A 57,108-nucleotide genomic window follows, 5' to 3' on the forward strand; every position below is an offset into this window, starting at 1 on the left:
AACGCCCCAGGCCATCGAGACCCAGGGCGGTGAAGATATCAAAGACCCGTTTTCCGGTAAATCGCAATGCGGCTCCGCTTAAGTGAACAGCATTGGGGCATTGCCCGGCTTTTTGATGGCTTTGTGGCGGCTTGGCACCTGTCTACGAGCTGTCGCGAGAGGCCGTCAGCAAGATAAAGAGCAGTGCAGAAGTCTTGATCACGACCTGGCAGTCAGATCGTGACAGATTCTCAGCGCTGGAAGGGGTAGACGGAACCCAGTTTCAGGATCTGGGTCAGCTCGTCCAGGGCGGTGCGGGTCTCCAGCACCAGGGAGGGGTCCCGCAGATCGTCCAGCGCCAGGCTGTCGCGATAGTGCTTCTCGACCCACTGATCCAGGCGGGCAAACTGGCTGTCGGTGATGAGGCAGGCCGGGTTGACCGCGGCGAGCTCGGTGTCGTTCATGGCAACCCGCAGACGCAGACAGGCGGGGCCGCCGCCGTTTCTCATGCTCTGCTTCACGTCCATGTAGTGGACGTCCTTGATGGGGGTGCCCAGGGTCACCAGCCTGGCCAGATAGGCGGACACCGCCGGGTTGTCGCGGCATTCGGTGGGGGCGATGATCGCCATCTCGCCGGATGGCAGGGTGAGGATCTGGGTGTTGAACAGGTAGGATTTCACCGCATCCTGCACCGACACTTCGCTGGTCGGCACTTCGATGAAGTGCAGCTCACCGTCGCCGAACTTGGTACGCACCTCGGCCAGCGCCGCCTCGGTATGGAGGAACGCCTGCTGGTGGAAGAAAAGCACGTTCTGGTTGCCCACCGCGATGACGTCGTTGTGGAACACCCCCTGATCGATCACGTCCGGGTTCTGCTGGATGAAGACCGCACTCTCATCCCCAAGGCCATGCAGGCGGGCGATGGCCTGGCTCGCTTCCAGGGTCTGGCGGGCCGGATAGCGTTTGGGGGCGGGCTGGGAGACGTCGAAGGCGCTGCGGCCGTAGACGAACAGCTCGACCCCCGCTTCGCCATAGGCGCGGCACAGCCGGGTGTGGTTGGCGGCGCCTTCGTCACCGAAGTGGTCGTTCTCCGGCAGATGCTGGTGGTGATAGAAGTGGCGATCGTTGTTGAACACGGCCCGCAGGATGCGCCCGGTCACCTCGGGCTCCAGGGAGCGGTGGAACTTGTTGGTCAGGTTGGCGGGGGTGAAGTGAATGCGGCCATCCTGGGTGTCGGCGCTCGGCGAGACGGTGGCGGCGTTGGCAGTCCACATGCTGGAGGCGGAGTAGCAGGCGGCCAGCACGGCGGGGGCCTGTCTGGCCGCCTGGGTCAGGACGCTGGCATCGTTGCCGGTGAAGCCCAGGCGGCGCAGGGTCGCGAGATCCGGTCTCTCCTGTGGCGCCAGCACGCCCTGCACCATGCCGAGGTCGGTCAGCGCCTTCATCTTGCGCAGCCCCTGCTTGGCCGCTTCCTTGGGGTTGGAGGCCTCTTTGGCGTTGCTCTGGGAGGCGACGTTGCCATAGGAGAGGCCGGCATAGTTGTGGGTGGGGCCGACCAGGCCGTCGAAGTTGACCTCGAAGTGCTTCATGATCACATCCTTTCGATTTTTATATGGGGAGCGGTTCCTTCCGCGCACAAAGCTGCGGTGTGCGGCCATTATAAAGAGATTTCATCCTTTGTAACAAGCTGATAACCAGAATGGGTTTTTATGTCACAAGGGTGGCTGGATATGTCATTTCCAATCTAAAAAAGGGGGGGATATAGCATAAAAACAAAAAAGCGGTTGCTTCCCGCGCCCCGGCTTCGCATTAATAAATAAAGAAGCAGGGCGGTTCGGGCTGTCGGGCAAATTGACCCGCAAGATTGCTTTTTCCCGTCAAATCTCTTATACAGCCCCACAAAACCGCACGCCAACCCCGTCGGGTGCAATGAGGATAATAGTTACAGCATGGGCAAATCACTGGTCATCGTGGAGTCTCCGGCCAAGGCCAAGACCATCAACAAATATTTGGGCAAGGACTACGTGGTGAAATCCAGCGTAGGCCACGTGCGCGATCTGCCGACCAGCGGCAGCGCCAGCACCGAGCCCAAAAAACCTGTCATTCGCGGCATCAAGCTCAGCGAATCCGAGAAGGCGGCCAAGGATCGCAACGCCCTGTTCTCAAGGATGGGCATCAACCCGACCGCAGGCTGGCAGGCCAACTACCAGATTTTGCCCGGCAAGGAAAAAGTGGTCAGCGAGTTGCAAAGTCTGGCCGCCAAGGCCGACACCATCTATCTCGCAACCGACTTGGATAGAGAGGGGGAAGCGATCGCCTGGCACCTGCGCGAGATCATCGGTGGCGACGACAGCCGCTACAAGCGCGTGGTGTTCAACGAGATCACCAAGAGCGCCATCCAGGAGGCGTTCGCCCAGCCGTCCGAGCTGAACATTCACCGCGTCAACGCCCAGCAGGCCCGTCGTTTCCTCGACCGGGTGGTGGGCTACATGGTCTCCCCGCTCTTGTGGAAGAAGCTGGCCCGCGGCCTCTCCGCTGGTCGGGTGCAATCCGTCGCGGTGCGCCTCATCGTCGACAAGGAGCGGGAGATCAAGGCGTTCGTGCCGGTGGAGTTCTGGGATCTCAACGCCGACCTGCTCACCGCCGAGAAGAGCGAGCTGCGCATGGAGGTGGTCAGCCGCAATGGTGCCGACTTCAAGCCGGTGACCCAGGCCGAGACCTTCGCCGCCGTGGCGGCCCTGGAAGGGGTCGACTACAAGGTGGTCAACCGGGAAGACAAGCCGACCGGCTCCAAGCCGTCCGCTCCCTTCATCACGTCCACCCTGCAGCAGGCCGCTTCTACCCGTCTGAGCTTCGGGGTCAAGAAGACCATGATGATGGCCCAGCGTCTCTATGAAGCGGGTTACATCACCTATATGCGTACCGACTCCACCAACCTCAGCAAAGAGGCGGTGGATGCGGTGCGGGAATACATCGGCGAGCAGTATGGTGCCGCCTACCTGCCGAGCGATCCGAACCTCTACGGCGCCAAGGCCAATGCCCAGGAGGCCCACGAGGCGATCCGCCCCTCCAGCGTCCAGGTGACTGCCGAGATGCTGGAAGGGATGGAGCCCGATGCCATGCGGCTCTATGACCTCATCTGGCGCCAATTTGTCGCCTGCCAGATGACCCCGGCCCAGTACGACTCCTCCACCCTGACCGTCAAGGCTGGGGAGTTCGAGCTCAAGGCCCGTGGCCGCACCCTGCGCTTCGCCGGCTGGACCAAGGCCCTGCCGCCCATGGGCCGCAAGGGTGAAGACAGCCAGCTGCCGGCGGTGACCGTCGGCGAGGTGCTGAAACTGGTCAAGCTGGATCCGCGCCAGCACTTCACCAAGCCGCCCGCCCGCTTCACCGAAGCGGCCCTGGTACGCGAGCTGGAAAAGCGCGGCATCGGCCGTCCGTCCACTTACGCCTCCATCATCTCCACCATCGTCGACCGTGGGTATGTGCGGGTCGAGAGCCGCCGCTTCTTCGCCGAGAAGATGGGGGAGATCGTCACCGACCGCCTGGTGGAAAACTTCGTCGAGCTGATGAACTACGAGTTCACCGCCAAGATGGAAGACAAGCTCGACGGCATCGCCGAGGGGAGCCTGGAGTGGAAGAAGGTGCTCGACGCCTTCTACGCCGAGTTCACCCAGGAGCTGGAGCAGGCCGACAAGCCCCATGAAGAGGGGGGCATGCGTGCCAACCAGATGGTGTTGACCGATATCGACTGCCCGGATTGTGGCCGCAAGATGGGTATCCGTACCGCCACCACCGGCGTCTTCCTCGGCTGCTCCGGCTATGCCCTGCCGCCCAAGGAGCGCTGCAAGAAGACCATCAACCTGGTCAGTGCGGACGAGTTCGTCTCCGCCACCGACGGGGACGAGGCGGAAACCGATGCCCTGCGTGCCAAGCATCGCTGCGGGATCTGCGGCACCGCCATGGACGCCTACATCATCGACGACAGCCGCAAGCTGCACGTCTGCGGTCGCAACCCGGATTGCGATGGCTACGAGGTGGAGCAGGGGCAGTTCAAGCTCAAGGGCTACGAAGGGCCGAGCATCGAGTGCGATCGCTGCGGCTCCGAGATGCAGCTCAAGAACGGCCGTTTCGGCAAATACATGGGTTGCACCAACGAGAGCTGCAAGAACACCCGCAAGATCCTGAAAAATGGTGACATAGCGCCGCCGAAGGAAGATCCGGTACCCCTGCCCGAGCTGAAATGCACCCAGTCCGACGCCCACTTCGTGCTGCGGGACGGCGCTGCCGGTCTCTTCCTGGCCGCCAGCAACTTCCCCAAATCCCGCGAGACCCGTGCGCCCCTGGTGGAGGAGCTCAAGCGTTTCCGCGATCGCCTCTCTCCCAAGCACCAGTACCTGGCGGACGCCCCGGCGTCAGATCCTGACGGAAACGCCTCCGTGGTGCGCTTCAGCCGCAAGACCAAGGAGCAGTACGTGATGACCGAGGTCAACGGCAAGGCGACCGGCTGGACAGCCCATTACGACAACGGAAAATGGCAGGAGAGCCTGCCCAAGGCGAAGAAAGCCTGATGGCGACGCCGCTCACAGCATGATGAAAGAGGCCCCTTGCGAGGGGCTTCTTTGTTGGTGGATGGCGATATACTGGAATGGCTGCATGGATGGCAGCGCAAGACAGGGAGTTGTCATGGAGATACATGAAATACGGCCGGGCATGACCTGCCTGACCCGTGAAGGGACAGCCTATGTGCTGGAGGTGGACAGACAGAGTCTGCTGGTGCTCTTGCAACGGGAGGATGAGACCATCCCGGTACAGGTGCGCAGCGATGACATTCTGGGACCCATTGCCAGCGACTAGGGAAGAGAACGTGACGGAGGGCGATCACAGAGGCCCTCCCTTTGTTGCAAGAGCCCCCATCCCTTCGGGACGTGCCAGCCTCGTCAGAAGGGAACCAGAAAGAGCAGCTCGGCCAGGTCGGGCTGCCACTGCCACTCCCGCATCCTGACCCGCCCGCCAATCACGGGCACCCCCTCCTCCTGCAGCAGCCCCGCTTGCCTGTCAAAGCCTGCGGATCCTTTTGGCAGCGAAATGGTGCCTGCCGCCCCCAGCACCCGGTGCCAGGGCAGCACCTTGTCGGTCTCCCGCAACACCTTGCCCACCAGTCTTGCTCGTCCGGGCAGGCCCGCGAGATCCGCCACCTGGCCGTAGCTCACCACGCGGCCGGGGGGGATCAGGGCCAGGATCGCCTCGATGCGGGCCGTCTTGTCCAGAGGGGGCGCGTTCGTTCTCATGATGATGGCTCGTCAAAAACAGCAGAAGCGCCATTGTGGCGCTTCTGTCATGGGGCTTGCAATCTGTCAGCCGAAGGTCTGGCTCAGTCCCCTGAGCTCGCGGGCCCGCCTGAGCAGCTCCTGGCTGGAGTCGTCCACCGCCTGGATCTTCTGGCTGTTGGCACGGGAGTATTCGGAGATCTGGTGGATGTTGCGGCTGATCTCCTCCACCACCACCTGCTGCTGCTCCGCGGCGGCGGCGATCTGGGTGGAGAATTCGGTCACCTGATCGATTTCCCCCAGCACCAGGTGCAGGTTGCCTGATCCCTGGCGGGTCATCTCGACACATTCCCGGGTCTGGGCCAGGTTGTCCTGCATCATGCCCTGCCAGCGCTCCAGGGTGTGCTGGATCTGGCTGATGCTGCCCTGGATCTGCTCGGTCGCCTTGTGGGTACGGGTCGACAGGGTGCGCACCTCGTCCGCCACCACCGCAAAGCCGCGCCCCTGCTCGCCGGCACGGGCGGCCTCGATGGCGGCGTTGAGGGCCAGCAGGTTGGTCTGCTCGGCGATGCCCTGGATTTCACCCATCACGCTGCCAATGCGCTCCGACTCGCTGGCGAGCTCCACCGCGGAGTGGAAGGCCTGCTCCGCCTGGCTGGCCAGCCTGGTCATCTGCTGCTGGGTCTGGTCCAGCTGTTCCACCGTGCTCTGGCAACTGCTGCGTGCCTCGGTCACCTGGCCGTTGGTGTCCTGGATGTTGCGGGCGATTTCGTGGGCGGTGCTGGCCATCTGGGTCATGGCGGCCGCCATCTGCTGGGTCTGGGCATCCTGCTCGTTGATGTCGAGGAAGGCGCGATGTGAGGAGTCCTGCAGATCGGTTGCCAGGGCCTGAAGCGGATGGGTGGCATCGTCGACCCGCCCCAGCACGGTGCGGATCCGGGCTTGCAGCATCTTCAGGTGAAAATCGGCGATGGCACCCGGGGCATCCCCCGAATAGACCAGCCGGGTCAGGCTGTCATATTGCTGACCGAGCTGCCTGAGATAGCGGGGCAAGGCGATGAGCTCGCGCCAGTAGGCGCCCGCAATGACGAGGGGGGGAAGCAGCATCAGCAGCGCGGTGAGGGGGCCCTGGGTGAGGGCGGCCCAGACCAGCAGCGCCAGCAGCGGCAGGCCGAGCATCAGCGGCCTGAAACGGCGCAGCGAGGGGCGGGCCGGGGTGCCCCGTTGCTCGGCCGAAAGCAGGGCCCGATAGGCCTGGGCGGCAGCCTGCTTGAGCTGGGGGTCGGGCTTGCAGCGCACCGACTGGTAGCCGCTTATCTTGCCGTGCTCGTAGATGGGGGTGACGTAGGCGTCGACCCAGTAATAGCGGCCATCCTTGCAGCGGTTTTTCACCACTCCCCGCCAGGGGTTGCCTTCCTTGAGGCGATCCCAGAGGTCGGCGAAGGCGGCCTTGGGCATGTCGGGGTGGCGAACCAGGTTGTGGTTGTGGCCGACCAGTTCATCGACCTGGTAACCGGCGATGCGGCAGAAGGCGGGGTTGGCGTAGGTAATGACGCCGCGCAGATCCGTGGTGGAGACGAGTTGCACGTCGGCGGGAAATTCCACTTCACTGTCCACGACCTGGGCGTGTTTGCGGGCCATAAGGGTAAGCTCCGATCTGTTTGCTGATTGTTATTGTGGCGGAACCGCAGGGAGGTGCATCCCCTGTCTGGTTTCATCGGGGGCCTTATTTTGCCAACAAAGGCAGATGAAAAGTAGGGGCTAGGTTGGGTTTTTGTTGTCGATGGGTAAAAAAACGGCGACCAAAAGGTCGCCGAAAAGAAAAAGATAACACTACCTCTGTGGCACCCGGTAACGCACTTGCAACTGGTCGAGGATGTGCAGCTGGCCGGGCAGACGGGCGACGAAGTGCTCCCACACCTTGCGGGCGGGAGTGCTCCAGGCCACCTCTGCCGTGGCCAGCATGCGCGGGAACAACATGTAGTCGAGACGATCGCGAGAGGTGATCAGTTCCGACCACAAGGGGCTCAGCACCCCCAGGATGTTATCGTTGGCATGGAAATCGGCCGGTGCAGGATCGCATGCATGCACCTGCGCCAGGTTGAGGGTACCCGCCCAGTAGAGTCCCGGCTCGTGGATGTCCTGACTCCAGGCGAGATCCAGATAGAGGTGCTGGGCAGGCGCCATCACCACGGGGTAACCGGATGCGGCGGCATCCAGGCCGGCCTGGAAGCTGGTCCAGGCGAAGACGGTGGCCTCCCGGCTCACCTTGTCACCGTGAAGTATCTCCTCCCACCCCAGCATCTGCTTGCCCTTGCGGGCCAGGTATTGCTGGCAGTGGCGCAGCAGGTGGCCCTGCAGCTCGCGGTAATCCTGATACCCTTGCTCGGCCATCAGCTGCTGGCAGGCGGGACTGTCGGTCCAGACGCCGGTGGGCACTTCGTCCCCCCCCATGTGAACCTGACTCCCGGGGAAGAGATCGCACACCTCGTCCATCACGGCGTCCAGGAACCGGTAGGTGCCGGGCAGGGCCGGGTTAAGCACGTTGTCGTCGAAATATTGCACCGAGAGGTAGCGGGAGCGGTCTGCCTCTTCCACCAGCAGCTCGGGCAGCGCCTTGATGGCGGCGTGACAGTGCCCCGGGATGTCTATTTCCGGAATGATGGTGATGCCAAGCCCGGCGGCGTAGGCGACCAGCTCGCGCACCTCGCTCTGGGTGTAGTAGCCGCCATAAGGGTCGGGGCCGCCGCTCAGCTGGGGCCCCACCGCCAGGCCATGGCCGCGCCAGGCTCCCACGGCGGTCAGCTGGGGGAAGGCCTTGATCTCCAGGCGCCACCCCTCGTCATCGGTCAGGTGCCAGTGGAAGCGGTTGAACTTGTAGAGGCTCATCTGCTTGAGCAGGCGCTTGAGGGTGGCGATGGAGTGGAAGTGGCGGGCACAGTCGAGGAAGATGCCGCGAAAACCGAAGCGCGGTGCATCCCGCACCGTCAGGCAGGGCAGGCTCTCTCCGTGTTGCAGCGCCCACTGGGCCAGGCTCACCAGCCCGTGGCGCCAGCCCGCCTCGCCGGCGGCCCGGATGACGATCTCATCAGGGGTGATGGTGAGCTCATACCCCTCGGGGAGAAGTGTCGCCTCGACGAGGTGGATCTCCGCATCGTGATCCTGGGTCAGGGCCAGGCCCGTCAGCTCGTTGAAATGGGCGAGCAGGGAGGCGAGGGGTACGGGGCCGTCGACGTGGGCCCGCTCGGCCAGCCGGAAGTTGCCTTCTGTATAAATCAGGTGGGCGGGCTGGGGCACGAGGCCGTTGACGGCCTCCACCTGTGGCAGGTCGGGGCCCGGGGAGGGCGGGTTGGTCAGGCCAAGGTCTTCCCCCTCCAGCACCAGGGGTTGCAGCTGTCCCTTGCTCTCCAGGCTCAGGAAGAAACCCTTGGGCATATCGGAGTCATGCTTGAGCGGGGTGTTGCGACAGCAGAAGCGCAGCTCGCTCACCCCCTCATGGGGCACCATGACCTTGTAACTGCCGCTCTGGCGCTCCAGGGAGCCCCCTTCGATCGAGTGGGGATCGATCTGGCGGGCGAGGCAGAAGTGGAGTTTCCAGGGGGCTGCTGGCAGCTGGCTCAGGGTGAAGCGAAACCAGACATCGTCACCGTCACGGTGATCGACCCGGGTGTGGATCAGGGGTGCGGACATGGGAATTCCTCTGATGGGGTGAAGGAAACGGGAGCCTGTCCCGCAGGGGTTGTCGGCCCGGCAAGGCTCAGGGATGCAGACATGGCAGCGCCTCCGTCCTGGCAAACAGGATGGCCCCCTCCAGCGCGTCGCGCTTGGGGGCGACCAGATGGAAGTGGCCCAGACGGGGGGCGAGGCGCGTGCCGATGCCGCCCAGCAGGGCGATCCGGTCTGCCCCGAGCTGGGTCATTCCCTCCAGCAGCATGCCGAGCTGGGCACAGGTCTCATCCAGCAGGGCGGTGGCGAGCTCGTCCCCGTCGCTCGCGGCATCGAACACCCAGGGGGCGAAGCGGCCATAGTCGGCCGGGATGGCGCGGGCGGCCCAGCGCACCACCTCGGCCTGATCCCGCTTGAAGTGATCCATCAGGCGCACCGCCAGGGTGCTGGGGGGCAGGATGCCGTCGTGGCAGAGCAGGGATTGCTGGATGGCGCGCAGCCCGAGCCAGGCGCCGCTGCCGAGATCCGAGACGGGGAATCCGCGACCCGAGCAGGTGCGAAGGCGTCCCTCCCGGTAGATGAGCCCCGCCGAGCCGGTGCCCGCGATCAGGATGGCCCCCTCCTGGCCGTCGAAGGCGCCGAGGCAGGCACCAAAGGCATCGGAGGTGAGCTTCACCCGCGCAAACGGGAAGGGCATGGTCAGCATGGCGTAGTAGCAGTCGGCGAGCTCGGCGGAGGCGAGTGCGAGCCCGACTCCCATCCGCTGTTCGCTCTCCCTGGGCAGACCCGCGTCGATGCGGGCCTGATCGATGGCAGCCAGCACATGGCCGTGGGCGAGGGCGATGCCCAGCTCCAGATTGGAGCCGGCGGCGCGCCCCTCGCCGAGCAGCTTGCCTGCGTTGTTGCGAATGCGGGCCCGGGTGTGGGTGCCGCCGCCGTCCACCCCGACCCAGAACTCAATCATGGGAGCCTCCCTGCACACTCTGCCAGGTGATGGCCAGGGTAAATCTGGCTGGCGGTATGGAGGAGCCAGGGCTCTCCCCGGTGCCAGTGATGTGTGAACCGCTCTCAATCATGGTGGCCTCCTTGTGTGCTCTGCCAGGTGATGGCCAGGGCGAACCAGGCGGCGTGCGGGATCCATTGCTCCCCCCAGCGCCAGTTCTGATCCAGCCGATCCTTGTACGCCTCTGGAATAAAGGCCACGTCATTTTCGTCATCGAAGCCGGCGGTGATGCCGTTGCAGATCCCCCCCTGCGCATTGGGGTAGCCGGCGGTGTATTCCGGGTTGTTGATGCCCTGACCCGCCAGCATGCAGGCGTTGAAGGGGTTTCTCCCCAGGATCCAGTCGAGCTGCTGCTGGCCGAAGGTGCGCAGCAGTGCGCTCTGCCCGGGCAGGTGCTGTGCGGCAGCAAATGCCATGGTGGCGAGCGACGCCAGCCGGGCGTTCTCCCCCTGCCACCAGTAACCGGATTCGTTGTGGTGGGGCATGAAAAAGCTCACCCGGGGCGCCTCATCGACCCCTTTCACATACTGGCGGGCGAGAGCGAAGGGATTGCCTGCCCGGGCCGCGAGGGCCAGCTCGGCCGCCAGGGCCTGCTCGGCGACGGTCCTGGCCGCCCACTGGCGCGCCGGATCCGGCTCGATGGCGAGATACTCCAGCAGCGCCAGCACCGGCAGGCCCGCCTCGGCGGCGTGGTAGTAGGGGCGAGAGCCATCGTCGTTGGCGGCCCAATGATGGCCGAGATCGGGGTGGGCGCGCTGGCGGGCGCACAGCCGGCCGGCCCGATCCCGCGCCTCGGCGAGCCACTCGGCGCCCAGCGTTCTGGTGAGCTCGACCGCCGCCAGCAGGGAGCAATAGTCGTCGATGATGTTCTCGACCCCGTCATCCAGGTAGGCGAGGTTGTGCTCGCGCAGGTGCAGGTAGCCGCGTCTTGCCGCCTCGGCGTACTGGCTTGTGTCAAGGTCGCCGCCAATCGGTTCCCGGGCGGCGCGGGCCAGGGCGGCGATGGCCATGCCGCCCCCCTGGCGAAAACCCGCCTGCCAGCGGGCGGACTTGATCCCCTGCTGGGTCGCATAGGCGCACAGCTCCCGCTGCTCGGGATCCTTGCTCCACTTGTCGAACAGGGTCATGTAGAAGAAGCCGCGCTCGTCCTGCATTCGGCAGAGAAAATCCGCCCCGTGCAGCCCCTCGTCATTGAGCCGTTTACACAGGTTCATCCCGTCGATATCGCGACGTGTCGCCAGGAGTTCCCTGCACTTGAGCAGGGACCAGACCACCATGGGGGTCTGCTGGGGATTGAGGTAGTTGGCGTAGGATAGGTGACTCAGGTACTTGCTCATGTCGCCGCTGGCGTCGAACCAGCCGCCATGTACGTCCCGGCGCTGATCGGTGCCAAAGAGGCGTGCCCTGCGGTCCGCCCGGTCGAAGGTGCCGCTGGCGCGTTGTCCCTTGAAGTAGTGGATAACATCGGAGAGGCAGCGGCGCGCCAGCAGCCCTCGGTCGATGGCAAAGGGGGGGGATCGCACCAGACGCTCCTGCGCTCCCGTGGTCACGACGGCCTCCAGCCGGTAGTGGCCGGGCTCGGTGAAGGCGGAGAAATCGGCCCGCCAGTAGTGGCGCCCCTGCCAGCCGGGGACGCATCCCGCTGCCACCAGCGGCGTCTCCAGCAAAAGGTGGTCGTCCTGCTGGCGCAGCAACCTGACGTGGCCGCGGATATCGAGGTCGGCGCCGCACTGCAGCAGGGCGCTCTTCTCCCCGTGACATTCGTAACCCACCTGGTTGATCAAAAGTTCCATCAAGGTCTTACTCCGAAGGCTCGCCCCTGACGGGCGAGGCTCATTGCGGGGCCTTGCGGCCCCGACGCGAGGCATGGCCGGGCGACGGCGCCCGGCCGCGGGCCTGCTTACCCCTGTTCGTGGAGGTAGCAGCGCACGAAGTGGTTGTCGGCGAGCCGGGTCACCGGGGGCAGGCTCTCCTTGCAGCGGGGCATGGCCTGATGGCAGCGCCCGGCAAAGGGACAGCCACGGGATTCCGGGGTCCAGAGCGGGATTTCCCCCTTGCGGCCTCCCTCCAGCTCGGCGTGGATGCTCTTCTCGGGATCCGGCACCGCCGAAATGAGCAACTGGGTGTAGGGGTGCTGGGGGTGGTGCAGGATCTCGTCCACCTCTCCCCACTCCACCATGTGACCCACGTACATCACCGCCAGATCTTCCGCCACGTAGCGGGCGGTGGCGATGTCGTGGGTGATGTAGAGCATGGAGACGCCGAGCTCGTTCTTCATCTGCTCCATCAGGTTGAGGATGCCGATGCGAATGGAGACGTCGAGCATGGAGGTGGGCTCGTCCGCCAGCACCACTTCCGCCTCCACCGCCAGGTTGCGGGCGATGTTGACCCGCTGGCGCTGGCCGCCGGAGAGCTGGTGCGGGTACTTGGCCGCGGTCGCCTTGGCGGGGGTCAGCCCCACCTTTTCAAGGAGGCCATAGACCATGTCGGGCAGATCCCGCTTGTCACTCACCTTGCTGTGCAGCAGCAGGGGGCGGGCGATGTGGTGGTAGATGGTGTGGGTCGGATTCAGTGAACCGAACGGATCCTGCCACACCATCTGCACGCTCTGGCGATAGTCCAGCAGGGCGGTGCCCTTGTTGAACTCCTCGAGGTCGCGGCCACGGTAGAGGATGCGGCCGTTGGAGAGCTTGTACATCTTGGCGATGATCTTGGCGATGGTGCTCTTGCCGGAGCCGGATTCCCCCACCACTGCCAGGGCGCGCCCCCGGTGCAGGTTGAAGGTGATGTCGGACAGTGCCCGCATCTTGCCGCTCTTGATGGCGTTGGAGTTGACGGCGAAGTCCTTGTAGAGGTGCTGGACCTCGATGATGGGCGCGTCGGTTTGGGCGATTTGCATGACAGACATCCTTAACAGCCAGCGGCCTTGTCCAGATGGATCGGAAGATCCGGTTGTTCCTCTGCTGCCTCATGAAGGTGACAGGCAGCCTGTTGGCCGGGCCGGATCTCGGCCAGCCGGGTGTATTCCTGGCGGCAGCGCGCGTGCACCCTGGCGCAGCGTGCCTGGAAGCGGCAGCCCACCGGCACCTCCAGCAGATTGAGTGGGCTGCCAGGGATCCCCTCCAGCACGGTCTTGGGCCCGTGCAGGGGGGGGGAAGGAGTTGCCAAGGCCCCGGGTGTAGGGGTGCAGGGGCGTGGTCAGGATCGCCTTGGCTGGCGCCACCTCCACCAGCTCGCCCGCGTACATGATGCCGATGCGATCGCAGAACTCGACCATGAGCGACAGGTCATGGGTGATGAAGAGGATGGAGAAGTTGAACTTTGCCTTGAGCGCATAGACCTTCTGCAAAATCTCCCGCTGCACCACCACGTCCAGCGCCGTGGTCGGCTCGTCCATGATCAAGAGCTCGGGGTTGAGGGCCATGGCGATGGCGATCACCAGCCGCTGGCGCATGCCGCCGGAGAACTGGTGCGGGTAGTCCTTGAGCCGGCTCGGGTGGATGTCGACTATCTCCAGCAGCTCCTGGGCACGTTTGATCGCCTCATAGCGGGTCATGCCGGGGTTGTGGGCCAAGAGCACGTCGCAGAACTGCTCTTCCATGCGCAGCACGGGGTTGAGCGCATTCATGGCGGACTGGAATACCACGCTCGCCTGGCGCCAGCGGTAGCTGCGCAGTCGCTCGTCATCGAAGCCGAGGATGTTCTCTCCCTTGAACAGGATCTCGCCGCCGCTGATGTAGGCGGGCGGCTTGTGCAGCCTTGCCACCGAGAAGGCGACCGTGGACTTGCCGCAGCCGGACTCGCCGGCGAGGCCGAACACCTCACCCGGCATGATGTCAAAACTGACCGAATTGACGGCGCGCACGTCGCCGCTCTCGGTGATGTAGTCGACGCAGAGCTGGCGCACCGACAGCAGGGGTTGTTGCGGCTTCATGCTGTCTTCTCCTGAGCAGTGATGGGAGTGGCAAGTTGCTTCCAGCGACGCAGGCCCTTGTGGGAACGAAGCTGCGGGTTGGCGATTTCGTCGATGGCGAAGTTGAGCATGGCCAGACCCGCCCCCAGGGTGGCGATGGCGAAGCAGGGGGCCAGGATCTCCCACCAGGCGCCCACCAAGATGGCGCTCGAGGTCTGGGCGTTGTAGAGCATGATGCCCCAGCTCACGACGGTGGGGTCGCCCAAGCCCAGGAACTCCAGGGTCGCCTCGGTGACGATGGCGTAGATGATGGACCCGATGAAGCTCACCCCGATGATGGAGATGAGATTGGGCAGTATCTCCACTAGGATGATGCGCCAGGCCGGTTCACCCAGCACCTCGGCGGCGATGACGAACTCCTTCTCCCGCAGGGCCAGGGTCTGGGCGCGGATGACCCGGGCGCCATAGGCCCAGGAGGTCAACCCTATGATGAGGGCGATGACCATGGGGGAGGCCTCTCCGATGAAGCTTGCCAGCACCAGCAACAGGGGGAGGTTCGGGATCACCAGCACCACGTTCATCAGGAAGGTGAGGCACTCGTCCACCACGCCGCCGAAGTAGCCGGCGGTGATGCCCACCGTGATGGCCAGGGCGCACACCAGCAGGCCTGCCCCGAAGCCCACCATCAGGGAGATACGGGCGCCGTTGGTGAACTGGGCCCAGAGATCGTGGCCCATGCGGTTGGAACCCATCACCAGCTCCACGCTGGGGGGCTGGTGGGGGCGGGCGACCCGCTTGGTGGGTTCGTTGCTGGCGAGCAGCGGGGCGAACAGGGCCATCAGCACGAAGGTGACCACGATGGCGAGGCCGAAGGCGGCCTTCTTGTTGCCCAGCAGGATTTTCAAGATAGTCGGCATACGCATCTTATTTGCCTCCTGTACGCAGACGGGGATCTAGGAAGACGTAGAGCACGTCCGCCAGGAAATTGAAGCTGAGCATGGTGATGGTCATGATGAGCAGTTGCCCCTGGATGAGGGGGTAGTCACGGGCCAGGATGCCCTGATAGAGGGTCAGTCCCAGGCCGGGGTAGTTGAAGATCACCTCGGTGATGAGGGATCCGCCGATGACGAAACCGAGTGCCATGGAGAGGGTGGTGACGCTGGGCAGCACGGCGTTGCGGGCGCCGTAGTTGAAGATCACCCGGTTGCTGGAGAGCCCCTTGGCCTTGGCCATGGTGATGTAGTCCTCGCCCAGGAGGTTGATCATGTTGTTGCGCATAGTGATGAGAAAGCCCCCTACCTGCACCGCGGCCAGGGTGCCCACCGGCATGATGGCGTGCAGCAGGATGCTCTTGATGTGTTCCCAGCCAAAATCGGCGGGGATCTCGGGGCTGTAGGCGTAGCCGATGGGCAGCCAGCCGAGGCTCACGCCGAACAGGAAGAGGGCGAGCAGGGAGACCACCACGGGGGGGATGGCCTGCATCACCAGGGTGAGCGGGGAGAGGATGCTGTCCATGCGTCCGCCCCGGTACCAGGCGGCGAAGATGCCGACGATGGAGCCGATGGAGAAGCTCAGAATGGTGGAGGTGCCCACCAGGAACAGGGTCCAGCCGATGGCGCGGCCGAGGACGTCGGCAACCGGTTGGGGGTAGTAGCGCACCGAGGTGCCGAGATCCCAGGTGAAGACGCTCTTCACATAGGTGAGAAACTGGGTGCCGATGGGGCCGTCCACGAAACCGAAGGTGGCTTTGAGGGCTTCCAGTGCGGCGGGTTCCATCATGGCGCCGGCCCGGGCAAACATGACGGAGACGGGGTCCCCCGGCATGGCTCTGGGTAGCAGGAAGTTGATGGTGGCGGCCACCAGGAAGGCGACCAGATAGAAGGAGAAGCGTCTAAGTATAAATCCCATGGTGATACCTTTTACTGCAAGCCTGCCCCGCGCCGGGCAAAGCTCCCCCAACCCCGGCAGGTGCGGGGGATGGAAGACATGGCGGGGAAGAGGGCCCCCCGCAGGGGGCCGGGGTGATTAGCTGTTTGGCTTGAGTGACAGCACGTGCAGCAGACGTTCCGGGGTGTCCGGGTGTACCTGCGGCTTGGCGACCGGGTTGTCGGCACTGAACCAGCCATTGAAGCGCTTGGTGCTGTATTCGTACCAGGTCGGGTTGTTGAACACCGGGATGATGGTCTGGTTGGCCCCGACACGCTCCTGGATGGCGAACATGATCTCCTTCTGCTTGGCGGCATCGGCGGTCTGGGTGAAGTCGTCGATCAGCTTGTCGAGCTCGGGATCCTTGTAGCGGGGCGCCGCGAAGCGGTTGCCGCGCTCACCCATGTTGCGGGAGTGGAAGGCGGTCTCGAAGTACTTGTGCGGGTTGGCACCGGCAAAGTACCCCTGCAGGGCGACGTCGAAGTCACCGGTGATCAGGGACTCGGTCCAGACGGTGGCTTCCGGGGTGGCGGTCTTGGCGTTCAGGCCCAGGGCCTGCAGGCCTTCGACCCCGATCTGGACGGTGTTGACCCAGTCGGTCCAGCCGTTTGGCACCAGCACCTTGAACTCGATCTTCTTGCAGCTCGGGGTGTCGAGGAACTTGTCGCCGTCACAGTCCTTGTAGCCCGCCTGTTTCAGCAGGGCCTTGGCCCCTTCCAGGTCGAACTTGTTGTACTTGCCGTACTTCTTCTCGACGTCCGGGTTGTCCCAGGAGGCGAATGCCTTGCCAAGCCCTGACGGGTACTCGTTGACGGTGGGGTAGCCGTAGCCTGCGATGTCCACCATGGACTGGCGGTCCATGGCCATGGAGAAGGCGCGGCGGAAGTTGATGTCGTTGAAGGCTTCGTGGTTGCCCGGGTTCTTGCTCTGGAAGTTGACGTTGAACGCCACTGTGCCGGAGGCGGGGAACCAGTACTTGTTGTTCTTGGGATCGTTGCCGACGTAGAGGCGCTCGATGTCCGGTACGAAGGAGCCGAACCAGTCCACGTCACCCTTCATCACGGCGGCCAGTACCTGGTCGTTGGTGGCCATCTGCGGCATGCGCAGGCAGTCGATGGAGAGGCTGGCGTTGTCCCAGTAATGCGGGTTGCGGCACTGGGTGTAGAGCTGGGCGGAGAAGTTGTCCACTTCGGTGAAGGGACCGGTCCCGACCGGCTTGTCGTTGGTGAAGGCCACCGGGTCTTTCACCGACTTCCACTGGTGTTCCGGCACGATGGGCACCAGCACCAGGTCGTTTACCACGTTGGTGTTGACCTCGGCCAGGTCGAATTTGACCTTGTGGTCACCCAGCTTCTCGACACCCTTGATCTGGGTCCAGATGGAGCGCTCGTCCAGCGCCTTGTTGGCCTTGACCAGGTTGAAGGAGAAGAGGATGTCGTCGGCGGTGAAGGCTTCACCATCGGACCACTTGACCCCTTCGCGCAGGTCGAAGGTGACGGATTTCAGATCATCGCTGAAGGCGTAGTGGGTAGCCAGACGATAGACGGGTTTGCCACCCTGCATATCGTTGAAGATCACCAGCGGCTCATAGATGAAGTGACGGGTGGTGTGGAGCAGACCCGCTTGCAGGAAGGGGTTGAAGTTCTTGACCCATGCGGTTTCCTGCTGGGCAACCAGGGTCAGCACCGTCTTGTTGTCGGCGGCCATGGCTGTGCCGGTGGCACCGGCAAGCAGAGTTCCCAGCATGACTGAGGTTGCGATTTTGGATACTTTGGCAAGCATATTTTTTCCTTTCTTATTGGTCTTCCATGGTTTTGGAATGGAGCACCGACATCGCATGCTTGGATACCGGCCCTCGCTGTTGGTCAGGTTTTGCACCCTTGTAGTTGTGTCGTCCAACGCCCTTAGAAAAGCAGAATTAACAGGAAAACAACAACTCTTCATTTCGTCGATATCGTAAAAATTGCACGGCGCACGTCATTATCGTCAAAATGTATTTTTAATCCTTTTAAATTATACAGTTGCATTAATTCTCACAAAGTAAAAAGTCACCTTGCTACTCCCTGTGACAACGATAATGTGAGCTGGATCGTGCTCGTTTTTTCCCCGTTGACACGGCTTATTTTTGCGCAGGAAACAAGCGGCTCATGTGGCAGGAGAGAAGTGTGCGCTGGTTCACGGGCGCGTGCGAAAAGAGGGAGGGGAGGGAGATCGGTGATGAGGGGCGGGACAGGGGATGACAGGGGGGCATGCAAGAGCCTGACGGGCGGCGGACATTAAAAAAGCCAGTCGGTGAGACCGACTGGCTTTGAGGGGGAGTGGCGTGATTATTCCACCAGGCTGGCCCAGAGGTCGTACTCGTCCGCTTCGTCGATGCGGACCTTGACCATGTCGCCGGGCTTGAGGCCGGTTTCACCGTTCAGGTAGACCAGGCCGTCGATCTCGGGGGCATCGGCGGCGGAGCGGCCGGTGGCACCCTCTTCGTCCACCTCGTCGATCAGCACCAGCATCTCTTTGCCCACTTTACGGGCCAGCTTGCGGATGGAGACCTGCTGTTGCAGCTCCATGAAGCGCTGGAAGCGTTCTTCCTGCACCTCGGCCGGCACCGGATCCGGCAGCTCGTTGGCCTTGGCACCCTCGACCGGGCTGTATTTGAAGCAGCCAACCCTGTCCAGTTCCGCCTTGTCGATGAAGTCCAGCAGCATCTGGAACTCTTCCTCGGTCTCGCCGGGGAAGCCGACGATGAAGGTGGAGCGCAGGGTGATCTCGGGGCAGATCTCGCGCCACTTCTGGATGCGCTCCAGGGTGCGCTCGACGGAGCCGGGGCGCTTCATCAATTTGAGGATGCGCGGGCTGGCGTGCTGCAGCGGGATGTCGAGGTAGGGGAGGATCTTGCCGTCGCGCATCAGGGGGATGACGTCATCCACGTGCGGGTAAGGGTAGACGTAGTGCAGGCGCACCCACATGCCGAGCTTGGCCAGCTCTTCGCACAGGGCCACCATGCTGGTCTTGACCGGCATGCCGTCGTAGAAACCGGTGCGGTGCTTGACGTCCACGCCGTAGGCGGAGGTGTCCTGGGAGATCACCAGGATCTCCTTCACGCCAGCCTCTTTCAGGCGCTTGGCTTCGGCCAGCACTTCGCCGATGGGGCGGCTCACCAGATCCCCGCGCATGGAGGGAATGATGCAGAAGGTGCAGCGGTGGTTGCAGCCTTCGGAAATCTTGAGATAGGCGTAGTGGCGCGGGGTCAGCTTGACGCCCTGGGCCGGCACCAGGCTGGTGAAGGGGTTGTGGGTGGGTTTTTCCACGTATTTGTGGACGTGGCCCAGCACCTCTTCATAGGCGTGGGGACCGGTGATCTCGAGCACCTTGGGGTGGATCTCGCGGATCTGGTTCTCTTTGGCACCCAGGCAGCCGGTGACGATCACTTTGCCGTTCTCGGCCAGGGCTTCACCGATGGCTTCCAGGGACTCCTGCACCGCGCTGTCGATGAAGCCGCAGGTGTTGACCACCACCAGCTCCGCATCGTCATAGCTGGGCACCACGTCGTACCCTTCGGTACGCAGCTGGGTCAGGATGCGTTCGGAATCGACCAGGTTTTTGGGGCAACCCAAGGAGACGAATCCTACTTTGGGGGCCTGTTTTGTGTTGGACATCGCTCAATCACTCTTAGGTGGCTCTTATTCAAGGGCGCGGATTTTACCGGAATGGCTAACCAAAAACTATACAGCCGACACGTCGGAAGCGAACAATCTCTTTGTCCGGGGACGCGGGGTGGGGCGGGCGTGACATGACCACGGGCAGGGAGGGAGCCGTCGCCAGTGCGGGCGGGATCACGATCCCTGTGCGCCGTCACCATTTGGCAGGAGGGGCAAAACGGGTGTCACTATACTCCCAACAGGCCTACAGAAGGATGTGCGGGATGGAGAGTTCATTTGGTGAGAAAGTGCAGAATGTGCACGCCACCCTCAGGCAGCGGTTTGACAAGTTGAGCCGGGTGGCGATCGCCATCTACGACCCGCAGACGGACCAGCTCAAGACCTTTGCCCACAGCACGGACGGGGGCTCGCCGCTGTTGCAGTACGAGGTCAGGCTGAGCGAGGTGCCTTCCCTGCGCTACCTGGCCGAGCACCAGCAGCCCAGGGTGCTCGATACCCTGGATTCCCTGCTGGGCTCCCCCTCCGAGCACAGCCGCAAAGTGCTGGCGGCCGGGTACGCGTCGAGCTATACCGAGCCGCTGCTGCTCAACAGTCGCTTGTTCGGCTTTCTGTTTTGCGATGCCAAAGAGCTCGGTTACTTCGATGGCGCCATTTGCGGTGAGCTGGCGGCCTATGCCCAGATCCTGGCGGCCATCATCGCGGTGGAGTTCTTTTCCATCCAGACCCTGAACGGGGCCCTGACCACGGTGCGGGAGTTCAGCCGCTACCGGGACGAGGAGACCGCCAATCACCTGCACCGGATGTCGGCCTATTCGCGGTTCATCGCCCGGGAGGTGGCAGCCCATTACCCCTTGAGTGACGAGGAGGTGGAGTTCATTCACCTCTTCTCCGAGCTGCACGATATCGGCAAGATTGCGGTGCCCGACGCCATCCTGCTCAAGCCGGGCAAGCTCACGGCCGAGGAGTACGGGGTGATGAAGACCCACCCCTTCAAGGGACGGGAGATGATCGCCCTGATGATCCGCGAGTTCGGCCTCGACGGCATCCATCACACCGACATGCTGAAGAACATCATCGCCTACCACCACGAGCGTTTCGACGGTCAGGGTTACCCGGAAGGACTGGCGGGGGAGGCGATCCCCCTGGAAGCCCGCATCGTCGCGGTGGCGGATGTGTTTGACGCCCTCACCAGCGAGCGACCCTACAAGCAGGCCTGGCCCCTCGAAACGGCCTTTGAATACCTCAAGACCCATGCCGGCAGTCAGTTCGACCCTGTCTGCGTCGCGGCGGCGCTGCAAAGCCGGGAGGCGTTTTGTGCCATCCATCGGCAATATCGGGATCCCGTGATCACCTGATTGCGCCCCTCTCTCCTCCCCGGTTTCTCCCGGATTCCCCAGGCCCCGTCATCTGACGGCGGGGCCCTGGGGCCCTCTCTCGTTTCATCGCCTTTAGGTGCATCCGGCGCCGGGGTTGTTCTGCGGCATTGCGGCATTGCGGCTTTGCGGCGAGGCAGGGCGCCGCGGTGAGCGGGGCGGCCAACGGGAGGATTGTCCGGGGTAAGGTCATAAGAGTGCCTTATAAAAAGAGGCCAGATATTAGCCATATGACTGGCATGAGGCCGCTAGTGGGCACGACATGGCCGGGGCGGCGCCTCTGGCGGCCTGTTCCGCCGCGATGCCGACTCGGTGGTGACGCTTTGATCATTTCAATAATTCTTGTATAGTTGAAATGAAGCATTCAAGGGGGGAGACCCATGAACAAAGAGACGGCCACCAAGGTCTTTGAATCGCTGGCTTCCGGGATCCGGCTCGAGGTGTGGCGACTGCTGGTCAAGGCCGGGCTGGAGGGGCGGGTCGCGGGGGAGCTGGCCGGCGAGCTCGACATCGCCCCCAATACCCTCTCGTTTCACCTCAAGGGGATGCTCAACGCCGGGTTGCTGTCGGTGGAGCAGGAGGGGCGCTTTCTGCGCTACCGCGCCAACATCCCCCTGATGCTGGGGGTGATCGCCTACCTCACCGAGGAGTGTTGCGCTGGTCATCCCGAGGCGTGCGGCCTGCTGCCCGCCGGGCCCGGCAGCGCTTCCCGCGCCGAGGGGTCGTCGCCCTGCTGCGGCGAGTCGTAACGGGCCAGGGCGGGCTGTCGATGCCCATGCGCCGTGTCATTCATCTATCCAACCTGGGGTGCGAGCGTGGATCGCACCGGGAGTCATCATGTCTGCAAGCTGTGAGGCCAAGGCAGCCCCTGCCATCGGCTTTTTTGAACGTTATCTGACCGCCTGGGTCGCCCTCTGCATCCTGGTGGGCATTGGTCTGGGGCAGGGGTTACCGAGCCTCTTCAAGGCCATCGGCGCCATGGAGGTGGCCAGGGTCAACCTGCCGGTGGGGCTGCTTATCTGGGTGATGATCATCCCCATGCTGCTCAAGATCGACTTTGGCGCCCTGCACCAGGTGAAGGGGCACCTCAAGGGAATCGGGGTCACCCTCTTCATCAACTGGCTGGTCAAGCCCTTCTCCATGGCCTTCCTCGGCTGGCTCTTCATCCGCGTGCTGTTTGCCGACTGGCTGCCAGCGGATCAGCTGGACAGCTACGTGGCTGGGCTGATCCTGCTGGCAGCGGCCCCCTGCACCGCCATGGTGTTTGTCTGGAGTCGCCTCACCAACGGCGATCCCTACTTCACCCTGTCGCAGGTGGCGGTGAACGACCTCATCATGGTGTTTGCCTTTGCCCCGCTGGTGGCGCTGCTGCTCGGGGTCTCCAGCATAGTCGTGCCCTGGGATACCCTGCTCACCTCGGTGGTGCTCTACATCGTCATCCCTGTCATCCTCGCCCAGCTGCTGCGCAAGGTCTTGCTGAGAAAGGGGCAGGCCCATTTTGACGGCGTCATGACCCGCATCCAGCCCTGGTCGGTGGCGGCCCTGCTGCTCACCCTGGTGCTGCTGTTCGCCTTTCAGGGCAACGCCATCATCGAGCAGCCGCTGGTCATCGCCCTCCTGGCGGTGCCCATCCTGATCCAGGTGCTGTTCAACTCCGGGCTCGCCTACTGGCTCAACCGCAAGGTGGGGGAGAAGCACTCGGTGGCCTGCCCTTCCGCTCTGATCGGAGCCTCCAACTTCTTCGAGCTGGCGGTGGCCGCCGCCATCAGCCTGTTCGGCTTTCATTCGGGCGCGGCGCTCGCCACCGTGGTCGGGGTGCTCATCGAGGTGCCGGTCATGCTGCTGGTGGTGCGCGTGGTCAACGCCAGCAAACCCTGGTACGAGGCGGGACTAAAGCGCTAACGGATGGCCACTAACCCATTTCTATTCACTTGAGTCATGAGAGACAGGTAAATGAGTGCAATCACTATCTATCACAATCCAGAGTGCGGCACCTCCCGCAACACCCTCGCGCTGATTCGCAACAGCGGTGTGGAGCCCACCATCATTCACTATCTGGAGACGCCCCCCTCCCGCGACGAGCTGGTGGCCCTGATCGCCGCCATGGGCATGCCGGTGCGCGATCTGCTGCGCAAGAACGTGCCCCCCTACGAGGCGCTGGGGCTGGCAGAAGATCGCTTCAGCGATGACGAACTGATCGATGCCATGCTGGCCCACCCCATCCTCATCAACCGGCCCATCGTGGTCACCCCCCTCGGCACCCGGCTGTGCCGCCCGTCGGAGGTGGTGCTCGATATCCTGCCCGACCCGCAGCAAGGGGCCTTTGCCAAGGAGGATGGCGAGCAGGTGGTGGACGGCCAGGGCAAACGGCTTCGTTGAGCCCCTGCGCGTCAGCGTCTGACCCGCGCCGGGGGGATGCCCTTAACGGGCAGGCGCCAGATCTGCTACTGTGACCTTCGACTCATCACAGAGGGTGGAAACAATGAAGATTCGATTCCTGGTGATAGCCACGGCACTGGCGCTGGCCTCAACCCCCGGTCTGGCCGACTGGGCAAAGCTGAAGGAGGCCGCCTCCGAACTCGGTACCGCGGTGAGCGATACCAGCAAGGAGGCGTGGAAGGGGATCACCGATTTTTCCAAGGAGACCTGGGAGTCGGTGTCCAGCTGGGGGGCCGAGGCCTACAACAAGGCGGGGGCCTGGACGGCAGAGAGCGCGGCCACCGGCAAGGAGTGGCTGACCGCCGCCGACAAGAAGCTCGACACCATGCTCGAGCCCAAGACCCCGGAGGAGGCGAGAACCGCCCTCGATACCATGGCCGATACCGCCCTGGTGCGGCTGTTCAACGAGCAGCCTTCGGCCAAGTTGCTGTTTGACAAGGCTTATGGCTATGCGGTGTTCGACTCGCGCAAGTTCTCCCTGATGATCCACACCAATCAGGGGGCCGGGGTCGCCGTCAATCGCACCAGTGGCAAGCACACCTACATGAAGATGTTCGGTGCCGGTCTCGCGGCCGGGATCGGCGGCAAGTTCTACCAGCAGGTGATCCTGTTCGAGGACAAGGCGAGGTTCGATGCCTTCGTCAGCAAGGGGTGGGAAGCCACCTCCGAGGTGGGCGCCGTGGCGGGCAAGGAGAGCGCCGAGCTCACCGCTAAGTACAATGGGGGCATGGCCATCTACCAGATTGGCGAGAAGGGGCTGTTGCTGGACGCCAACATCTCGGGCTCCAAGTACTGGTTGGATGATGACCTGAACAAGTGATCCCTGCCGATCTGATTCGTTTTTTCTTGGAGGAGATCGAGGTGCACTCTGTTTAATTGTCGGGACTTGCAGTAAAAAGAGGGCCTTGGGCCCTCTTTTTCATGGACGCCGCACAGAGTCCAGCGACAAGGAGAGCAAGATGACCCATGAGGCCGAGCAGGATCGGATGGTTGCCCAGCGCCGGGAGTGGGACAAGCAGAGCATCTACCTGCGGCGGCGGCTGGGCGATCCCCCCGGATCGGCAACCTGATCCCCGGATGGCCGGTGCCCGCCGGCCTGATCGCGCCCCGCTTTTATCCCTGATCTCGAGATCCCACTCTGGTTGGCACCTTTATTGCTTCAAGCCAGTCAGTGTCAATGATTTGTCTGGGAAGGGAAGATGGAAATTAGCGCAAGCAGCCTGATGCAAGAGATGCAGGCCCTCAAGGTGGAAGCCGGTGCCACGCCGTTGACCCAGCCCGGTCGTCCGGTCAGCTCGGATTTCGGCCAGATGCTGCAACAGGCCCTGGACAACGTCAACGAGTTGCAGGGCACCGCCAACGATCTGCGTACCCGCTTCGATCTCGGCGACAAGTCGGTGGATCTCTCCCAGGTGATGATCGCCGGCCAGAAATCCTCCATCGCCTTCGAGGCGACGGTGCAGGTGCGCAACAAGATGGTCGATGCCTACAAGACCATCATGAACATGCCGGTGTAACTCGGGCCCATGGCGACCGAGCATCATGAAGATGTCAGCAACAAGGACATAAACCGTGGCAACTGATCAAAACGGCGATCTGCTGATCAACAACGAGGGGGCGGCCGCCCTCGACGAGCACGAGCAGAAGAGCTCGGCGCTGGGCTTCCTGTCCAACACCGATGTGTTGCGCCAGATCACCCTGATCCTGGGGCTGACCATCTGTCTGGCCATCGCCGTCTTCATCCTCTTGTGGGGCAAGGAGCCGGAGATGCGTCCCCTCGGCACCTTCACCACCCAGGAGCTGGTCTCCACCCTGGATTACCTGGATCAGCAGAAGATCCCCTATCAGGTGGATGGCAAGAGCGTGCTGGTCAGTGCCGAAAACTATGCGGACATCCGGTTGCGCCTGACCCGCGCCGGTCTGGCCAACAACAGCGACGCCAGCAACGACGGCGAAGCCATCCTGCTCAAGGACTCCAGCTTCGGCGTCAGCCAGCGCATGGAGAGCGAGCGCCTGAAACTGAGCCGCGAGCGTCAGCTGGCGAGCGCCATCGAGCAGTTCCAGAACGTCGCCAAGGCCCAGGTGCTGCTGGCCATCCCGAAAGACAACGTGTTCGCCCGCAACGAACGCAAGCCCAGCGCCACCGTGGTCCTGAGCCTCAAGGGCAACGCCCTGGGCCAGGGTGAGGTGGACTCCATCGTCGACATGGTCGCCTCCGCCGTTCACGGTCTGGAGCCGACCCGCGTCACCGTGACCGACCAGAACGGTCGCTTGCTCAACTCCGGCTCCCAGGATCCCCTCTCTGCCCAGACCCGCAAGGAGTTTGCGATGCAGCAGAAGCAGGAGCTCGAATACAAACAAAAAATTGACGCCATCCTGATCCCGGTGCTGGGGGCCGACAACTATACGGCGGAGGTGGATCTCTCCCTCGACTTCTCCCAGCAGGAACAGACCCGCAAGACCTACAACCCGGACCTGCCGGCGGTGCGCTCCGAAATGACCATGGAAGAGAACAGCGCCAGCGGCAGCAACGGCGGGGTACCCGGCGCCCTCTCCAACCAGCCGCCCGCTGCGTCCAATATTCCCGAGCAGGCAGCCGGCGCAGAAGGAACCGCCTCTTCCGGCCGTTCCCGCAAGGAAGCGACCCGCAACTTCGAACTGGACACCACCGTCAGCCACATCCGGCGCCAGCAGGGCGGCATTCGCCGCATGACGGTGTCGGTGGCGGTGGATTACAAGGCCATCCCCGGCGCCGACGGTGCCGTGACCCGGGAAGCCCGCAGCCAGGCCGAACTCGATACCCTGCGCCGTCTGCTGAGCGGCGGTCTGGGCTTTGACGTGACCCGGGGGGATACCCTGGAGGTGGTCGCCATTCCGTTCAACCGCCCGGAACTCGAGACCGTGGCCGACATTCCCCTCTACGAGCAGCCCTGGTTCTGGCGCGCAGTGCGCATCGCCGCCTCCGTGCTGGTCATCATAGTGCTCATCGTCACCGTGGTGCGACCCATGCTCAAGCGCCTGCTCTACCCGGACGCCAAGACGGAAGGGGAGCTGGACTTCGACAACCACACCGTGCTGGGTGGCGACGACGAACTGAGCCTGCTGGCCGCCCAGGCCGAGGCAGAACCGGTATTCGGTCTGCGGGATGGTCAGCTCAAGCTGCCTGACCTGCACCGTGACGAGGATCTGCTCAAGGCCGTGCGCGCCCTGGTAGCGAACGAACCTGACCTGGCCGCCCAGGTCATCAAAGAATGGGTAACCAAAGATGCCTGAAGAGAATAAAAGCCAGGTCACCGGCAACGACATCACCGAAAGCCAGCGCCTGATCCTGGATCAGATGGGGGGCATGGAGATGGCGGCGGTGCTGATGCTGAGCCTCAACGAGGAGGACGCGGCCCAGATCTTCCGTCACCTCGAGCCCAAGCAGGTGCAGCGGCTCGGCATGTCCATGGCCTCCATGTCGGATTTCAGCCACGATCGGGTGGCGGCGGTGCATCGTCAATTTATCGACGACATCCAGAAGTACACCAACATCGGCATCGGCAGTGAAGACTTCGTGCGCAAGGCCCTGGTGGCGGCGCTCGGGGAGGACAAGGCCAGCAACCTGGTGGATCAGATCATCCTGGGCTCAGGCGCCCGCGGCCTCGACTCCCTCAAATGGATGGATGCCCGCCAGGTGGCCAGCATCATCCAGAACGAGCACCCGCAGATCCAGACCATCGTCCTCTCCTATCTGGAGCCGGAGCAGTCCGCTGAGATCCTGAGCCAGTTCCCGGAGCAGGTGCGCCTGGATCTGGTGATGCGCATCGCCAACCTCGAAGAGGTGCAACCGGCGGCGCTGCAGGAGCTCAACGACATCATGGAGAAACAGTTCGCCGGTGCGGCCGGTGCCCAGGCGGCCAAGATGGGCGGCCTGAAGGCGGCGGCCAACATCATGAACTACCTGGACACCAACATCGAAGGGCAGCTGATGGACTCCATCCGCGAGTCGGACGAGGAGATGAGCCAGCAGATCCAGGATCTGATGTTCGTGTTCGAAAACCTCATCGACGTGGACGATCGGGGCATCCAGACCCTGTTGCGGGAAGTGCCCGGGGATCTGCTGCAACGGGCCCTCAAGGGGTCGGACGACCAGATGCGGGAAAAAGTATTCAAGAACATGTCCAAGCGGGCCGCCGAGATGCTGGCGGACGACCTCGAGGCCATGGGGCCGATCCGGGTCTCCGAGGTGGAGGCCGCCCAGAAGGAGATCCTCTCCACCGCGCGCCGCCTGGCGGATGCGGGCGAGATCATGCTGGGGGCGGGTGGTGGCGAAGAGTTCCTCTAAGCCATGGGCCATGGAATGTGCGATGATGTCGGCCCCTGTACCCGGCCCTCGATAGGAGTCTCTTCGGCACATGAATGACAAGAACAGCAAACTGCGCGGCTATCTGAGGCCCGAGTCCGACACGGCGCAGATTGAGACCTGGGGCTGGCCAGAGATGGAGACCGAAGCAGAGGTCGAGACCAATGCCCTGGGGCTGGCTCCTGACTGGTATCGTCAGGAGCAGGCCGATGCGGCCCTGCCGGAAGAACAACCCGAAGAGCCCGCCCCCAGCATCACCGCCGAAGAGGTGGAGGCGATTCGTCAGGCCGCCTGGGAAGAGGGGATGCGCGATGGGCGCGAGGCCGGTTTTGCCAAGGGGCTGGAAGAGGGCAAGCTCGAAGGCTTGCAGCAGGGCCACCAGGCCGGGCTGGAGCAGGGCAGGGAAGAGGGCCTCGCCATGGGACGGGAGCAGGTGGAGCTGGAGATAGCCCGCTGGCAAGCCCTGGTCTCACGCCTGGCCACTCCCCTTGGCGAGATGGACGAGGCGGTGGAGCAGCAGCTCATCGCCCTGGTGCAGCAGCTCGCCCGCGCCCTCATCCGCCATGAGGCGCAAACCTCCCCCACGCTGCTGCTGGAGGCACTCAAGCAGGGGTTGGCCCTGCTCCCTGCCGCCGAGCAGGGGGTCACCCTGATGCTGCACCCGGAGGATGTGACCCGGGTAGAGGCCGCCTTTGGCGCCGAGGAGTGCGCCAGGCGCCACTGGCGGCTGCAAAGCGAGCCCACCTTCTCCCCCGGCGATCTGCAACTGGCCACCGAGCTTTCCAGCATCGATCTCACCCTCTGTGGGCGCATCGATCAGCTGCTGCGCAATTTCCTGCGTGACAACGCGAGCTGAGCCATGGCCCGGTTCGAACCCGTCGTGCAGCGCCCTGCTGACGGCATCATCAGGCACTCATCGTCGGAGGCGACATGACGGCACCCCTTCTTGATCGGCTTAAAGGCTACCGGGTTCGCGAGCAGGCCCCCATACCGCCGGTGGCGGGCAAGCTCACCCGGGTGGTGGGGTTGACCCTGGAAGCCATTGGCTGCCGCGCCGCCATCGGCTCCCTGTGCCGTATCGATACCCAGGATGGGGCCCTGGAGGCAGAGGTGGTGGGGTTTGCCGGGGATCGCCTGTTCTTGATGCCGAGCGAGCAGCTCAAGGGGGTCATTCCCGGCGCCCGGGTGGTGCCTGTCACCGAAGATCACGGCATTCCGGTGGGCATGAGTCTGCTTGGCCGGGTCATCGACGGCATCGGCCAGCCCCTGGACGGGCTCGGCCCCATCATCTCGTCCCAGACGGTGCAGTTCGCCCAGCACCGCATCAATCCGCTGGCCCGCCGCCCCATCCATCAACCCATGGATGTGGGGGTGCGCGCCATCAACGCCGTGCTCACCGTGGGCCAGGGCCAGCGCATGGGGCTGTTCGCCGGCTCCGGCGTCGGCAAGTCCGTGCTGCTCGGCATGATGACCCGGGGCTCGGTGGCGGACGTGGTGGTGGTGGGCCTCATCGGCGAGCGGGGCCGGGAGGTGAAGGAGTTCATCGAGGAAATCCTCGGCGCCGAGGGGCGCGAGCGCGCCGTGGTGGTGGCGGCCCCCGCCGATGCCTCCCCGCTGATGCGTCTCAAGGGGTGCGAGACGGCGCTCGCCATCGCAGAATACTTCCGGGATCAGGGGCTCAACGTGCTGCTGCTGATGGACTCCCTCACCCGTTACGCCCAGGCCCAGCGCGAAATTGCCCTGGCGGTGGGAGAGCCGCCGGCCACCAAAGGTTATCCGCCCTCGGTGTTTGCCAAATTGCCGGCGCTGGTGGAGCGGGCCGGCAACGGCAGCGACGGTCAGGGTTCCATCACGGCGTTCTTCACCGTGCTGACGGAGGGGGACGATCTGCAGGACCCCATCGCCGATGCGGCGCGGGCCATCCTCGACGGCCACATCGTGCTGGCGCGGGAGCTGGCGGATGCGGGGCACTACCCGGCCATCGACATCGAGAAGTCCATCAGCCGGGTCATGCCCATGGTCACCTCGCCTGAGCACATGGAGCTGGCGCGCACCTTCAAGCAGTTCTACTCCCTCTACCAGCAGAACCGGGATCTCATCACCATAGGCGCCTACAGCCAGGGATCGGATCCCAGGATCGACCGGGCCATCATCCAGAAACCCTATCTGGATCAGTTCTTGCAACAGAAGATGCGCGAGGTCATTCCCTACGACGAAGGCCTGCAATCCCTGCACATGGTCGCCATGCCATTGATGCGTTGAGCCGATAATGCCGCTGGAGTGCCGAGATGAGTAAAGGATTGGAGTTGCTGGCGACCCGATTGGTGGAGGCCGAGAACCAGGCCGCCATGGCGCTGGCCAAGGCGCAGCAGGACTTGAAGCTGTTTATGGAGCAGCAAGAGGCGCTGAATCAGTACCGCCAGATCTATCACCAGCAGTGGACCGACCGCGGTCTGCAGGGGATCAGCCCCCAACAGAACAGCCAGTATCACGCCTTCATCAACAAGCTCGAGAATGCGGCCACCCAGCAGTACCAGGGGGTGCTTCAGGTGCGCGAGGCGCTGGCCCAGTGCCGTACCCAGTGGCTCGAGGCCCAGCAGCGGCGCAAGGCGGTGGAGCTGTTGCTGGAGAAGAAGGCGGACAAGGTGCGCCAGAAGGCCCAGCGCCAGGAGCAGAAGATGCTGGACGATTACGCCATCCAGCGTCGTTACCACCAATCTGGCCTGTAATTTGCTTTCCATAGTCTGAACGGGCACGTGGCCTACCCCGCTGCTCGTGCTGTCATCACCGAATCGTCGCCAGGGATCCCAGCATGATACAGACCCAGTTGATTAAAACGCCCGCTCAGGTGCTTTCCAGCGACAGCAGTGCGTCCTCGGCGCTTCCCATCGGAGGAGTAGAGGGGGGTCAGCTGCCGGTCGATGGCAAGGTTGCCTTCTCCGACGCCATGGTCAGGGCCCAGCTGATGGGCAAGGCCCCCGCCAGTCAGGCCGCGATGACGCCTCAGGTGAGTGACGATATCCCGCAGACGAACGGCGCTGATGCCAAATCTTTGGCGTCTGCCGACCTCCCTGCCGACGAGACCCAGCCCGCGAGGGCGGCGGGTGACGAGCCGGGTCTGCCCCCCGACGATTTCCTTCAGCAGTTGCAGGCCTCCCTGCGTCAGGACGTGAGCCTGGTGCACCCCGCCGTGCCTCCTTCACCTCAGGGAGAGAGTGCGCCCGTCGACGGCAATGACTTGCCGCCCGAGTCGCAGCCGCTGGTCGAGTCCCGTGCCCTGTCCGGGCCCGGTGCCGAAGGCAAGGGCGTTACCGCAAAGCCTGCACCGATGCCGCCGAGCGGCCCTGTGCCGGGCAGCGCAGGACTGACCGAGCTGGCACAGACCGATCCGGTCCAGACCGTGGCGACGGCGCATGGCCCGATGCAGAATGCGTTGGCAGAAACCGGCTTGGCACAAACAGATCTGGCACAGACCGGGGCGACAGCCCGTGGCCCGATACAGAGTGGCCAGGCACAGGGCGACGTGACACAAAGCGACCTTGCCAGAGGCGCCCTGGCTCAGACCGGATTCGCAAAGGCTGAGCCAGCACTAGCAGCGGACGGCGAGACGACGCAAACCGCGGTGCGCGGCGATGTCCAGAGCGTGGATAAATCTGCTACGACCGAGGCTGGCGCAAGCAAGGGGGGACAAGGGACCCTGGCAGACGCCCTTGTGGCGAGCGACGCAGAGCTCGGATCCGCCGCTCCCGACCAGATTGCGGAGAAAGGCACGGAGAAGGGTACAGACAAGGCCGCCGACACTGGCGCAACACGGGCCAAGACCGAGGGGCCATCCCCCCTGTCCGGCGCGGAGCGGGCGGCTTTGCTATCAAAAGTGATCCCGAGCCCGGAGGCCGCTGCTGACAAGGGAACCGGCACTGCGGTACACCTCGAAGCCCCAACGGCGCAGGCCGGTGCGGCCAGGTCCTTCGGCGAGGGGCTGGTCAAGGTTGGTCTGGACAGTCAGGTGACAGCCCAGGGTGACGCGCCCAATGCCGCTGGGAACCTGCCCCGTGAGGCCAGCACCCGGGACGGGCTGACGGGCACGACCGGGGACGGCAAGCCCGGCTCGGCTCAGGACGTATCGGAGAACAAGCCGGTGCAGGCAGCCAGGCTCGAACAGAATACGACCAAGCCGGAACAGAATACGGCTCAGACCGGCAGCCCCAGCCCGGCAGCCGCCCCCGTGAGCACCCCGGAGCCGACGCTGGCGGCGCCGCAACAGATCCTGGCCCGCCAGGAGTCCCAGGGGCCCCAGGCCTCTCTGACGGCCTTGTCGGCCGGCATCCAGCAGATGGAGTCGGCCCCCGCGATGGTCAAGGTTGCCGCCGAGTTCAAGAAGAGCGATATGAAGGGGTCCCTGGACGAAGTGGGCAAGCCTGGCGTGGTTGAGACCAAGGGGGCGGGACAGACCGACGCCACGGCCTCCCTGCCGCCTGCCCAGACGGCGGCTGGCGAGAGCAAGCCCGCGGCCGAGCTCGCCGCACGGCGGGAGCCCCAGAGTCTGCCCCACCTCAAGCTGGCGACCCCTGAGGCCCCCGAGCAGCTGCACCACAAGGTGAACCTGATGCTGGCGGACAAGCTGCAACAGGCGGAGATCCAGCTAGACCCCCTGGGGCTTGGCAAGATGAAGATCCAAATCCAGATGGATGCCTCCAGCCAGGCCAGCGTGCACTTCGTGGTGCAGCATGGCCAGACCCGTGAGATGCTGGAGCAGGCCATGCCGCGCCTGCGCGACATGCTGGCAGGGCAGGGGATCCAGCTCGGCCAGACCGTGGTGCAACAACAGGCGCAGCAGCAAGCCTTCCAGCAGCAGGGGCAGTCATCCTCCCAGGGTCAGTCCGGTTTCGGTGACCAGGGGCGACAGGGGGGAAATGGCGGCGGCAGCGATGGCAGAGAGGCCGAGGGGAGCGCTCGCAACCTCACGCTGCTGGTGGAATCGGCAAACGACGCCGGAATCGATTTCTATGCTTGATGCATTCTTAAGTAAGTTTATGATACCGAACAAGTTTGAGACTAGGGTGGACAAGGGATGGCAGACGATAACGAACTGACGCTGAAGGATCCGGCGGCAGGCAAGAAAAAGAAGCTGATCATGATAGTCGCCCTGGCCGTCGTGCTCCTTGGCGGGGGCGGCGCTGGCGCCTGGTTCATGCTCGCCGGTGGGGATGAGCCCGCTGCCGAAAAAAGCGAGGCCAAGCCGGAGGCGAACACGCCCCAGCCCTCGCTCTATGTGGGCATGCCCCGTCCCTTCGTGTTCAACGTGGCGGGAGGCCAGCGGGATCGGCTGGTGCAGATCAAGATCCAGCTGATGGTGCGTGGCACCGCCGACGAAACCCTGGCCAAACAGAACATTCCCCTGATCGAAGGCACCTTGCTGCGGGTCTTCAGCTCGGCGACCGCCGAACAGCTGATGACCTTCGAGGGCAAGGAGAAGCTGCGTCAGGATTCGCTGGAAGAGTGCCGCCGGGTGCTGAACGACCTGGTCTCTTCTCCCGTAATCGAACAAGTGCTGTTTACCGGCTTTGTCATGCAATGAAAGGTGAAGCGTGAGCGATCTGTTAAGTCAGGACGAGATTGATGCCCTGCTGCACGGCGTCGACGATGTCGAGGAGGAGGAGCTGGGAGCTGCCGGGGATCCCGGTATCGCCCAGTTCGACTTCTCCTCCCAGGACCGCATCGTCCGCGGCCGCATGCCGACCCTGGAGCTGGTGAACGAACGGTTTGCCCGCCACATGCGCATCAGCCTGTTCAACATGATGCGGCGCACTGCCGAGGTCTCCATCAACGGCGTGCAGATGCTCAAGTTCGGCGAATATGTCCACACCCTGTTCGTGCCCACCAGCCTGAACATGGTGCGTTTCCGCCCCCTCAAGGGGACGGCGCTCATCACCATGGAGGCGCGACTCGTCTTCATCCTGGTGGAGAACTTCTTTGGCGGTGATGGCCGCTACCACGCCAAGATCGAGGGGCGGGAATTCACCCCCACCGAGCGGCGCATCATCCAGATGCTGCTCAAGCTGGTGTTCGAGGACTACAAGGATGCCTGGGCGCCGGTGATGGACGTGGGCTTTGAATACCTCGACTCCGAAGTGAACCCGGCCATGGCGAACATCGTCAGCCCCACCGAGGTGATCGTGGTGAGCTCCTTCCACATCGAGCTGGACGGCGGTGGCGGCGACTTCCACGTGGCCATGCCCTACTCCATGCTGGAACCCATCCGCGAACTGCTGGATGCGGGGGTGCAGAGCGACAAGGGGGATACCGACGTGCGCTGGAGCAAGGCCCTGCGCGACGAGATCATGGACGTCAAGGTGGAGCTCAAGGCCAAGCTGCTGGAGACCGAGCTCTCCTTGCGTGAGCTGATGGAGCTCAGACCCGGGGACATCATCCCGGTGGAGATGCCGGAGAACCTGCTGGTCTTTGTGGAGGACTTGCCCACCTTCCACGCCAAGATGGGGCGTACCAAGGAGAACGTGGCGCTCAAGATCACCGACAAAATCAAGCGCCCTGACGGGGTCAAGACAGAGATGCATCTGGTGACTCGCGGGGGCGTGCGCATTGATGGCGAAGCCGAGCTGGAAGAGCTCGAGCGAAGCATCTCTGACAAACACCCTGATTGATCCTCCCCCCGGGGAGGTGTTGCAACACTGAGGAATTGAAGATGAGCGGAACCGATGACGAGCAGGATTTGATGGCTGACGCTTGGGCGGCCGCACTGGAGGAGCAGGTTACGGCCGAAGCCAAGCCTGCCCCCCTGGAGGAGTTGAAGGACGAAGCCCCCATCAGCGCCGAAGAGCGGCGCAAGCTGGACACCATTCTGGACATCCCGGTGACCATCGCCATGGAAGTGGGCCGCAGCCAGATCAGTATTCGCAACCTGCTGCAACTGAACCAGGGCTCCGTCGTGGAGCTGGATCGGGTGGCGGGTGAGCCCCTGGACGTGCTGGTCAACGGTACCCTGATCGCCCACGGCGAGGTGGTGGTGGTGAACGACAAGTTCGGTATCCGCCTCACCGACGTCATCAGCCAGATTGAAAGGATCAAGAAGCTCAAATGATCCGTGTGCTTCCGTTGTGGCTGTTTTCCCTGCCTGCCCTGGCCAACCCGGGGGTAGGGGCGAATCCCCCCAGCCTCACCTCCTGGCTGCTCTCCAGCCTGATGGTGATCGGCCTCATTCTGGTGCTCGGCTTCCTGCTCAAGAAGAGCAAGCTCTCCCAGGTGATGGGAGGGGGCCAGATGAAGGTCATCGCCACCCTGCCCCTTGGCTACAAGGAGAAGCTGATGGTGGTCAAGGTGGGCGGCCAGCAGCTGCTGGTCGGGGTGACGCCGCAGCAGGTCAACTTCCTCTATCGCCTGGAGGAGCCGCTGGACGAGAGCCAGCCTCAGGCGTTCTCCGAGCAACTGGGCAAACTGATGGGCAAGCATGAACAACGTTAACTGGACCCGGTGGCTGGCACTGCTCTGCCTGGTGCTCTCGCCCCTGGCGATGGCCCAGGACGGCATGTCTGCACTCACCGTCAAGACCATGGCGGATGGCAGTCAGGAGTACAGCCTGACCCTGCAGGTACTGGCGCTGATGACCGCGCTCTCCTTCCTGCCGGCCATGGTGATCATGATGACCTCCTTCACCCGGATCATCGTGGTGCTCGGCATCCTGCGCCAGGCCATCGGTCTGCAGCAGAGCCCCTCCAACCAGGTGCTGATCGGCATCGCCCTCTTCATGTCGTTTTTCATCATGTCGCCGGTGCTGGATCGCATCAACAACGAGGCGTTGCAGCCCTATCTGGCCGAGACCATCGGGGCCAAGGAGGCCCTGGAGAAGGCGGAGCTGCCCATTCACCAGTTCATGCTGGCCCAGACCCGGGTCAAGGATCTCAATACTTTCATGGAGATAGCGAACGTGCAGGTAGCCGAGCCTGCTGACGTGCCGCTGCGGGTGCTGATCCCGGCCTTTGTCACCAGCGAGCTCAAGACCGCTTTCCAGATAGGCTTCATGCTGTTTCTGCCCTTCCTGGTCATCGATCTGGTGGTCGCCAGTATCCTGATGGCCATGGGGATGATGATGCTCTCCCCCATGCTGGTCTCCCTGCCGTTCAAGCTGATGCTGTTCGTCATGGTAGATGGCTGGAACCTTATTCTGGGCTCCCTGGCCACCAGCTTCGGGCTGGGCTCGGGTGGTTAGGGGAGGGCAGACCCTCCCCCGGCTCTCCCATTCACTCGGGGAGGAAGCGAGGCCTCTCTTTCTCTCGAAAGAGGAGGCCAGGAGGATGCGGCCCTGGGCAAACCCATCAAAAGGAGCGAGCAATGAGTCCTGAAACCTTCGTCGACGTCTTTCGCGAGGCGCTTTGGCTGGTGACCATCATGGTGTGCGCCGTGATCCTGCCGAGCCTGATGGTGGGGTTGGTGGTCGCCATCTTCCAGGCCGCCACCTCCATCAACGAACAGACCTTGAGCTTCCTGCCCCGTCTGGTGGTCACCCTGCTGGCCCTGGGGGCGGGGGCTCACTGGGGATTGCAGAGTCTGATGGACTTCTTCCAGCTGATGGTGAGCCAGATCCCCGAGGTGGTGGGCTGATGCCAGCCAAGGGCCACTCTTTTGCTCTGGCCGAGGCAGACCGGGGCCTGCGTCCTCCCGTTGGCTTGCCCCTGCCGGGAGTGTTGCTGTCATGACCTACACCACAGCGCTCATCATGGAGTGGCTCTCCTCCATCCTCTGGCCTCTGGCCCGGGTGAGCAGTCTCCTGATGGTGATGGCGGTCTTCGGCAGCCGGCTCGCCCCCGCCCATATCCGTATCGGCCTGGCGCTGGCGATCACCCTCATCATCGCCCCCCTGCTGCCCCCCATGCCGAAGATCGAGCTCTTCTCCCTAGGCAGCTTCCTGGTGCTGGGGCAGCAACTGCTCATCGGCATCGCGCTCGGCCTCATGACCCAGTTCCTGCTGGAGACCTTCGTGATGGCGGGTCAGGTCATCGCCATGCAGACCAGCCTGGGCTTTGCCACCCTGGTGGATCCCATGAACGGCCAGTCGGCTCCCGTGGTGGGCCAGTTCTACCTGATGCTGGCAACCCTGGTGTTTCTCGCGGTGGACGGCCACCTGCTGATGCTGCGCATGGTGGTGCTGAGTTTCGAAACCCTGCCGGTATCTGACAGCGGGCTCACCCTGCCTGCCATCCGCAGCCTGGTGAGCTTTCTCGGGGTCATGTATCAGGCTTCTCTGGTGATGGCGCTTTCGGCCATCATCGCCCTGCTGCTGATCAACTTCGCGTTCGGGGTGATGACCCGTGCGGCCCCCCAGCTCAACATCTTCAGCATCGGCTTTGCGGTCAGCATGATGTCGGGCCTGTTCATCCTCTGGCTCACCATAGGTGGCTTCATGGGGCACTTCGACGCGCTCTGGGAGCGGGTGCAGGAGACCAGCTGCGAGCTCATCAACGTCCAGTGCTTCGGGGGCCAGCATGACTGAGGCCCTCCCGGTTGCGGCCCTTTTGCTGCCAGTCTGGCGGGCCGCCAGTCGGCTGATGCCGGCAGGAGGCCAGCATGGCTGATACCGATCAGGAACGCACAGAACAACCCACGGGCAAACGACTGCAACAAGCCCGGGAAAAAGGGCAGATTGCACGTTCCAAGGAGCTGGGTACCGCCAGCGTCCTGCTGGCGACCGTGTTCGGCCTCCTGATGATCAAGGAGAGTCTGGCAGGGGCCATGATCAAGGTACTCACCATGGGCTTTACCCTGGACCGGGATCAGGCGTTCGACCCCAATGCCATGGGGGCCATGGTGCCTGCCCTGCTGGGGGAGCTGATCCAGCCTCTGGGGCTGCTGTTCATGCTGGTGATCATCGCCGCCTTCGTCGGCAACACCCTGCTCGGCGGGATGAACTTCTCCTCCGAGGCCATGCTGCCCAAGTGGAGCAAGCTGAGCCCCCTGAGCGGCATCAAAAGGATGTTTGGGGTGCAATCTCTGGTGGAACTTGTCAAATCCATCGCAAAAGTGGTGTTTATCAGTCTGTTTGCCTGGTGGATGCTGTCGAGCCAGTTCAACCATCTGCTGAATCTCTCTCTTGAGGGCTTTCCCGGCGGCATCGTCGATGCCCTGGACCTGCTGCTCTGGATGCTGATCATCCTCTGCTGCGCCCTGATCCCTATTGTCGCCATCGATGTGCCGTTCCAGAGCTGGAACCACAATCGCCAGCTCAAGATGACCAAGCAGGAGATCAAGGACGAGTTCAAGGACAGCGAAGGCAAGCCCGAGGTCAAGGGGCGGATACGCCAGTTGCAGATGCAGATGGCCATGCGCCGCATGATGGGGGATGTCCCCAAGGCCGATGTGATCATCACCAACCCGACCCACTACTCGGTGGCGCTCAAATACGATGCGGGCAAGCCGGGGGCGGCGCCCAAGGTACTGGCCAAGGGGGTCGACGAGGTGGCGATGAAGATCCGGGAGATCGGTCGCGAATACGACATCCCCGTCATGTCCTCCCCGCCGCTCACCCGGGCCCTTTACCACGCCACCGAGATTGGCCAGGAGATCCCGGAGGGGCTCTTCGCCGCCGTCGCCCAGGTGCTGGCCTATGTCTATCAGCTCAAGAAGTTCCGCCGTGGCCGCGGCCGGCGCCCGACCCCCATCGCCAAGGATCTGCCCATTCCCCCCGAGTTTCGCAAATAACGCAGTGGTGGCAGCCTGATCCCGGGTTCTCTCCCTTGCGCCCCCGCGTTTCGCAAATAAAGCGGTGGGATGGCCCCACCATCCGGTCTCTCCCTTGTGTCGCAAACAAGGCCGCAATCTCCCTGTCGAGGCGCGTCGCCTCGCCCCATGGCCTGGGCTGGCCTTTGGCCTGCTTGGTGAAGGCAGCTTCCCCCCTGTCACCATTCCCCGTGACGCTAACGACGGACTTCTGACAGCGTTAAAATAAAAACCATATAAATCAATGCATTGAATCCTTGGCTTGATATTTGCTTTAATCCGCTATTGGCAGTTTATCATTGAGATGCACGATGGGATTCAAAGCGGGACTGGGCCGTTTCAAAGAGTACAAGTGGCTGCTCAGCAGAGGGGTAGGGACGCCGCTGCTGGTATTGGCCTCTCTGGGGATGGTGGTACTCCCCATTCCGCCCCTGATGCTGGATATCCTCTTCTCCTTCAATATCGCCCTCTCCATCGTGGTGCTGCTGGTGGCGGTCTATACCCGCCGCCCCCTGGAATTTGCCGCCTTCCCCACCGTCTTGCTGATCGCCACCCTGCTGCGGCTCGCCCTCAACGTTGCCTCCACCCGGGTGGTGTTGCTGGAAGGCCACAACGGCAGCGCGGCGGCGGGCCATGTGATCGAGGCGTTCGGCAACGTGGTGATCGGCGGCAACTATGCCGTGGGCATCATCGTCTTCATGATCCTGGTGATCATCAACTTCGTGGTGGTCACCAAGGGTGCGGGCCGGATCTCCGAGGTGAGCGCCCGCTTCACCCTTGACGCCATGCCCGGCAAGCAGATGGCCATCGATGCGGACCTGAACGCCGGTCTCATCAACCAGGAAGAGGCCAAGAAGCGCCGTCAGGACGTGACTCAGGAAGCGGACTTTTACGGCTCCATGGACGGTGCCTCCAAATTCGTGAAGGGGGATGCCATCGCGGGCATCATGATCCTCTTCATCAATATCATCGGCGGCTTCATCATCGGCATGATGCAGCACCAGCTCACCTTCGGCGAAGCGGCCCAGGTCTATACCCTGCTCGCCATCGGTGACGGTCTGGTCGCCCAGATCCCCTCGCTCCTGCTCTCCATTGCCGCGGCCATCATCGTTACCCGTCAGAATACCGACCAGGACATGGGGACAGCGGTACTCGGCCAACTGTTCGAAAATCCCAAGGCGCTGGTGATCTCCGCCGGCATCCTGCTGATGATGGGCAGCGTACCCGGCATGCCGCACCTGGCTTTCCTGAGCCTGGGGGCGGTGGCGGCGGCGGGCGCCTGGTGGCTGCTGCGCCGCGAGAAGCAGAACAAGGCGAAGGCGGCGAGCGGCGAACTCATGCCGGCCCAGGGGGATGCCCCGGTGGAGCAGAAGGATCTCAGCTGGGACGACGTCATGCCGGTGGACATCATCGGCCTGGAGGTGGGTTATCAGCTGATACCTCTGGTGGACAAGAATCAGGGGGGCGAGCTGCTCAACCGGATCAAGGGGGTGCGCAAGAAGCTCTCCCAGGAGCTGGGCTTTCTGGTGCCTGCCGTCCACATTCGCGACAACCTGGATCTTGCCCCCAACCAGTACCGCATCACCCTGATGGGCGTGAGCACGGGGGAAGCCACCGTCTATCACGACAAGGAGATGGCCATCAACCCGGGGCAGGTGTTCGGCCAGATCCACGGTATCGCCACCCAGGACCCGGCGTTCGGGCTGGAGGCGGTCTGGGTCGCCAAGGAGCAGGTCTCCCAGGCCCAGACCCTTGGCTACACCGTGGTCGATGCGGCCACCGTGGTGGCTACCCACCTGAGCCAGATCCTCTCCAACCATGCGGCGCTGCTGCTGGGTCATGACGAGGTGCAACAACTGCTCGACATGATAGGGAAGCATCAGAGCAAGCTGGTGGAAGGACTGGTTCCCGAGGTGATCAGCATGGGCAACCTGGTGAAGGTATTGCAGAATTTGCTCAATGAAGGCGTGCCAATTCGCGATATGCGCACTATCCTGCAGACCCTCGTGGAATATGCGCCCCGCAGCCCGGACCCGGAAGTGCTGACCGCAGCCTGCCGGATCGCCCTGCGCAGATTGATTGTGCAGGAGATTGCCGGCCCCGAGCCCGAGCTGCCGGTGATCACCTTGTCACCAGAACTGGAACGTATATTGCATCAATCCCTGCAAGCAGGTGGGGGAGATGGCGCCGGTATCGAACCGGGACTGGCGGAGCGGATGCAACGCTCCCTGGTGGAAGCCACTCAACGACAAGAACTGGAAGGCCAGCCGGCCGTGCTTCTGACATCGGGGATATTGCGCAATACCCTGGCGAAATTTGTCAAGAATGCCATTCCTGGATTACGCGTGCTGTCCTATCAGGAAGTGCCTGACGACAAGCAGATCCGCATCGTCAGTGCGGTGGGACAGGGCTAGTTAGCGGAGATGACGGGTGAAGATTAAGCGGTTTTTTGCCAAAGACATGCGCACGGCGCTGGCCGAGGTCAAGGAGACTCTCGGACCCGATGCCGTCATCATGTCCAACAAAAAGGTCACCGGTGGGGTGGAGATAGTCGCGGCCGTCGATTATCAATCCCAGGTACCGGGGCCTAAAGACGCGCCGGTTCGCCGTCAGTTGAATGAAGAGAGCGTCAATATCTCGTCTGCGGGCAAGCAGATGACGAGGTCGGCGCCACCCAAGGAACAGAACGAATACTACGCCGATACCCTGGCGGCCCTGCTGGCACGCCAGCAGAAGCTCAATCCGGCCAACCCGGCGGGTGGCAATGCCGCACCGGGATCATGGTCTGGCAACGGAGGCAACGGTCAGCCAGCTTCGGCCTCCTGGCCCGCCAATGGCGCTGCCGGCACCCAGTCCGCCGGACTGGCGGGCGCGGCCAGAGCTCCCAGAACCCTGGCCGAACAGGGCCAGTGGGGAGCAGCTCCCGAGCCCGCCAAGCCCAAGGCCCGTCCTGCCGCCGCCCCGCGCCAGGCCCAGTCCGCCCAGCGGGATCAGGAGATGGAGGGGATGCGCAAGGAGATGGCCAGCATCCGCAAGCTGCTGGAGCACCAGATCTCCGGCCTGATGTGGCAGGAGGTGGAACGCCGCGAACCCATGCGCGCCCTGCTCATCAAGGAGCTCAAGAAGATGGGGTTCGACGACGCCTTCGCCGATCAGCTGGCGGGCCTCATCCCCGAAGACATGCCGATCCATCAGGCCATGGCCCAGCTGGCCGAGGTGCTGACGGCCCAGCTCAAGATCAGCGAGGACGAGATCCTGCGTCAGGGAGGGGCGGTGGCCCTGCTCGGACCGACCGGGGTGGGCAAGACCACCACCATCGCCAAGCTGGCGGCCCGCTTTGCCATGAAGTATGGCGCCGAGCAGGTGGCGCTCATTACCACGGACAACTACCGGATCGGGGCCCACGAACAGCTGCAGACCTATGGTCGCATCATGGGTTGCCCGGTGCGGCAGGTGCGGGACGCCGAAGAGCTGGCCAGTGCCCTCTATCAGTTCCGCCATCGCCGGCTGGTGCTCATCGACACCGCCGGGATGGGTCAGCGGGATATCCGCCTGACCGAACAGCTCGACACTCTGGTGAAGAATGCCAAGGTGCGTATCCGCAGTTATCTGGTCATGTCGGCCACCTCCCAGCGACGTGTGATGCAGGAGGCGGTGGATCACTTCCGGCGCATTCCGCTCTCCGGCTGCATTCTGACCAAGCTCGACGAGAGCCTGAATCTGGGTGAAGTGATCAACGTGTGCATTCAAAACGCCCTGCCCATCAGTTACATCACCGACGGGCAACGGGTGCCGGAAGATATTCAAGTTGCCAACGCGGCGCTGCTGGTCGGTGCCGCCATGGGGTCGCTGGAACGGGAAGCAGAAGATCCCTATTTCTGGGGATCGGGTTTTGGCGAATCCGAAGATTCGGAGTTTTATGAGTAACATGTATATGGATCAGGCGAGTGGTCTGCGCAAAATGCGTCAAAACAATCGAGTGAAAGTGATCGCCGTGTCCGGAGGCAAGGGGGGCGTCGGCAAGACCAACGTGACCCTGAACGTGGCGGGAGCCATGGCCGCCCAGGGCAAGCGGGTGTTGGTGCTGGACGCTGACCTTGGCCTGGCCAACGTCGACGTCATGCTGGGGCTGAGGGTGCATCGCAACCTCTCCCATGTGCTGGCGGGGGAATGCACCCTGGATGACATCATCGTCGAGGGGCCCTACGGCATGATGATAGTGCCAGCCACCTCGGGTACCCAGTCCATGGTCGAGCTCTCCCCGGTACAACATGCCGAGCTCATCCGCGCCTTCAGCGAGATGAAGACCCAGGTGGACGTGTTGCTGGTGGACACGGCGGCGGGGATTTCCGACATGGTGCTGAGCTTCACCCGCGCCGCCCAGGACATCATGGTGGTGGTGTGCGATGAACCCACCTCCATCACGGATGCCTACGCGCTCATCAAGATCCTCTCCAAGGATCACGGTGCGTTCCGCTTCAAGGTGGTGGCCAACATGGTCCGCTCCCTGCGCGAGGGGCAGGAGCTGTTCGCCAAGCTGACCCGGGTCACCGACCGCTTCCTGGATACCTCCCTGGAGCTGGTGGCCTGCGTGCCTTACGACACCAACCTGCGGGCCGCGGTGCGCAAGCAGAAACTGATAGTTGAGGCGTTTCCAAAATCCCCTGCCGCCCTGGCATTTCGTGCCCTGGCGAACAAGGCGGCGAGCTGGCCCATCCCGAATCAGCCGGGGGGCCACCTCGAATTTTTCCTGGAAAACTTGTTGCAAAAGCCGGTCATAACACAGGAAGACTCCCGTGAATAAAGCCCAAGCATACTTGCGTCATCAGGATTCCTACGTGCTGGTCGAGCGACACGCTCCGCTGGTCAAGCGGATTGCCCAGCATTTATTGGCTCGCCTGCCAAGCAGTGTCTTGCTGGATGACCTGATCCAGGCAGGTATGATTGGGCTGCTCGAAGCTTCCCGCAACTTTGACGGTAGCAAGGGCGCCAGCTTTGAAACCTATGCCGGCATCCGCATCCGTGGTGCCATGCTCGACGAGATCCGCCGTGGGGACTGGGTGCCCCGCTCGGTGCACCGCAACAGCCGTGCCATCGCAGAAGCGATCGAGAACGTGGAGCAGGCCCATGGCCGGGATGCCAGAGACACCGAGGTGGCCGCCAATATGGGGGTGTCCCTCGGGGAGTACCATGCCATGCTGCAGGATGTCTCCTGCGGCAAGATCATCGGCATCGAGGATCTGGGCGTCAGCGAAGATGTCATCGGTCATCCCGATGAAGGCAACGGTCAGGGAGGATTCGACGATCTGGCGGCTGAACGCTTCCAGGGGGCCCTGGCGGAGCACATCGCCCGCCTGCCGGAGCGGGAGGCGCTGGTGCTCTCCCTTTATTACGATGAAGAGCTGAATCTGCGCGAGATCGGTGAAGTATTGAGTGTAAGTGAGTCTCGGGTGAGCCAGATTCATAGTCAGGCCATGCACAGGCTGCGCGCCCGTTTGCGAGATTGGAATTTATAAGTGGTTGTACTGGCTACACTGGAGCACAACTCTAAGGCATAATCCGCACCATAAAACCTGCGATCTGCATCATGTAAGTGAGCCGTCTTGGCGGCTATTTAGGAGGAACTTTGGACAAGAACATGAAAATCCTCATCGTCGATGACTTTTCAACGATGCGCCGGATTATCAAGAACTTGCTGCGTGACCTGGGATATAACAATACCCATGAAGCAGACGATGGCAACACGGCGTTGCCGATGCTGAAAAATGGCGACTTCCAGTTCGTGGTCACCGACTGGAACATGCCCGGCATGCAGGGCATCGACCTGCTCAAGGCGATTCGCCTCGACGACAAGCTCAAGCACCTGCCGGTTCTGATGGTGACAGCCGAAGCCAAACGCGAGCAGATCATCGAAGCCGCCCAGGCCGGGGTCAATGGCTATATCGTCAAGCCGTTCACCGCTGCCACCCTCAAAGAGAAGCTCGACAAAATCTTTGAACGTATCGGCTAAGGAGCGGCAGGGATGAAGGCCAAAACGAGTGCCATGATCTCGCTTGACCAGGCAAGGATGCTGGTTGCCCACCTGGAGCGGGAAGAGTTTGAACAGGCCGATACCATCCTCGCCGATGTGTGCGCCCCCAACGCGGCGGCCCTGTTTGACAAGGTGGGGCAGCTGACCCGCCAATTGCATAACTCATTGCAGGATTTTCGCCTGGATCCCAGGATCCCCGACCTGGCCACCCATGAGATCCCGGATGCCCGGGAGCGTCTGAGCTATGTCATCGACATGACGGACAAGGCGGCCAATCGCACCATGGATGCGGTCGAGGCAAGCCTTCCCATCGCCGATCGACTCAACGACAACATTCAGCTGGTCATGCCCAACTGGAATGCCCTGATGAGCCGGGATCTCGAGCTGGGTCAATTCAAGGCGCTGTGCCATCAACTGAATGATTTTATTAAGGCTTCTGAGACGGATGCCGATAAGTTACGACAACTGCTGACGGAAATTCTGATGGCTCAGGATTTCCAGGACCTGACCGGTCAGATGATCCGCAAGGTGATCAAACTGGTGCAGGAAGTTGAAACGAAGTTGATAGAGATGCTGACCATGTTCGGTGAGGGCGTTAGCGACAATTCGGCACGTAGCCTGCCAGTGAGCGGCATCGAGGCGGAAGGCCCCATCATGAACCCGCAGACCCGCTCAGATGTGGTCAATGGTCAAGATGATGTGGACGATCTGCTGTCTAGCCTGGGATTCTAATGGAGTGACGCATGGCCTTCGAAGTTGATGAAGACATACTGCAAGACTTTTTGGTCGAAGCATCAGAAATATTGGAACAGTTGTCTGAACAACTGGTCGACTTGGAAAAGCGGCCCGATGACAAGAACCTGTTGAACGCCATCTTCCGCGGCTTCCACACCGTCAAGGGGGGAGCTGGCTTCCTCTCCCTCACCGAACTGGTGGATGTCTGTCACGGTGCCGAGAACCTGTTCGACATGCTGCGCAACGGCAAGCGGACCCTCAGTGCCGAGCTGATGGATGTCATCTTGCAGGCGCTGGATGCCATCAACGTCATGTTTGCCCAGGTCCAGAACCGCGAAGAGATAAGCCCCGCTTCTCCCGATCTGCTGCACGATCTGCACGAGCTGTGCAAGCCGGAAGGGCAGGAGCAGCTGCGTACCGCCAGCGTGGCGGCCCAGCCAGCACCCGAGCCTGAGCCCGAACCCGCACCAGAACCCGAGGTCATCGCCGAGGTGGCGCCTGTCGCCGTCAATGGCGGTGGCTCCATCGACGAGATCTCCGCCGACGAATTTGAACGCCTGCTCGATGAGCTGCACGGTGTCGGCAAAGCGCCGACGGTCTCTGCCGCCCCCGTGCTGAGCGGGTCAGGTGACATCACAGACGACGAATTCGAAGCCCTGCTCGACCAGCTCCATGGTCAGGGCCAGCACGGTGGTGCCCCCGATCTGGCCCCCCTGCAGTCGGTCCAGAAAGAGGTGGACGAGCTCATCGACGACGATGAGTTCGAGCGCCTGCTGGATGAACTGCATGGCCGTGGGCAGGGGCCCCAGCACAGTCTGGCACCTGCTCCTGCTCCTGCGCCCGCTCCCGAACCCAAGGCCCCGGCACCCGCTGCCCCCGCAGCCCCGGTTACGCCGCCCAAGGCGCCAGTGGCCGCCAAACCCGCGCCGGCAGAGCCCCCAGCGCCAGCCAAGGCCGCCCCTGCCAAGCAGGCCGCTCCCGCCGAGAGCAGCGCGGTACAGAGCGATACCACGGTGCGGGTGGATACCAAGACCCTGGACGTCATCATGAACATGGTGGGCGAACTGGTGCTGGTGAGAAACCGCCTGGTGAGCCTCGGCATCGCCAGCAATGACGAAGAGATGTCCAAGGCTGTCGCGAACCTCGACGTCGTGACCGCCGATCTGCAGGGCGCGGTCATGAAGACCCGCATGCAGCCTATCAAGAAAGTATTCGGCCGCTTCCCGCGCGTGGTGCGCGATCTGGCTCGTACCCTCAAGAAGGAGATCGAGCTGGTGATGGTGGGTGAGGACACGGATCTGGACAAGAACCTGGTGGAGGCCCTGGCCGACCCCCTGGTTCACCTGGTGCGCAACTCCTGCGACCATGGCGTCGAGATGCCGGACGTGCGCGAGAAGGCGGGCAAGCCCCGTCAGGGCACCATCACCCTGAGCGCCTCCCAGCAAGGGGATCACATTCTGCTCTGCATCGAGGATGACGGCGCAGGGATGGACCCGGAGAAGCTCAAGTCCATCGCCATCAGCCGTGGCGTGCTCGATGCTGACAGCGCGGCGCGCATGAGCGACAACGATGCCTACAACCTGATCTTCGCCCCCGGCTTCTCCACCAAGTCGGAGATCTCCGACATCTCCGGCCGTGGAGTGGGCATGGACGTGGTGAAGACCAGCATCGTCAGCCTCAATGGCTCGGTGCACATCGATTCCACCTGGGGCAAGGGCACCCGTCTCGAGATCAAGGTTCCCCTGACCCTGGCCATTCTGCCGACCCTGATGGTGGAGGTGGGTCAACAGACCTTCGCCCTGCCCCTCGGTTGCGTGAATGAAATTTTCCACCTGGATCTGAAAAAGGCCAACGTGGTGGATGGCCAGCTCACCATCATCGTCCGTGACAAGGCGATTCCGCTGTTCTACCTGCACAAGTGGCTGGTACGCGGTGCCGGCAAGACAGCCCGCCAGGACCAGGGCCACGTGGTCATCGTCCAGATCGGCACCCAGCAGGTCGGCTTCGTGGTAGACAACCTCATCGGTCAGGAAGAGGTGGTGATAAAGCCCCTGGACAACCTGCTGCAAGGTACCCCCGGCATGGCCGGCGCCACCATCACCAGCGACGGCGGCATCGCCCTTATTCTGGATGTGCCCAGCCTGCTCAAGGCCTATGCCCGTCGCCACTGAGCGCCAGGCTCAAGGAGTTAAAAGAATAACAATGGCAGTCAAGGTATTAGTGGTCGACGATTCGAGTTTCTTCCGCCGTCGGGTCAGCGAAATCATCAATCAGGATCCCCTGATGACGGTGATCGACACGGCCCAGAACGGGCGGGAGGCGGTAGACAAGGCGCAGCAGTTGCGGCCCGACGTCATCACCATGGACATTGAAATGCCGGTGCTCGACGGCATCAGCGCCGTGCGAGAGATCATGGCCAAGTGTCCGACCCCCATCCTGATGTTCTCCTCCCTGACCCACGAGGGAGCCAAGGCAACCCTGGATGCGCTGGATGCGGGCGCCCTCGATTTTCTGCCCAAGAAGTTTGAAGACATCGCCCGGGACAAGGACGAAGCCGTCAACCTGCTGCAGCAGCGGGTCAAGGAGATCGCTCGCAAACGCTTCCTGATGGCGACCCGGCCCCGCGCCCCCGAGCCTGCCGCCCGGCCCGCCGTCACGGGGACCCTGAATCGCCCCTTGGCCGAACGCCAGCCCGAGCCTGTGCGGGCAGCGGCGGCTCCCGCCGCGTTCAAGCGCAGCGGCAAGAGTTACCAGCTAGTTGCCATCGGTACCTCCACCGGCGGGCCGGTGGCACTGCAGAACGTGCTGACCAAGCTGCCGGGGGATTTCCCTCATCCCATTCTGCTGATCCAGCACATGCCAGCTACCTTCACCGCTGCCTTTGCCGCCCGCCTCAACGGGCTGTGCCAGATAGGGGTCAAGGAGGCGCAGGACGGCGACGTGCTCAAGCCGGGTCAGGCCTATCTTGCCCCCGGTGGCAAGCAGATGCTGCTGGAAGGGCGCGGGCCCGGTGCCCGTCTTCGCATCATCGATGGCAATGACAAGGTCAACTACAAACCCTGCGTGGACATCACCTTCGCCTCCGCCGCCAAGACCTATGGCGACAAGGTGCTGGCCATCGTCCTGACCGGCATGGGCGCGGATGGCCGCGACGGTGCCCGTCTGCTCAAGGAGCAGGGGGCGACCATCTGGGCGCAGGATGAAGCCTCCTGCGTGGTCTATGGCATGCCCCAGGCCGTTGCCAAGGCGGGCATAGCAAGCGAATCCCTGCCGCTGGATCGGGTGGCCCAGCGCATTCTGGTCGAGTTGGGTCGCTGACCATGGGCATGCTCGGCCTGGTGCTGGCGCTGGGGGCCGTCGCCATCGCCCAGTGGTGGCATGGCGGCAGCCTGCTGACCCTGCTGGATGGCCCGGCCTTTGTCATCGTCGTCGGGGGAACCTGGGGGGCGGTGATCTTGCAGACTCCCCGCAGGTACCTGCTCAGTGCCCTGAGGCAGGCGACCTGGATGCTGTTTCCGCCGCAGCTGGATCTTGCGGAGCAGGCCGAGCGCCTGAAGACGTGGGCCCAGTTCGCCCGCCAGCAAGGCTTGCTGGCGCTGGAAAACCAGGCCGAGGCCGAGCCCGATCCCTTCACCCGCCAGGGGCTTTCCATGATTGTGGATGGCGTCTCCATCGAGGATATCCGCAGCCTGCTGGAGGCGGACATCGACATCGAGCAGGAGCGCAACGAGCACTCGGCCAGGGTGTTCGAGTCCATGGGCGGGTACAGCCCCACCATCGGCATCATCGGGGCCGTGATTGGCCTCATCCAGGCCATGTTTCATCTGGAGGAGCCAGGCACCCTGGGGGCGGGCATTGCCGTGGCCTTCGTCGCCACCATCTACGGGGTGGGCTTTGCCAACTTGCTCTATCTGCCGATTGCGAATCGGTTGCGCGCCTTCCACTACCATTACGGCCTCTATCAGGAGATGACCCTGGAGGGGCTTCTGGCCATCGCCCACGGGGAGAACGGCCCGCAGGTTGAAAGGCGGTTACGGGCTTATCTGAAAGGGGAGTAGCCATGCGCAAGCGCTATCGTTTGCACCTGCAAGGGCGAGAGCATCTCGATCGCTGGCTGGTCTCCTATGCCGATTACATGACGCTCATCTTCGCCCTTTTCGTTGTGCTCTACTCCGTTGCCATCGTCAACAAGGAGGAGTACCGCGCCGTCATCGAGGGCATGACCCAGGCCTTCAACCAGGCGCCGCGCAGCGATGGCCTGCTGGAAGGGCGGGGTAATTCCTTGCTGGACAACCCGGTCTCGGCCGCCCCCAGCCTGCTGGAGAGCCAGGCCTCTGTGTCCCCCTCGCGTGCCCCCATCACGGGTACGCCCGTCTCGCAAGATGGCACGGCTCTTGCGCAGATCGACATGCAGATCCAGGAGTCCATGGGCGCCCTGGTCGATGCGGGGGTGGTGAAGCTTGCGCAGGATGACAACTGGCTGACGGTGGAGCTGAGTTCAGGTCTCCTGTTCAACAGTGGCAGCGCTTTTCTGGGGAACAATGCCGCACCCGTGCTCGATACGCTTTCAGGTATTCTCAAACCGGTCGATAACTATGTCAGGGTGCGGGGCTACACGGATAACCAACCGATAAACAACGAAATTTTCCGCTCCAACTGGACATTGTCAGCGGCCCGCGCCGAGGCAGTGCTCAATGCGCTGGTGGGCAAGGGGGTGGCTCCCGGTCGGCTAGCCTACGAGGCGTACGGAGAGTTTTCCCCCTTCGTCGACAATGGCACCGAGCAGGGACGATTACAGAATCGCAAGGTGGTGGTCGCCATATCCAGGTTCGCCTGGGTGCCACCAGCCCCCGTCAAACCGCTGACGGTGGCGCCGGTGCAGGACGCACCGCAGAGTGTCGACAGTGAAAAGATCAGGGTGATCGCGCTGCCCGGTGGGGGCATACGCATAACAACAAGGCAGGATTGATACAGTGATTGTTTGGACGGTTGCCAATCAGAAGGGTGGAGTCGGTAAAACCACCACGGTCGTCTCCCTGGCGGGCATTCTGGCCCAGCGTGGCCAGCGGGTACTGCTGATCGACACCGACCCCCACGCCTCCCTGACCTCCTATCTCGATTTCGACTCGGACAGGCTGGAAGGCACCCTGTACGAGTTGTTCCAGGCGGCCAAACCCAGCGCCGAGCTGGTCAACCGGATGACCCTCAAGACCCGATTCGAGAACATCAGCCTGCTGCCCGCCTCGATTACCTTGGCCACGCTGGATCGGGTGATGGGCAACCGGGAAGGGATGGGGCTGGTGCTCAAGCGCGCTCTGCTGCGGGTGCAGGATCAGTTCGACTACGTGCTCATCGACTGTCCGCCGGTGCTGGGGGTCATGATGGTGAACGCGCTGGCGGCCTGCGATCGCATCCTGGTGCCGGTGCAGACCGAATTCCTGGCCCTCAAGGGGCTGGAGCGGATGATGAAGACCTTCGAGATCATGCAGCGCTCCAAGCGGGAGAAGTTCCGCTACACCATCATTCCGACCATGTTTGACAAGCGTACCCGCGCCTCCCTGATGACATTGCAGTCCATCAAGGAGCAGTATGGGGAGGCGGTGTGGAATGCGGTCATTCCCATCGACACCAAATTCAGGGATGCCAGTCTGGTGCACATTCCTCCCTCCATCCATGCACCGGGCAGCCGGGGCACCTATGCCTATGAGACCCTGCTCAACCATCTCGACGCGCTGGAGCGTCAACGGACCCAGGAGGTGATGCCGTGAGAGAGACCACCCAGGTTCGGGCCATGGACGACTATTTCCACTCCCTGCTGCTGGACGATGCCCTGCTGCGGGAAGATCCCGAAGACGAAGCACCGGCTCCTGCGTTGCAACGTCAGACCGTCGCCGTGCCGGAGGTGGCTGCCACCCCCTATCTTGAAACCGATACCCGACTGGCCCAGCTGAGCGAGCTGCTTGCCCAGGTGGGACAGGTCCAGTTCGAGATGGATGCCCTGAGCCACGAAGAGGTGCATGTCGAACCATTCCAGCTCGAGGCAGAGGTGGTTGACAGTGAGCCTCTGGTCGCCCTGGCAGAGCCGGTGGTGGAAGCCGTGGTGGAGGAGGTCGAGCCCGTCGCCCTCGCGGTGGCAGAACCCGCACCCGCCCTAGAAGCGGCGCCCGCACCGTCGACCTGGGAGAACCTGGATACCGGCAACGAGTTTCAGGCGCTCTTCTTCGACGTGGCCGGGGTGACGTTTGCGGTGCCTCTGACCGAGTTGGGGGGCATCCATCAACTGGGGGAGGTGACCTCTCTCTTCGGCCAGCCGGGCTGGTACAAGGGGATCATGACCTCCCGCGAGCAGAAGATGAACGTGGTGGACACGGCCCAGTGGGTCATGCCGGGCCAGCATCTGGAGATGGACGATTACAAATATCTGATTATGCTGGGAGAATCACCCTGGGGATTGGCCTGTCACCAGTTGAAGGGCACAGAACTGCTGCACCGGGACCAGGTGAAGTGGCGCCATCAGGAGGGCAAGCGCCCCTGGTTGGCCGGCATGGTCAAGGAGAAGATGTGTGCCCTGCTGCACGTCAGGGAGCTCTTGCTGCTGCTTGGCCGGGGCGTGAACATCGAAGGCCGCTGACAACGTCGGCATCGCCATGGTTTTATTGCTAATTTTACCCGTTGACGGGTTCATACAAGGATCAAGAAGATGACAGAGAAGCGCAATATTGCACAGAATCTGGCCGAAGACGAAGTGCTGCAGTGGGTGACCTTCCAGTTGGAAAACGAGACCTATGGCATCAACGTGATGCAGGTTCAGGAAGTGTTGCGCTACACCGAGATCGCTCCGGTCCCGGGTGCACCTGACTACGTGCTGGGCATCATCAACCTGCGTGGCAACGTGGTGACCGTCATCGATACCCGCTCCCGTTTCGGCCTGCCGGCCGGGGACGTGAGCGAGAACTCCCGCATCGTCATCATCGAGGCGGAGAAGCAGGTGATCGGCATCATGGTGGACAGCGTGGCCGAGGTGGTCTATTTGCGCTCCTCCGAGATCGATGCCGCCCCGGCGGTGGGCACCGAGGAGAGCGCCAAGTTCATCCAGGGCGTCAGCAACCGTGACGGCCAACTGCTGATCCTGGTGGATCTCAACAAGCTGCTCTCCGACGAAGAGTGGGAAGACATTGGTTCCCTGTAACAGGGACGGGAACGTGCGGACGGGGGCGATGGCACCTGTCCGCCTCCCTGTGACGGTAAGGTGATGGTTTGATGATTGAATTTGCAGCCTTGGGGTTGTCCTTGCTCGCACTGGTGCTGGCCCTTTACGGGATCCTGGGGCACCGTCGTCGCCAGCGAGAGTCCGAGGCCAGGGTGGAAGCGCTGCAGGGGCAGCTCGAGAGTCTGCGCAAGCAGATGATGGAGTTGCACACGGGCGCCATCGGCATGGGTCAGCGTCTGCAAGCCGCAGAAGGGGCCATGCAGAAGATCCACGACAGCCAGCAGGAGCTGACGTTGCAGGATCCGGAGCGCCGCCTCTACAGCCGCGCCGCCAAGATGGTGGAGCTTGGTGCCGATCTGGACGAGGTGATGAGCGAGTGCGAGTTGCCTCAGGCGGAAGCGGAGCTGCTTATTTCCCTGCGAAAGGGACGCAGCTGACGGATGTGTCGCGGGGAGGCCGGTGCCTCCCCGCTTTCTGTTCGACCCGTGGCCACTTCTTTCTTGATGCCGGGACGGTGGATAATCCTTTGGCATCAATCTCTTTGGTGGGGGCGCGATCTTCCCCACAAATCCTGTTGATTATTGGCATCTTTGAAAAGACGCCTCCGGATCCTGTGTTAAGATGCAGGCCGCCTCATTTTCAACGATTACATCCCCATGCTGCTTCAAGCGAACAATCTGAGCTGCGTGCGTGAAGATCGCACCCTGTTTGAACATCTCTCCTTCGCGGTGCGTGCCGGGGATTTGATGCAGATTGAGGGTCCCAACGGGGTGGGCAAGACCAGCTTGTTGCGCCTGCTCACCGGCCTCTCTCAGCCCTTTGCTGGCGAGGTGTGCTGGAATGGAGAGAATATCCGCCATTGCCGGGATGAATACCACGCCAGCCTGCTTTACCTGGGCCATCAGCCCGGCGTCAAGGCGACCCTGACCCCCCTTGAGAATCTCTCCTTCTACCAGAAGCTTCATGGCCCTGCCGGGGACGGCGTGGATCTCTGGCGGGTGCTGGCCCAAGTCGGCCTCGCCGGTTTCGAAGACTATCCCGCGGGGCAGCTCTCCGCCGGGCAGCAGCGACGGGTGGCGCTGGCCAGGTTGTGGCTGAGCGAGCGACCGGCGCTCTGGATCCTGGACGAGCCCTTCACCGCCATCGACAAGCAGGGGGTCAGGGTGCTGGAGCAGTTGTTCCTCGCCCACGCGGACAGGGGGGGCATGGTGGTCCTTACTACCCACCAGGATCTGACCCTGATGCAGGGACGGCTCAAGACCCTCTCCCTGACCTCGCTGTTGCAGGAGTAGCCCATGCTGCGCGCCGTCATACACCTTATTCACCGCGAGTTGCTGATGGCCCTGCGCCAGCGCGCCGACATCTTCAACCCGCTCTGGTTCTTCCTCATCGTCATCACCCTGTTTCCGTTAGGGATCGGGCCCGAGCCCCAGTTGCTGGCCCGCATCGCTCCCGGCATCATCTGGGTGGCGGCCCTGCTGGCGGCCATGCTCTCCCTGGAGCGGCTGTTTCGTGACGACTTCAGCGACGGCGCCCTGGAGCAGATGATGCTGATGCCCCATCCCCTGGGGTTGCTGGCCCTGGCCAAAGTGATCGCTCACTGGTTGCTGACCGGGCTGCCGCTGTTGCTGGTCTCCCCCTTGCTCGCCATCCTGCTCTCCCTGGAGCTGAAGACCTATCTGGCCGTGGTGGCTACCCTGGCGCTCGGTACACCGGTGTTGAGCCTGCTCGGGGCGGTCGGAGTGGCGCTGACCGCAGGGCTGCGCAAGGGGGGCGTGCTGCTCAGCCTGTTGCTGCTGCCGCTCTATATTCCGGTGCTTATCTTCGCCACGTCCGCCATCGACGCGGCGAGCATGGGACTGCCCTATGCCGGTCAGCTCGCCATCCTGGGGGCCATGCTGGTGGGGGCATTGACCCTGACGCCCCTGGCCATCTCGGCGGCGTTGCGGGTGAGTGTCAACTGATTGACTTGGTGAAAAGATTTTCGTTTGAAGCCTTGTTAGGGGCGAGATAGTTGAGATAGATCAAGGGGATGGCTGCTTATTGCTTTCGGGGGATATGATGTTTTTCCCCCATGGGTATGGTAGCCCTCGGCACTTAAAAATTAATAACTGAAAGGTTTCGTGAGCTATGTGGAAATGGTTGCACCCTTATGCCAAACCCGAGCGCGCCTATGGGCTGGCCGGCACCCTGCTGCCCTGGTTTGCCGTGACAAGCCTGCTCGCCTTCATCATCGGCACCGTCTGGGGGCTGGCTTTCGCCCCCGCCGATTACCAGCAGGGCGACTCTTTCAGGATCATCTATATCCATGTGCCCTCCGCCATCCTCTCCATGGGCGCCTACTCCACCATGGCGGTGGCCGCCTTCATTGGCCTGGTGTGGCAACTGCGCATGGCAGACATGACGGTGGCGGCCATCGCCCCGGTGGGGGCCGTCTTCACCTTCATTGCCCTCTTTACCGGCGCCGCCTGGGGCAAACCCATGTGGGGCACCTGGTGGGTGTGGGATGCCCGGCTCACCTCCGAGCTCATCCTGCTGTTCCTCTATCTGGGTGTCATCGCCCTCTACAACGCCTTCAGCGACAAGGTGGTGGCGGGCCGCGCCGCCGGCATCCTGGCGCTGGTCGGGGTGATCAACCTGCCCATCATCCACTACTCGGTGGAGTGGTGGAACACCTTGCACCAGGGGGCCACCATCACCAAGTTTGACAAACCCTCCATCTCCCCCGAGATGCTGTGGCCGCTGCTCATCATGATCCTGGCGTTCGCCGCATTTCTCGGTGCCCTGACCCTGATGCGTTTTCGCAATGAGCTGCTGATGCGGGAGTGGCACCGCCCCTGGGTCGCCGACATCGTCAGGCAGGAGAAGTAAGCATGCACTTTGCCTCGTTCAGTGATTTCATGGCCATGGGAGGCTATGCCTTCTACGTCTGGCTCTCCTTCGGTCTGACCCTGCTCTGCCTGGTCGGCATCGTCATTTCCACCCGGTTGAAGACCCGCAGCCTGCTCGGCGAACTGCGCAACAAGCAGGCTCGGGAGGCACGCCGCAAGGCGGCCCAGCAGATGGAGAACACCCTATGAACCCGCGCCGCAAGAAACGCCTCACCATCATCCTGGCCATCAGCCTGGGCCTTGTCAGCGTGACTGGCCTGGTGCTCTATGCCCTGAGCCAGAACATCGACCTCTTCTACACCCCGAGCGAGCTGGTGGAAGGGAAGGGGCCGGAGAAGATCAAGCCCGAGGAGGGGCAGCGCCTGCGCATCGGTGGCCTGGTGGTGCCGGGGTCTGTGGTGCGGGATCCCCAGAGCCTCAAGGTAGCCTTCAAGCTGGTGGACAACGGCGGCCATCTGGTGACGGTGGAGTTTGACGGCATCCTGCCGGATCTCTTCCGGGAAGGGCAGGGGATCGTCGCCCAGGGCACCCTCAAGGATGCCACCACGGTCGCCGCCTTCGAGGTGCTGGCCAAGCACGACGAGAACTACATGCCGCCGGAAGTGGCCGACGCCACCAACGGCATGCACTTCAAGCCCGAATACACAGAGGCACAGTTGCAGGGAGCCAAGCAATGATGCCGGTATGCGCCAAGAATTCACTTCTTTATACCGCCAAATCGGCAGGTTTCTCCGTGCAATCGAGAGGGAATAGTCAATGATCCCGGAATTAGGGCAGTTCTCACTGATCCTGGCCTTCGCCACCGCCCTGCTGCTGGGCAGTTACCCGCTGATCGGGGCCCATCTCGGTCGTCTTGGCATGATGTCGGCGGCCCGCCCGCTCGCCTACAGCCAGTTCCTGCTGCTGCTGCTGTCGTTTATCTGCCTCACCTGGGCCTTTATCGACAACGACTTCACCGTGCAGTACGTGGCCACCAACTCCAACAGCCTGCTGCCCCTGCAATACCGCATCTCGGCGGTGTGGGGAGCCCATGAAGGCTCGCTGCTGCTCTGGGTGCTGACCCTGGGGGGCTGGACGGCGGCGGTAGCCCTCTTCAGCCGTCGCCTGCCGCTCGATGCGGTGGCGCGGGTACTCGGGGTGCTCGGCCTTATCTCGGTGGGCTTCACCGCTTTTGTGCTGTTCACCTCGGATCCTTTCACCCGCACCCTGCCGTATTTCCCGGTGGACGGGCGGGATCTCAATCCGCTGCTGCAGGATCCCGGTCTCATCTTCCACCCCCCCATGCTCTACATGGGCTACGTGGGCTTCTCGGTGGCCTTCGCCTTCGCCATCGCCTCCCTGATGACGGGGCGTCTGGACGCCACCTGGGCGCGCTGGTCCCGTCCCTGGACCATGGCGGCTTGGGTCTTCCTGACGCTGGGCATCGTGCTCGGTTCCTGGTGGGCCTATTACGAACTCGGCTGGGGCGGCTGGTGGTTCTGGGACCCAGTGGAAAACGCCTCCTTCATGCCCTGGCTGGCGGGCACGGCCCTGCTCCACTCCCTCGCGGTGAGCGAGAAGCGCGCCACCTTCAAGGCCTGGACCGTGCTGCTGGCGCTCTCGGCCTTCTCCCTGAGCCTGCTCGGCACCTTCCTGGTGCGTTCCGGCGTGCTGGTGTCGGTCCATGCGTTTGCCTCGGACCCGACCCGGGGTCTGTTCATCCTGGGCTTCCTGCTGGCGGTGATAGGCAGCTCCCTATTGCTGTTCGCCTTCAAGGGCTCCCAGGTGAAGAGCCACGGCAAGCATGAGCTGTGGAGCCGGGAGACCCTGCTCCTTGGCAACAACATCCTGCTGGTGGCGGGCCTGCTCACCGTGCTGCTCGGCACCCTGTTGCCCCTGGTGCACAAGGAGCTGGGGCTTGGCAGCATCTCCATCGGCACCCCCTTCTTCAACCACATCTA

54 protein-coding genes and 1 pseudogene (1 of these 55 only partly in view) are annotated in these 57,108 nt (G+C 63.0%); 43 read left to right on the plus strand and 12 right to left on the minus strand.

The features are described from left to right. Positions 1-230: 230 nt before the first annotated feature. Positions 231-1,568 (minus strand): N-succinylarginine dihydrolase, encoded by a 1,338-nt coding sequence (astB, locus tag PG887_RS07110; RefSeq protein WP_270821399.1) that lies wholly within the window; start codon positions 1,566-1,568, stop codon positions 231-233. 360 nt (positions 1,569-1,928) lie between these two features. Between astB and topA the strand changes: the two genes are divergently transcribed. Both topA and PG887_RS07120 read left to right on the plus strand, forming a co-directional pair. After that, a complete protein-coding gene (topA, locus tag PG887_RS07115; protein WP_039040523.1) occupies positions 1,929-4,550 on the plus strand; it encodes a type I DNA topoisomerase in 2,622 nt (873 codons plus the stop codon). 115 nt (positions 4,551-4,665) lie between these two features. Continuing rightward, the gene (locus tag PG887_RS07120; RefSeq protein WP_164882089.1) at positions 4,666-4,836 is read left to right on the plus strand and encodes a hypothetical protein; all 171 of its coding nucleotides are present in this window, start codon (positions 4,666-4,668) and stop codon (positions 4,834-4,836) included. Between the two features lie 83 nt (positions 4,837-4,919). Here PG887_RS07120 and PG887_RS07125 read toward each other — a convergent pair whose 3' ends face one another. The 11 genes and pseudogenes from PG887_RS07125 to rimO all read right to left on the minus strand — a co-directional run bounded on the left by PG887_RS07125 (position 4,920) and on the right by rimO (position 19,413). Beyond that, positions 4,920-5,270, minus strand: a complete 351-nt coding sequence (locus PG887_RS07125; RefSeq protein WP_048207207.1) for an MGMT family protein — start codon at positions 5,268-5,270, stop codon at positions 4,920-4,922. Between the two features lie 66 nt (positions 5,271-5,336). Continuing rightward, positions 5,337-6,890: a methyl-accepting chemotaxis protein gene (locus tag PG887_RS07130; RefSeq protein WP_103243539.1), complete on the minus strand. Its 1,554-nt coding sequence runs from the start codon at positions 6,888-6,890 to the stop codon at positions 5,337-5,339. 192 nt (positions 6,891-7,082) lie between these two features. Beyond that, the gene (locus tag PG887_RS07135) at positions 7,083-8,939 is read right to left on the minus strand and encodes a beta-N-acetylhexosaminidase (RefSeq protein ID WP_270821400.1); all 1,857 of its coding nucleotides are present in this window, start codon (positions 8,937-8,939) and stop codon (positions 7,083-7,085) included. A 67-nt stretch (positions 8,940-9,006) separates the two neighbouring features. Continuing rightward, entirely contained in the window at positions 9,007-9,879 is an 873-nt protein-coding gene (locus tag PG887_RS07140) for a BadF/BadG/BcrA/BcrD ATPase family protein (RefSeq protein ID WP_270821402.1), read from the minus strand. Positions 9,880-9,983: 104 nt separating this feature from the next. Next, positions 9,984-11,711: a glycoside hydrolase family 9 protein gene (locus tag PG887_RS07145; RefSeq protein ID WP_270821403.1), complete on the minus strand. Its 1,728-nt coding sequence runs from the start codon at positions 11,709-11,711 to the stop codon at positions 9,984-9,986. A 107-nt stretch (positions 11,712-11,818) separates the two neighbouring features. Continuing rightward, entirely contained in the window at positions 11,819-12,817 is a 999-nt protein-coding gene (locus PG887_RS07150; protein ID WP_039040529.1) for an ABC transporter ATP-binding protein, read from the minus strand. An 11-nt stretch (positions 12,818-12,828) separates the two neighbouring features. Continuing rightward, positions 12,829-13,852 (minus strand): annotated as a pseudogene (locus PG887_RS07155) (ABC transporter ATP-binding protein). Further along, positions 13,849-14,754: an ABC transporter permease gene (locus PG887_RS07160; RefSeq protein ID WP_010673904.1), complete on the minus strand. Its 906-nt coding sequence runs from the start codon at positions 14,752-14,754 to the stop codon at positions 13,849-13,851. Before PG887_RS07160 ends, PG887_RS07155 begins: the two are co-directional and overlap by 4 nt. A 1-nt stretch (position 14,755) precedes the next feature. Continuing rightward, positions 14,756-15,739 carry an ABC transporter permease gene (locus PG887_RS07165; protein ID WP_270821404.1) on the minus strand — a complete coding sequence of 328 codons (984 nt, stop codon included), beginning with the start codon at positions 15,737-15,739 and terminating at the stop codon, positions 14,756-14,758. 117 nt (positions 15,740-15,856) lie between these two features. Beyond that, complete coding sequence (locus tag PG887_RS07170; protein ID WP_039040531.1) at positions 15,857-17,539, minus strand: ABC transporter substrate-binding protein; 1,683 nt, start codon at positions 17,537-17,539, stop codon at positions 15,857-15,859. A 545-nt stretch (positions 17,540-18,084) separates the two neighbouring features. After that, entirely contained in the window at positions 18,085-19,413 is a 1,329-nt protein-coding gene (gene rimO / locus PG887_RS07175; protein ID WP_010673908.1) for a 30S ribosomal protein S12 methylthiotransferase RimO, read from the minus strand. A 266-nt stretch (positions 19,414-19,679) separates the two neighbouring features. Between rimO and PG887_RS07180 the strand changes: the two genes are divergently transcribed. The 41 genes from PG887_RS07180 to PG887_RS07380 form a co-directional block, all read left to right on the plus strand. Then, a complete protein-coding gene (locus tag PG887_RS07180; RefSeq protein WP_109113209.1) occupies positions 19,680-20,771 on the plus strand; it encodes an HD-GYP domain-containing protein in 1,092 nt (363 codons plus the stop codon). Positions 20,772-21,169: 398 nt separating this feature from the next. Next, a complete protein-coding gene (locus PG887_RS07185) occupies positions 21,170-21,538 on the plus strand; it encodes an ArsR/SmtB family transcription factor (protein ID WP_039039917.1) in 369 nt (122 codons plus the stop codon). Between the two features lie 88 nt (positions 21,539-21,626). After that, complete coding sequence (gene arsB, locus PG887_RS07190) at positions 21,627-22,691, plus strand: ACR3 family arsenite efflux transporter (RefSeq protein WP_143237231.1); 1,065 nt, start codon at positions 21,627-21,629, stop codon at positions 22,689-22,691. A 51-nt stretch (positions 22,692-22,742) separates the two neighbouring features. Then, the gene (gene arsC, locus PG887_RS07195; RefSeq protein WP_113977750.1) at positions 22,743-23,168 is read left to right on the plus strand and encodes a glutaredoxin-dependent arsenate reductase; all 426 of its coding nucleotides are present in this window, start codon (positions 22,743-22,745) and stop codon (positions 23,166-23,168) included. A gap of 103 nt (positions 23,169-23,271) precedes the next feature. Next, positions 23,272-24,048, plus strand: coding sequence for a beta cell expansion factor BefA (gene befA, locus PG887_RS07200; protein WP_041212621.1), 777 nt, complete (start codon positions 23,272-23,274; stop codon positions 24,046-24,048). An 85-nt stretch (positions 24,049-24,133) separates the two neighbouring features. Then, positions 24,134-24,298, plus strand: coding sequence for a hypothetical protein (locus PG887_RS07205; protein ID WP_270821405.1), 165 nt, complete (start codon positions 24,134-24,136; stop codon positions 24,296-24,298). A 129-nt stretch (positions 24,299-24,427) separates the two neighbouring features. Beyond that, positions 24,428-24,745, plus strand: a complete 318-nt coding sequence (gene fliE, locus PG887_RS07210; protein WP_029314161.1) for a flagellar hook-basal body complex protein FliE — start codon at positions 24,428-24,430, stop codon at positions 24,743-24,745. A gap of 55 nt (positions 24,746-24,800) precedes the next feature. Further along, the gene (gene fliF / locus PG887_RS07215) at positions 24,801-26,501 is read left to right on the plus strand and encodes a flagellar basal-body MS-ring/collar protein FliF (RefSeq protein ID WP_270821406.1); all 1,701 of its coding nucleotides are present in this window, start codon (positions 24,801-24,803) and stop codon (positions 26,499-26,501) included. Further along, the gene (gene fliG / locus PG887_RS07220) at positions 26,494-27,555 is read left to right on the plus strand and encodes a flagellar motor switch protein FliG (RefSeq protein ID WP_010673917.1); all 1,062 of its coding nucleotides are present in this window, start codon (positions 26,494-26,496) and stop codon (positions 27,553-27,555) included. Before fliF ends, fliG begins: the two co-directional genes overlap by 8 nt. A 70-nt stretch (positions 27,556-27,625) precedes the next feature. Then, the gene (gene fliH, locus PG887_RS07225) at positions 27,626-28,429 is read left to right on the plus strand and encodes a flagellar assembly protein FliH (protein ID WP_010673918.1); all 804 of its coding nucleotides are present in this window, start codon (positions 27,626-27,628) and stop codon (positions 28,427-28,429) included. Between the two features lie 74 nt (positions 28,430-28,503). Continuing rightward, entirely contained in the window at positions 28,504-29,835 is a 1,332-nt protein-coding gene (fliI, locus tag PG887_RS07230) for a flagellar protein export ATPase FliI (protein ID WP_270821407.1), read from the plus strand. A 26-nt stretch (positions 29,836-29,861) separates the two neighbouring features. Continuing rightward, positions 29,862-30,302 (plus strand): flagellar export protein FliJ, encoded by a 441-nt coding sequence (gene fliJ, locus PG887_RS07235; RefSeq protein ID WP_104455532.1) that lies wholly within the window; start codon positions 29,862-29,864, stop codon positions 30,300-30,302. A gap of 83 nt (positions 30,303-30,385) precedes the next feature. Continuing rightward, the gene (locus PG887_RS07240) at positions 30,386-32,587 is read left to right on the plus strand and encodes a flagellar hook-length control protein FliK (protein ID WP_270821408.1); all 2,202 of its coding nucleotides are present in this window, start codon (positions 30,386-30,388) and stop codon (positions 32,585-32,587) included. Positions 32,588-32,644: 57 nt separating this feature from the next. After that, the gene (gene fliL / locus PG887_RS07245) at positions 32,645-33,151 is read left to right on the plus strand and encodes a flagellar basal body-associated protein FliL (RefSeq protein WP_010673922.1); all 507 of its coding nucleotides are present in this window, start codon (positions 32,645-32,647) and stop codon (positions 33,149-33,151) included. A gap of 10 nt (positions 33,152-33,161) precedes the next feature. Beyond that, positions 33,162-34,235 (plus strand): flagellar motor switch protein FliM, encoded by a 1,074-nt coding sequence (gene fliM, locus PG887_RS07250; protein WP_010673923.1) that lies wholly within the window; start codon positions 33,162-33,164, stop codon positions 34,233-34,235. Positions 34,236-34,276: 41 nt separating this feature from the next. Next, entirely contained in the window at positions 34,277-34,672 is a 396-nt protein-coding gene (gene fliN / locus PG887_RS07255) for a flagellar motor switch protein FliN (RefSeq protein ID WP_010673924.1), read from the plus strand. Next, positions 34,669-35,052 (plus strand): flagellar biosynthetic protein FliO, encoded by a 384-nt coding sequence (gene fliO, locus PG887_RS07260; RefSeq protein WP_270821409.1) that lies wholly within the window; start codon positions 34,669-34,671, stop codon positions 35,050-35,052. The genes fliN and fliO overlap by 4 nt, the downstream gene beginning before the upstream one ends. Beyond that, positions 35,039-35,797, plus strand: a complete 759-nt coding sequence (gene fliP, locus PG887_RS07265) for a flagellar type III secretion system pore protein FliP (RefSeq protein ID WP_270821410.1) — start codon at positions 35,039-35,041, stop codon at positions 35,795-35,797. Before fliO ends, fliP begins: the two co-directional genes overlap by 14 nt. Before the next feature lie 122 nt (positions 35,798-35,919). Then, positions 35,920-36,189 carry a flagellar biosynthesis protein FliQ gene (gene fliQ / locus PG887_RS07270; protein ID WP_010673927.1) on the plus strand — a complete coding sequence of 90 codons (270 nt, stop codon included), beginning with the start codon at positions 35,920-35,922 and terminating at the stop codon, positions 36,187-36,189. 91 nt (positions 36,190-36,280) lie between these two features. Next, positions 36,281-37,078 carry a flagellar biosynthetic protein FliR gene (gene fliR, locus PG887_RS07275; protein WP_010673928.1) on the plus strand — a complete coding sequence of 266 codons (798 nt, stop codon included), beginning with the start codon at positions 36,281-36,283 and terminating at the stop codon, positions 37,076-37,078. A gap of 74 nt (positions 37,079-37,152) precedes the next feature. Then, the gene (gene flhB / locus PG887_RS07280) at positions 37,153-38,283 is read left to right on the plus strand and encodes a flagellar biosynthesis protein FlhB (RefSeq protein WP_041212629.1); all 1,131 of its coding nucleotides are present in this window, start codon (positions 37,153-37,155) and stop codon (positions 38,281-38,283) included. A gap of 329 nt (positions 38,284-38,612) precedes the next feature. After that, entirely contained in the window at positions 38,613-40,715 is a 2,103-nt protein-coding gene (flhA, locus tag PG887_RS07285) for a flagellar biosynthesis protein FlhA (RefSeq protein ID WP_010673930.1), read from the plus strand. 16 nt (positions 40,716-40,731) lie between these two features. Next, entirely contained in the window at positions 40,732-42,228 is a 1,497-nt protein-coding gene (gene flhF / locus PG887_RS07290; RefSeq protein ID WP_210537997.1) for a flagellar biosynthesis protein FlhF, read from the plus strand. A 1-nt stretch (position 42,229) separates the two neighbouring features. Then, positions 42,230-43,105 (plus strand): MinD/ParA family protein, encoded by an 876-nt coding sequence (locus PG887_RS07295; protein ID WP_270821416.1) that lies wholly within the window; start codon positions 42,230-42,232, stop codon positions 43,103-43,105. Further along, entirely contained in the window at positions 43,098-43,817 is a 720-nt protein-coding gene (locus PG887_RS07300) for an RNA polymerase sigma factor FliA (protein ID WP_029314170.1), read from the plus strand. Before PG887_RS07295 ends, PG887_RS07300 begins: the two co-directional genes overlap by 8 nt. A gap of 122 nt (positions 43,818-43,939) precedes the next feature. Then, the gene (gene cheY, locus PG887_RS07305) at positions 43,940-44,311 is read left to right on the plus strand and encodes a chemotaxis response regulator CheY (RefSeq protein WP_425278782.1); all 372 of its coding nucleotides are present in this window, start codon (positions 43,940-43,942) and stop codon (positions 44,309-44,311) included. Between the two features lie 12 nt (positions 44,312-44,323). Continuing rightward, complete coding sequence (locus tag PG887_RS07310; protein WP_041212633.1) at positions 44,324-45,064, plus strand: protein phosphatase CheZ; 741 nt, start codon at positions 44,324-44,326, stop codon at positions 45,062-45,064. An 11-nt stretch (positions 45,065-45,075) separates the two neighbouring features. After that, a complete protein-coding gene (locus PG887_RS07315; RefSeq protein WP_270821411.1) occupies positions 45,076-47,238 on the plus strand; it encodes a chemotaxis protein CheA in 2,163 nt (720 codons plus the stop codon). Between the two features lie 31 nt (positions 47,239-47,269). Then, positions 47,270-48,385 (plus strand): protein-glutamate methylesterase/protein-glutamine glutaminase, encoded by a 1,116-nt coding sequence (locus PG887_RS07320; protein ID WP_045525213.1) that lies wholly within the window; start codon positions 47,270-47,272, stop codon positions 48,383-48,385. A 2-nt stretch (positions 48,386-48,387) separates the two neighbouring features. Beyond that, positions 48,388-49,125, plus strand: coding sequence for a flagellar motor protein (locus PG887_RS07325; RefSeq protein ID WP_164882629.1), 738 nt, complete (start codon positions 48,388-48,390; stop codon positions 49,123-49,125). 2 nt (positions 49,126-49,127) lie between these two features. Next, positions 49,128-50,036 carry an OmpA family protein gene (locus PG887_RS07330; protein WP_104455536.1) on the plus strand — a complete coding sequence of 303 codons (909 nt, stop codon included), beginning with the start codon at positions 49,128-49,130 and terminating at the stop codon, positions 50,034-50,036. A 4-nt stretch (positions 50,037-50,040) separates the two neighbouring features. Further along, complete coding sequence (locus PG887_RS07335) at positions 50,041-50,835, plus strand: ParA family protein (RefSeq protein ID WP_182935413.1); 795 nt, start codon at positions 50,041-50,043, stop codon at positions 50,833-50,835. After that, positions 50,832-51,698, plus strand: coding sequence for a chemotaxis protein CheW (locus PG887_RS07340; RefSeq protein WP_104455537.1), 867 nt, complete (start codon positions 50,832-50,834; stop codon positions 51,696-51,698). Before PG887_RS07335 ends, PG887_RS07340 begins: the two co-directional genes overlap by 4 nt. Positions 51,699-51,767: 69 nt before the next feature. Continuing rightward, entirely contained in the window at positions 51,768-52,256 is a 489-nt protein-coding gene (locus PG887_RS07345; protein WP_010673942.1) for a chemotaxis protein CheW, read from the plus strand. 71 nt (positions 52,257-52,327) lie between these two features. Further along, positions 52,328-52,714 carry a DUF2802 domain-containing protein gene (locus tag PG887_RS07350; RefSeq protein ID WP_010673943.1) on the plus strand — a complete coding sequence of 129 codons (387 nt, stop codon included), beginning with the start codon at positions 52,328-52,330 and terminating at the stop codon, positions 52,712-52,714. A 219-nt stretch (positions 52,715-52,933) separates the two neighbouring features. Next, positions 52,934-53,569: a cytochrome c biogenesis heme-transporting ATPase CcmA gene (gene ccmA, locus PG887_RS07355; RefSeq protein WP_039039903.1), complete on the plus strand. Its 636-nt coding sequence runs from the start codon at positions 52,934-52,936 to the stop codon at positions 53,567-53,569. A gap of 3 nt (positions 53,570-53,572) precedes the next feature. Then, positions 53,573-54,241 carry a heme exporter protein CcmB gene (gene ccmB / locus PG887_RS07360; RefSeq protein WP_010673945.1) on the plus strand — a complete coding sequence of 223 codons (669 nt, stop codon included), beginning with the start codon at positions 53,573-53,575 and terminating at the stop codon, positions 54,239-54,241. Positions 54,242-54,407: 166 nt separating this feature from the next. Further along, the gene (locus PG887_RS07365) at positions 54,408-55,148 is read left to right on the plus strand and encodes a heme ABC transporter permease (protein ID WP_270821412.1); all 741 of its coding nucleotides are present in this window, start codon (positions 54,408-54,410) and stop codon (positions 55,146-55,148) included. A gap of 2 nt (positions 55,149-55,150) precedes the next feature. After that, entirely contained in the window at positions 55,151-55,357 is a 207-nt protein-coding gene (gene ccmD / locus PG887_RS07370; protein ID WP_039039901.1) for a heme exporter protein CcmD, read from the plus strand. Next, a complete protein-coding gene (ccmE, locus tag PG887_RS07375) occupies positions 55,354-55,845 on the plus strand; it encodes a cytochrome c maturation protein CcmE (protein ID WP_052815847.1) in 492 nt (163 codons plus the stop codon). The genes ccmD and ccmE overlap by 4 nt, the downstream gene beginning before the upstream one ends. Positions 55,846-55,924: 79 nt before the next feature. Further along, positions 55,925-57,108: the 5' portion of a heme lyase CcmF/NrfE family subunit gene (locus PG887_RS07380; RefSeq protein WP_109112098.1), read on the plus strand. It continues 772 nt past the right edge of the window; the window shows 1,184 of its 1,956 coding nt (coding positions 1-1,184); its start codon is at positions 55,925-55,927; its stop codon lies off the right edge, out of view.

Source organism: Aeromonas sp. QDB14 (assembly GCF_027707845.1).
GTDB lineage: Bacteria > Pseudomonadota > Gammaproteobacteria > Enterobacterales > Aeromonadaceae > Aeromonas > Aeromonas caviae.

What these genes read in the sequence shown, in the direction of transcription:
- astB (WP_270821399.1), bottom strand. Translation starts at nt 1,568, where the DNA reads ATGAAGCACTTCGAGGTCAACTTCGACGGCCTGGTCGGCCCCACCCAC.
- topA (WP_039040523.1), top strand. Translation starts at nt 1,929, where the DNA reads ATGGGCAAATCACTGGTCATCGTGGAGTCTCCGGCCAAGGCCAAGACC.
- PG887_RS07120 (WP_164882089.1), top strand. Translation starts at nt 4,666, where the DNA reads ATGGAGATACATGAAATACGGCCGGGCATGACCTGCCTGACCCGTGAA.
- PG887_RS07125 (WP_048207207.1), bottom strand. Translation starts at nt 5,270, where the DNA reads ATGAGAACGAACGCGCCCCCTCTGGACAAGACGGCCCGCATCGAGGCG.
- PG887_RS07130 (WP_103243539.1), bottom strand. Translation starts at nt 6,890, where the DNA reads ATGGCCCGCAAACACGCCCAGGTCGTGGACAGTGAAGTGGAATTTCCC.
- PG887_RS07135 (WP_270821400.1), bottom strand. Translation starts at nt 8,939, where the DNA reads ATGTCCGCACCCCTGATCCACACCCGGGTCGATCACCGTGACGGTGAC.
- PG887_RS07140 (WP_270821402.1), bottom strand. Translation starts at nt 9,879, where the DNA reads ATGATTGAGTTCTGGGTCGGGGTGGACGGCGGCGGCACCCACACCCGG.
- PG887_RS07145 (WP_270821403.1), bottom strand. Translation starts at nt 11,711, where the DNA reads ATGGAACTTTTGATCAACCAGGTGGGTTACGAATGTCACGGGGAGAAG.
- PG887_RS07150 (WP_039040529.1), bottom strand. Translation starts at nt 12,817, where the DNA reads ATGCAAATCGCCCAAACCGACGCGCCCATCATCGAGGTCCAGCACCTC.
- PG887_RS07160 (WP_010673904.1), bottom strand. Translation starts at nt 14,754, where the DNA reads ATGCGTATGCCGACTATCTTGAAAATCCTGCTGGGCAACAAGAAGGCC.
- PG887_RS07165 (WP_270821404.1), bottom strand. Translation starts at nt 15,739, where the DNA reads ATGGGATTTATACTTAGACGCTTCTCCTTCTATCTGGTCGCCTTCCTG.
- PG887_RS07170 (WP_039040531.1), bottom strand. Translation starts at nt 17,539, where the DNA reads ATGCTTGCCAAAGTATCCAAAATCGCAACCTCAGTCATGCTGGGAACT.
- rimO (WP_010673908.1), bottom strand. Translation starts at nt 19,413, where the DNA reads ATGTCCAACACAAAACAGGCCCCCAAAGTAGGATTCGTCTCCTTGGGT.
- PG887_RS07180 (WP_109113209.1), top strand. Translation starts at nt 19,680, where the DNA reads ATGGAGAGTTCATTTGGTGAGAAAGTGCAGAATGTGCACGCCACCCTC.
- PG887_RS07185 (WP_039039917.1), top strand. Translation starts at nt 21,170, where the DNA reads ATGAACAAAGAGACGGCCACCAAGGTCTTTGAATCGCTGGCTTCCGGG.
- arsB (WP_143237231.1), top strand. Translation starts at nt 21,627, where the DNA reads ATGTCTGCAAGCTGTGAGGCCAAGGCAGCCCCTGCCATCGGCTTTTTT.
- arsC (WP_113977750.1), top strand. Translation starts at nt 22,743, where the DNA reads ATGAGTGCAATCACTATCTATCACAATCCAGAGTGCGGCACCTCCCGC.
- befA (WP_041212621.1), top strand. Translation starts at nt 23,272, where the DNA reads ATGAAGATTCGATTCCTGGTGATAGCCACGGCACTGGCGCTGGCCTCA.
- fliE (WP_029314161.1), top strand. Translation starts at nt 24,428, where the DNA reads ATGGAAATTAGCGCAAGCAGCCTGATGCAAGAGATGCAGGCCCTCAAG.
- fliG (WP_010673917.1), top strand. Translation starts at nt 26,494, where the DNA reads ATGCCTGAAGAGAATAAAAGCCAGGTCACCGGCAACGACATCACCGAA.
- fliH (WP_010673918.1), top strand. Translation starts at nt 27,626, where the DNA reads ATGAATGACAAGAACAGCAAACTGCGCGGCTATCTGAGGCCCGAGTCC.
- fliI (WP_270821407.1), top strand. Translation starts at nt 28,504, where the DNA reads ATGACGGCACCCCTTCTTGATCGGCTTAAAGGCTACCGGGTTCGCGAG.
- fliJ (WP_104455532.1), top strand. Translation starts at nt 29,862, where the DNA reads ATGAGTAAAGGATTGGAGTTGCTGGCGACCCGATTGGTGGAGGCCGAG.
- PG887_RS07240 (WP_270821408.1), top strand. Translation starts at nt 30,386, where the DNA reads ATGATACAGACCCAGTTGATTAAAACGCCCGCTCAGGTGCTTTCCAGC.
- fliL (WP_010673922.1), top strand. Translation starts at nt 32,645, where the DNA reads ATGGCAGACGATAACGAACTGACGCTGAAGGATCCGGCGGCAGGCAAG.
- fliN (WP_010673924.1), top strand. Translation starts at nt 34,277, where the DNA reads ATGAGCGGAACCGATGACGAGCAGGATTTGATGGCTGACGCTTGGGCG.
- fliO (WP_270821409.1), top strand. Translation starts at nt 34,669, where the DNA reads ATGATCCGTGTGCTTCCGTTGTGGCTGTTTTCCCTGCCTGCCCTGGCC.
- fliP (WP_270821410.1), top strand. Translation starts at nt 35,039, where the DNA reads ATGAACAACGTTAACTGGACCCGGTGGCTGGCACTGCTCTGCCTGGTG.
- fliQ (WP_010673927.1), top strand. Translation starts at nt 35,920, where the DNA reads ATGAGTCCTGAAACCTTCGTCGACGTCTTTCGCGAGGCGCTTTGGCTG.
- fliR (WP_010673928.1), top strand. Translation starts at nt 36,281, where the DNA reads ATGACCTACACCACAGCGCTCATCATGGAGTGGCTCTCCTCCATCCTC.
- flhB (WP_041212629.1), top strand. Translation starts at nt 37,153, where the DNA reads ATGGCTGATACCGATCAGGAACGCACAGAACAACCCACGGGCAAACGA.
- flhA (WP_010673930.1), top strand. Translation starts at nt 38,613, where the DNA reads ATGGGATTCAAAGCGGGACTGGGCCGTTTCAAAGAGTACAAGTGGCTG.
- PG887_RS07295 (WP_270821416.1), top strand. Translation starts at nt 42,230, where the DNA reads ATGTATATGGATCAGGCGAGTGGTCTGCGCAAAATGCGTCAAAACAAT.
- cheY (WP_425278782.1), top strand. Translation starts at nt 43,940, where the DNA reads ATGAAAATCCTCATCGTCGATGACTTTTCAACGATGCGCCGGATTATC.
- PG887_RS07310 (WP_041212633.1), top strand. Translation starts at nt 44,324, where the DNA reads ATGAAGGCCAAAACGAGTGCCATGATCTCGCTTGACCAGGCAAGGATG.
- PG887_RS07315 (WP_270821411.1), top strand. Translation starts at nt 45,076, where the DNA reads ATGGCCTTCGAAGTTGATGAAGACATACTGCAAGACTTTTTGGTCGAA.
- PG887_RS07320 (WP_045525213.1), top strand. Translation starts at nt 47,270, where the DNA reads ATGGCAGTCAAGGTATTAGTGGTCGACGATTCGAGTTTCTTCCGCCGT.
- PG887_RS07325 (WP_164882629.1), top strand. Translation starts at nt 48,388, where the DNA reads ATGGGCATGCTCGGCCTGGTGCTGGCGCTGGGGGCCGTCGCCATCGCC.
- PG887_RS07330 (WP_104455536.1), top strand. Translation starts at nt 49,128, where the DNA reads ATGCGCAAGCGCTATCGTTTGCACCTGCAAGGGCGAGAGCATCTCGAT.
- PG887_RS07345 (WP_010673942.1), top strand. Translation starts at nt 51,768, where the DNA reads ATGACAGAGAAGCGCAATATTGCACAGAATCTGGCCGAAGACGAAGTG.
- PG887_RS07350 (WP_010673943.1), top strand. Translation starts at nt 52,328, where the DNA reads ATGATTGAATTTGCAGCCTTGGGGTTGTCCTTGCTCGCACTGGTGCTG.
- ccmA (WP_039039903.1), top strand. Translation starts at nt 52,934, where the DNA reads ATGCTGCTTCAAGCGAACAATCTGAGCTGCGTGCGTGAAGATCGCACC.
- ccmB (WP_010673945.1), top strand. Translation starts at nt 53,573, where the DNA reads ATGCTGCGCGCCGTCATACACCTTATTCACCGCGAGTTGCTGATGGCC.
- PG887_RS07365 (WP_270821412.1), top strand. Translation starts at nt 54,408, where the DNA reads ATGTGGAAATGGTTGCACCCTTATGCCAAACCCGAGCGCGCCTATGGG.
- ccmD (WP_039039901.1), top strand. Translation starts at nt 55,151, where the DNA reads ATGCACTTTGCCTCGTTCAGTGATTTCATGGCCATGGGAGGCTATGCC.
- ccmE (WP_052815847.1), top strand. Translation starts at nt 55,354, where the DNA reads ATGAACCCGCGCCGCAAGAAACGCCTCACCATCATCCTGGCCATCAGC.